Source organism: Olleya sp. 1-3 (genome assembly GCF_002836085.1).
Classification (GTDB): Bacteria; Bacteroidota; Bacteroidia; order Flavobacteriales; family Flavobacteriaceae; genus Olleya; species Olleya namhaensis.
In genome coordinates this window covers 57672-105033 of the sequence record NZ_PJBW01000009.1, presented here as the reverse complement: position 1 = coordinate 105033, position 47362 = coordinate 57672, and the positions used below count along the sequence as shown (strand labels likewise).

The 47362-nt window shown below is 32.0% G+C and carries 46 protein-coding genes and 1 riboswitch; of the genes, 27 read left to right on the top strand and 19 right to left on the bottom strand.

Features of this window, described 5'->3' with window-relative positions:
- Positions 1-205: 205 nt before the first annotated feature.
- The 8 genes from CXF54_RS11040 to CXF54_RS11005 all read right to left on the bottom strand — a co-directional run bounded on the left by CXF54_RS11040 (position 206) and on the right by CXF54_RS11005 (position 6879).
- Positions 206-1012, bottom strand: a complete 807-nt coding sequence (locus tag CXF54_RS11040; protein WP_198551059.1) for a type 1 glutamine amidotransferase domain-containing protein — start codon at positions 1010-1012, stop codon at positions 206-208.
- 408 nt (positions 1013-1420) lie between these two features.
- Complete coding sequence (locus tag CXF54_RS11035) at positions 1421-2581, bottom strand: iron-containing alcohol dehydrogenase (protein WP_101203584.1); 1161 nt, start codon at positions 2579-2581, stop codon at positions 1421-1423.
- 78 nt (positions 2582-2659) lie between these two features.
- Positions 2660-3658 carry an NADP-dependent oxidoreductase gene (locus CXF54_RS11030; protein WP_101203583.1) on the bottom strand — a complete coding sequence of 333 codons (999 nt, stop codon included), beginning with the start codon at positions 3656-3658 and terminating at the stop codon, positions 2660-2662.
- Positions 3659-3666: 8 nt separating this feature from the next.
- Complete coding sequence (locus CXF54_RS11025) at positions 3667-4299, bottom strand: NAD(P)H-dependent oxidoreductase (RefSeq protein WP_090840983.1); 633 nt, start codon at positions 4297-4299, stop codon at positions 3667-3669.
- A gap of 18 nt (positions 4300-4317) precedes the next feature.
- Positions 4318-4983, bottom strand: coding sequence for an NAD(P)H-binding protein (locus tag CXF54_RS11020; RefSeq protein WP_101203582.1), 666 nt, complete (start codon positions 4981-4983; stop codon positions 4318-4320).
- 1 nt (position 4984) lies between these two features.
- Positions 4985-5569, bottom strand: coding sequence for a TetR/AcrR family transcriptional regulator (locus CXF54_RS11015; RefSeq protein ID WP_090840979.1), 585 nt, complete (start codon positions 5567-5569; stop codon positions 4985-4987).
- Positions 5569-5937: a MauE/DoxX family redox-associated membrane protein gene (locus CXF54_RS11010; protein ID WP_101203588.1), complete on the bottom strand. Its 369-nt coding sequence runs from the start codon at positions 5935-5937 to the stop codon at positions 5569-5571. Before CXF54_RS11010 ends, CXF54_RS11015 begins: the two co-directional genes overlap by 1 nt.
- Positions 5938-6141: 204 nt before the next feature.
- Positions 6142-6879, bottom strand: a complete 738-nt coding sequence (locus tag CXF54_RS11005; RefSeq protein ID WP_101203581.1) for an NUDIX hydrolase — start codon at positions 6877-6879, stop codon at positions 6142-6144.
- 265 nt (positions 6880-7144) lie between these two features.
- Here CXF54_RS11005 and CXF54_RS11000 point away from each other — a divergent pair, with 265 nt between their 5' ends.
- The 10 genes from CXF54_RS11000 (at position 7145) to CXF54_RS10955 (ending at position 17494) form a co-directional block, all read left to right on the top strand.
- Entirely contained in the window at positions 7145-8017 is an 873-nt protein-coding gene (locus tag CXF54_RS11000; RefSeq protein ID WP_101203580.1) for a hypothetical protein, read from the top strand.
- 88 nt (positions 8018-8105) lie between these two features.
- Positions 8106-9170, top strand: a complete 1065-nt coding sequence (locus CXF54_RS10995; protein ID WP_090840973.1) for a substrate-binding domain-containing protein — start codon at positions 8106-8108, stop codon at positions 9168-9170.
- Positions 9171-9181: 11 nt separating this feature from the next.
- A complete protein-coding gene (locus tag CXF54_RS10990) occupies positions 9182-10705 on the top strand; it encodes a sugar ABC transporter ATP-binding protein (RefSeq protein ID WP_101203579.1) in 1524 nt (507 codons plus the stop codon).
- 19 nt (positions 10706-10724) lie between these two features.
- On the top strand, positions 10725-11693 hold the full coding sequence (locus tag CXF54_RS10985; protein WP_101203578.1) for an ABC transporter permease: 969 nt from the start codon (positions 10725-10727) through the stop codon (positions 11691-11693).
- Between the two features lie 13 nt (positions 11694-11706).
- Complete coding sequence (locus CXF54_RS10980) at positions 11707-13191, top strand: mannitol dehydrogenase family protein (protein WP_101203577.1); 1485 nt, start codon at positions 11707-11709, stop codon at positions 13189-13191.
- 10 nt (positions 13192-13201) lie between these two features.
- Positions 13202-14086, top strand: a complete 885-nt coding sequence (locus CXF54_RS10975) for a carbohydrate kinase family protein (protein WP_101203576.1) — start codon at positions 13202-13204, stop codon at positions 14084-14086.
- A gap of 136 nt (positions 14087-14222) precedes the next feature.
- Positions 14223-14798, top strand: a complete 576-nt coding sequence (locus tag CXF54_RS10970) for a Crp/Fnr family transcriptional regulator (RefSeq protein ID WP_101203575.1) — start codon at positions 14223-14225, stop codon at positions 14796-14798.
- An 83-nt stretch (positions 14799-14881) separates the two neighbouring features.
- Entirely contained in the window at positions 14882-15976 is a 1095-nt protein-coding gene (locus CXF54_RS10965; RefSeq protein ID WP_101203574.1) for an alkene reductase, read from the top strand.
- Positions 15977-16007: 31 nt separating this feature from the next.
- The gene (locus CXF54_RS10960; RefSeq protein WP_101203573.1) at positions 16008-16433 is read left to right on the top strand and encodes an OsmC family protein; all 426 of its coding nucleotides are present in this window, start codon (positions 16008-16010) and stop codon (positions 16431-16433) included.
- A 2-nt stretch (positions 16434-16435) separates the two neighbouring features.
- A complete protein-coding gene (locus tag CXF54_RS10955; protein ID WP_101203572.1) occupies positions 16436-17494 on the top strand; it encodes an NAD(P)-dependent alcohol dehydrogenase in 1059 nt (352 codons plus the stop codon).
- 194 nt (positions 17495-17688) lie between these two features.
- Here CXF54_RS10955 and CXF54_RS10950 read toward each other — a convergent pair whose 3' ends face one another.
- Positions 17689-18990: a Na+/H+ antiporter NhaC family protein gene (locus CXF54_RS10950; RefSeq protein WP_101203571.1), complete on the bottom strand. Its 1302-nt coding sequence runs from the start codon at positions 18988-18990 to the stop codon at positions 17689-17691.
- Positions 18991-19040: 50 nt separating this feature from the next.
- Positions 19041-19138, bottom strand: a riboswitch (SAM-I-IV-variant riboswitch).
- 152 nt (positions 19139-19290) lie between these two features.
- Positions 19291-20031, bottom strand: a complete 741-nt coding sequence (locus tag CXF54_RS10945) for a hypothetical protein (RefSeq protein ID WP_101203570.1) — start codon at positions 20029-20031, stop codon at positions 19291-19293.
- Positions 20032-20458: 427 nt separating this feature from the next.
- Between CXF54_RS10945 and CXF54_RS10940 the strand changes: the two genes are divergently transcribed.
- On the top strand, positions 20459-22828 hold the full coding sequence (locus CXF54_RS10940; RefSeq protein ID WP_101203569.1) for a tail fiber domain-containing protein: 2370 nt from the start codon (positions 20459-20461) through the stop codon (positions 22826-22828).
- Here the strand turns inward: CXF54_RS10940 and CXF54_RS10935 are convergent, their stop codons facing one another.
- Positions 22829-23725: an AraC family transcriptional regulator gene (locus CXF54_RS10935; RefSeq protein ID WP_101203568.1), complete on the bottom strand. Its 897-nt coding sequence runs from the start codon at positions 23723-23725 to the stop codon at positions 22829-22831.
- Positions 23726-23911: 186 nt separating this feature from the next.
- On the opposite strand from CXF54_RS10935, the gene CXF54_RS10930 reads away from it, so the two are divergent.
- The 4 genes from CXF54_RS10930 to nfsB all read left to right on the top strand — a co-directional run bounded on the left by CXF54_RS10930 (position 23912) and on the right by nfsB (position 27358).
- The gene (locus CXF54_RS10930) at positions 23912-24211 is read left to right on the top strand and encodes a putative quinol monooxygenase (RefSeq protein ID WP_101203567.1); all 300 of its coding nucleotides are present in this window, start codon (positions 23912-23914) and stop codon (positions 24209-24211) included.
- Positions 24212-24294: 83 nt separating this feature from the next.
- Entirely contained in the window at positions 24295-25803 is a 1509-nt protein-coding gene (locus tag CXF54_RS10925) for a BCCT family transporter (protein ID WP_101203566.1), read from the top strand.
- Positions 25804-25854: 51 nt separating this feature from the next.
- A complete protein-coding gene (locus tag CXF54_RS10920; protein WP_101203565.1) occupies positions 25855-26484 on the top strand; it encodes an alpha-ketoglutarate-dependent dioxygenase AlkB family protein in 630 nt (209 codons plus the stop codon).
- 214 nt (positions 26485-26698) lie between these two features.
- Complete coding sequence (nfsB, locus tag CXF54_RS10915; protein ID WP_101203564.1) at positions 26699-27358, top strand: oxygen-insensitive NAD(P)H nitroreductase; 660 nt, start codon at positions 26699-26701, stop codon at positions 27356-27358.
- A gap of 326 nt (positions 27359-27684) precedes the next feature.
- On the opposite strand, the gene CXF54_RS10910 is transcribed toward nfsB, so the two are convergent.
- Complete coding sequence (locus tag CXF54_RS10910) at positions 27685-28662, bottom strand: sterol desaturase family protein (protein ID WP_101203587.1); 978 nt, start codon at positions 28660-28662, stop codon at positions 27685-27687.
- Positions 28663-29052: 390 nt separating this feature from the next.
- Between CXF54_RS10910 and CXF54_RS10905 the strand changes: the two genes are divergently transcribed.
- The 6 genes from CXF54_RS10905 to CXF54_RS10880 all read left to right on the top strand — a co-directional run bounded on the left by CXF54_RS10905 (position 29053) and on the right by CXF54_RS10880 (position 34361).
- Entirely contained in the window at positions 29053-29676 is a 624-nt protein-coding gene (locus CXF54_RS10905) for a MarC family protein (protein ID WP_101203563.1), read from the top strand.
- Between the two features lie 64 nt (positions 29677-29740).
- Complete coding sequence (locus CXF54_RS10900; RefSeq protein WP_101203562.1) at positions 29741-30337, top strand: NAD(P)H-dependent oxidoreductase; 597 nt, start codon at positions 29741-29743, stop codon at positions 30335-30337.
- A gap of 3 nt (positions 30338-30340) precedes the next feature.
- Positions 30341-32230, top strand: a complete 1890-nt coding sequence (locus CXF54_RS10895) for a monovalent cation:proton antiporter-2 (CPA2) family protein (RefSeq protein WP_101203561.1) — start codon at positions 30341-30343, stop codon at positions 32228-32230.
- A 5-nt stretch (positions 32231-32235) separates the two neighbouring features.
- Positions 32236-33114: a helix-turn-helix domain-containing protein gene (locus CXF54_RS10890; RefSeq protein WP_101203560.1), complete on the top strand. Its 879-nt coding sequence runs from the start codon at positions 32236-32238 to the stop codon at positions 33112-33114.
- A gap of 94 nt (positions 33115-33208) precedes the next feature.
- Positions 33209-34087, top strand: coding sequence for a nuclear transport factor 2 family protein (locus tag CXF54_RS10885; protein WP_101203559.1), 879 nt, complete (start codon positions 33209-33211; stop codon positions 34085-34087).
- Between the two features lie 79 nt (positions 34088-34166).
- The gene (locus CXF54_RS10880; RefSeq protein ID WP_101203558.1) at positions 34167-34361 is read left to right on the top strand and encodes a hypothetical protein; all 195 of its coding nucleotides are present in this window, start codon (positions 34167-34169) and stop codon (positions 34359-34361) included.
- A 7-nt stretch (positions 34362-34368) separates the two neighbouring features.
- Here the strand turns inward: CXF54_RS10880 and CXF54_RS10875 are convergent, their stop codons facing one another.
- On the bottom strand, positions 34369-35109 hold the full coding sequence (locus tag CXF54_RS10875; protein WP_101203557.1) for a hypothetical protein: 741 nt from the start codon (positions 35107-35109) through the stop codon (positions 34369-34371).
- Positions 35110-35441: 332 nt separating this feature from the next.
- Between CXF54_RS10875 and CXF54_RS10870 the strand changes: the two genes are divergently transcribed.
- Positions 35442-35633 (top strand): cold-shock protein, encoded by a 192-nt coding sequence (locus tag CXF54_RS10870; RefSeq protein WP_090840850.1) that lies wholly within the window; start codon positions 35442-35444, stop codon positions 35631-35633.
- A gap of 117 nt (positions 35634-35750) precedes the next feature.
- Positions 35751-37286: an SDR family NAD(P)-dependent oxidoreductase gene (locus CXF54_RS10865; RefSeq protein WP_090840848.1), complete on the top strand. Its 1536-nt coding sequence runs from the start codon at positions 35751-35753 to the stop codon at positions 37284-37286.
- 97 nt (positions 37287-37383) lie between these two features.
- Here CXF54_RS10865 and CXF54_RS10860 read toward each other — a convergent pair whose 3' ends face one another.
- A complete protein-coding gene (locus tag CXF54_RS10860; RefSeq protein WP_101203556.1) occupies positions 37384-37785 on the bottom strand; it encodes a DUF983 domain-containing protein in 402 nt (133 codons plus the stop codon).
- Positions 37786-37987: 202 nt separating this feature from the next.
- Between CXF54_RS10860 and CXF54_RS10855 the strand changes: the two genes are divergently transcribed.
- Entirely contained in the window at positions 37988-38872 is an 885-nt protein-coding gene (locus CXF54_RS10855; protein ID WP_101203555.1) for a helix-turn-helix domain-containing protein, read from the top strand.
- A gap of 93 nt (positions 38873-38965) precedes the next feature.
- Here CXF54_RS10855 and CXF54_RS10850 read toward each other — a convergent pair whose 3' ends face one another.
- Positions 38966-39868 (bottom strand): EamA family transporter, encoded by a 903-nt coding sequence (locus CXF54_RS10850; protein WP_101203554.1) that lies wholly within the window; start codon positions 39866-39868, stop codon positions 38966-38968.
- A gap of 432 nt (positions 39869-40300) precedes the next feature.
- Here CXF54_RS10850 and CXF54_RS10845 point away from each other — a divergent pair, with 432 nt between their 5' ends.
- Complete coding sequence (locus tag CXF54_RS10845; RefSeq protein ID WP_101203553.1) at positions 40301-42163, top strand: OmpA family protein; 1863 nt, start codon at positions 40301-40303, stop codon at positions 42161-42163.
- Between the two features lie 144 nt (positions 42164-42307).
- On the opposite strand, the gene CXF54_RS10840 is transcribed toward CXF54_RS10845, so the two are convergent.
- Positions 42308-42757 (bottom strand): TlpA family protein disulfide reductase, encoded by a 450-nt coding sequence (locus CXF54_RS10840; protein WP_101203552.1) that lies wholly within the window; start codon positions 42755-42757, stop codon positions 42308-42310.
- Positions 42758-43402: a thiamine phosphate synthase gene (locus tag CXF54_RS10835; RefSeq protein ID WP_101203551.1), complete on the bottom strand. Its 645-nt coding sequence runs from the start codon at positions 43400-43402 to the stop codon at positions 42758-42760.
- Between the two features lie 273 nt (positions 43403-43675).
- Here CXF54_RS10835 and CXF54_RS10830 point away from each other — a divergent pair, with 273 nt between their 5' ends.
- Positions 43676-44233: a porin family protein gene (locus tag CXF54_RS10830; protein ID WP_101203550.1), complete on the top strand. Its 558-nt coding sequence runs from the start codon at positions 43676-43678 to the stop codon at positions 44231-44233.
- 79 nt (positions 44234-44312) lie between these two features.
- On the opposite strand, the gene CXF54_RS10825 is transcribed toward CXF54_RS10830, so the two are convergent.
- Positions 44313-44900 (bottom strand): thiamine phosphate synthase, encoded by a 588-nt coding sequence (locus tag CXF54_RS10825; RefSeq protein WP_101203549.1) that lies wholly within the window; start codon positions 44898-44900, stop codon positions 44313-44315.
- A gap of 266 nt (positions 44901-45166) precedes the next feature.
- Here CXF54_RS10825 and CXF54_RS10820 point away from each other — a divergent pair, with 266 nt between their 5' ends.
- On the top strand, positions 45167-46171 hold the full coding sequence (locus CXF54_RS10820; RefSeq protein ID WP_101203548.1) for an LLM class flavin-dependent oxidoreductase: 1005 nt from the start codon (positions 45167-45169) through the stop codon (positions 46169-46171).
- Positions 46172-46474: 303 nt separating this feature from the next.
- Here the strand turns inward: CXF54_RS10820 and CXF54_RS10815 are convergent, their stop codons facing one another.
- A complete protein-coding gene (locus CXF54_RS10815) occupies positions 46475-47344 on the bottom strand; it encodes an outer membrane beta-barrel protein (RefSeq protein WP_101203547.1) in 870 nt (289 codons plus the stop codon).
- Positions 47345-47362 lie beyond the last annotated feature (18 nt).

Sequence of the window (47362 nt, the reverse complement as noted above, 5' to 3'; positions counted from 1 at the left end):
GAAAAAAGGTTACCTATAAAGGTAGCCTTTTTTTATGCCCTAAATTTAGCTTTTGTTAAATAGTATCTTAATATGTTGTAGATAAAGTTTAGATAAGCCTGAGATAGGTCTTAACTAAGTGTTAGATTGGTTTTTGCATAGTATTACAAACAAAAAAAAGGTTGTCCAAATGGACAACCTTTTTTACTAGTATTTAAAGTGAAACTTATTTTAAGCTCTCTAATAATTTTTCTGCAACTAACTCAGACGATGCTGGGTTTTGTCCAGTAATTAAATTACCATCTTGAATAGCGTAAGCTGCCCAGTCTTCTTTCTTAGAATAGATTCCGCCATTTTCACTTAGCATATCTTCTACTAAAAATGGTACAACATCTGTTAATCCAACAGCTGCTTCTTCAGTATTAGTAAATCCTGTTACTTTTTTACCATTCACTAATGGTTTTCCATCAGTTCCTTTTACACCTTTTAAAGCTGCAGGCGCGTGACATACAAATGCAACTGGCTTCTCTTGTGTGTTAAATTTCTCGATTAATGCAATAGATGTTGCATCGTTAGCTAAATCCCATAATGGTCCGTGACCACCTGGATAGAAAACAGCATCAAAATCGTCAGCATTAATGTCTGATAATTTGCTTGTGTTTGCAATCTTAGCTTTTGCAGCAGCGTCTTTATTAAAACGGTCTGTTGCTTCTGTAGCAGCATCAGGAGAATCACTACTTGGATCTATTGGTGCAGCACCTCCTTTTGGAGTAGCGATAGTAATATCAGCGCCTTTGTCTAATAATGAGTAATATGGACTTGCGAATTCTTCAACCCAAAATCCTGTTTTCTTTCCTGTGTCTCCTAATTGATCGTGAGATGTTAATACAAATAATACTTTCATAGTTTTTTCTTTTTTTAGTTCTGTTTTTACTTCTGAAACTTTTTCAGAGGTGGTTTTGTTTGATTTGTTGTTACAGCTTGAAGCTGTTACTATAGTTAACGTTAACGCTAATGTTTTTAATATATTCATTTTTATTGCGACTACTAGTGCCTGTTTTGTTTAATTACATTTCGACTGCGGGCAATGTGACAGTTATGTTGTTTACTAATCCTTATTAATGCGATTACTAGTGTCAGTTTGAGCGCAGTCGAAAACGCATTACAGTTCTACTTTAGCTAGCATTTCGACTTGCGGGCAATGTGACAGTTTTACTATTTTATAATCATTATTATTGCGATTGCCAATGTCAGTTTGAGCGCAGTCGAAAACTCATTACAGTTCTGTTTTTACTAGCATTTCGACTTGCGGGCAATGTGACAGTTTTACTATTTTATAATCATTATTAATGCGATTACCAATGTCAGTTTGAGCGCAGTCGAAAACCCTTAGAATGTTGCGTTTATAGCAATCCGACCACACCCATTGTGACGTTTATATTTAGTAAGCCATTTTAACTATTTTCTCAACCTTATCTGGAGATAATGTTTGGTGTTCTCCTAATCCTGTCCAACCACGATCTGTAAAGCGTTGTGAGATTTTTTCGGCAGTACCTTCATAATCTTTAGTGTAATCTGATAATTTTGTATCAATACCTAATTGATGGAAAAAGTCTACTGTTTTTTCTATTGCTGCATAGGCTTTGTCATCAGTGCTACCTTCCGTAATATTCCAAACACGCTCACCATATTGTGCTAATTTCTCTTTTTTGTCTTCAAAATTAAATTTGTAGTGGCTTGGTGCAATTACAGCTAATGTACGTGCGTGATCAATACCAAATAAAGCGGTTAACTCATGACCAATAGCATGAACAGCCCAGTCTGTAGGTACTCCTTTTTGAATTAATCCGTTAAGCGCCATGGTGCAACTCCACATAAAGTTAGCTGCAGCTTTATAGTCCGTTGGATCTTTTAATACTTTAGGAGCAACTTCTACTAAGGTTTGTAAAATACTCTCCGCAAAACGATCTTGTAATAAAGCGCCAATTGGATACGTCATGTATTGTTCTAACACATGTGTAAATGCATCTGTCAGTCCATTTGCTAATTGACGTTGTGGAATAGATTGTATTACTTGAGGATCTAAAATTGAAAACTCAGGAAATAAACCAGGTCCGCCCATAGCAAGCTTTTCTTGAGTTTTTGCTCTTGTAATTACTGCACCAGAATTCATTTCAGATCCTGTAGCTGGTAACGTTAAAACAGTTCCAAAAGGCATTCCTTTTTCTGTTCTGATATTTTTTGTTAAGATATCCCAAGGTGTATCACCGTCATATACTGCTGCAGCAGATAAAAACTTAGTTCCGTCAATTACAGAACCACCACCAACAGCTAATAAATACGTAATGTTTTCGTCTTTAATAACTTGTAATGCTTCCATTAAAGTGGCGTACTCTGGATTTGCAGGAATACCTCCAAACTCAACAACGTCAACACCTGCTAATGCTGTTATTACTTGGTCGTAAATCCCGTTTTTCTTAATACTTCCTCCACCGTAAAGCAATAATACTTTAGCATCTTGAGGAATTTCTTCTTTTACTTTTTTTATAGTATCCTTTCCAAATATAATTTTGGTTGGATTTTTAAATTCAAAATTGTTCATCTTCTTTTCTTTTAATTCGTTCTTAATTTATAAATAAACATCTCTTTAGTCCCTTTGAGGGGAACGTATCAAGGAGGTTTAAATTTTAACAATCATTTTCCCTTTGTTTTTACCTTCAAATAAATCGATAAAAGCATTTGGGATATTATCAAAACCTTCAACAATAGTTTCTGTATATTTTAATTTACCATCAGCTAACCAAGTGGATAGCTTTTGCATTGCTTCTGGGAATTTATCTGCATAATTAGAGACAATAAACCCTTGCATTAAAGCACTGTTTTTCACTAAAAATGGTTGTACACTAATACTTGTAGGTAATTCGGTTTCGTTATAAACAGAGATTGCTCCGCAAATAATGATTCTAGCAAAATGATTTATATTAAATAATACAGCATCCGATATTGGACCTCCAACATTATCAAAATAAACATCGACACCATTTGGCGCTAGTTTTTTTAGATCCGCATTAATATCTTTACTTGTGTTATAATTAATACCTGCATCAAAACCAAACTTGTCTTTTAGCATGTCAATCTTCTCATCGGTTCCAGCAATTCCTATAACATGAAGTCCTAAGATTTTTGCTATTTGACCAACAACACTACCAACAGCTCCTGCAGCACCAGAAACTACAATAGTCTCACCTTTAACGGGTTTACCTATCTGAGTTAAACCTAAATATGCAGTTAATCCTGTCATCCCTAAAACACCTAAGTATGTACTTAATGGCGCTTTAGACCCGTCTACTTTATTTAAACCCTCACCATTTGATACTTGTTGAGTAGACCAATTTAACATACCGGAAACATAATCGCCTATAGTAAAGTTGTCATTTTTAGACGCTACAACTTTGGCAACCACTCCAGAATGTACTGGCTGATTTAATTGAAAAGGGGGTACATACGATTTTGCATCGCTCATACGTCCTCTTAAATAAGGATCAACTGAAACGTAAGCAGCTTCTAACAATACTTCGCCTTCAGATATGTTTAGCTCTGAATCTTCAGTAACAAATTCAAAATTTGAAACTGTAGGTTTTCCTACTGGTCTGTTATTTAATAAAATGGTCTTTCTCATAATAGTTTTTAGTCAATTACAGTTACTAATTCTGACATAGGTTTTCTAACTTTAACTAAGTTTACTAACCAGTCTTCGTCTTCTTTTCTATAACCAATAGGTAACATTACAGCACTACGTAATCCTTTTTCGCGTAAGCCTAAAATTTTATCTACTGCATCTGGTTCAAAACCTTCTAATGGTGTTGCATCTACACCTTCAAAAGCTGCAGCTGTTAGTGCTTCCGTAAAAGCGATGTAAGCTTGTTTTGCAGCATGGTTAAAGTTTTCTTCTGGATCTTTTTGAGGATACATACCTAATAACATTTGACGGTAGTTTTCCCATCCTTCGTTTTCAAAACCACGAATCTCATTAGTTAAATCAAACATATGGTTTATACGTTCTGGTGTATAAGTGTCCCATGCAGCAAATACTAATAGGTGAGAACAGTCTGTAATTACAGATTGGTTCCAAGCTACAGGTTTAATTTGTTCTTTAATATCTTGATTTTTTACTACAAAAATTTCAAAAGGTTGTAAACCACTAGAAGTAGGCGCTAAACGTGCAGCTTCTAAAATACGTTCTACTTTATCTTCTGCTACTTTCTCTCCATTCATTGCTTTTGCAGCGTATCTCCAGTTTAATTTGTCTAATAATTCCATAGGGTTAATTTATTTTTTTTAATTGTTTTTAGTAATTCTTTTTATATCTGTTGAAGTAATAATGACTTCGGCATAACTAGTACTATTTGCCAGATTGATCATGGCTTGCGCGATATGATCAGGTTCTGTAATTTTATATTGTTTTAATTTGCCTATAAATAATGGCTGAAGCACTTTAAAAATGGCTAAGCCAATTTTTTCTAACATACGACGCTCTTCACGTTGTCCTCCAATTAATGAAGGTCTTAAAATAAAAGTTCTGCTGATGTTTTGTTGCTTAACATCACGCTCCATTTCGCCTTTAGTTTTATTGTAAAAAATAGAACTGTTAGGATTAGCACCCATTGACGAAATAACGACAAACGTATCAATACCGTTAGCTTTTGCTAGCTTAGCAGCAGCTACAGGAATACCGTAATCAATTTTTTTATAAACCGATTTATCCGGTGTTTTACTGGCAGTTGTACCAATGCAACAAAAGACTTGGTGTGCTTTAAAATCCGTTTTGAATTGTTCTAAATCCAACAAATTGCCAATATATTGTGTGACTTTACTTGGTAGACCTTCTATTTTTGTACGCGAAAACAGTTTAATGCTAGAGTAGTCTTTATCCTCAATTAACTTTTGAAGTAATAAACCACCAGTTAAACCGGTCGCGCCTAATATTATTGCTGTTTTATTCATGTTAACTACAAACTTTTATGCTGCTCCAAGCAGATTGATAGGCTTCGTCTAAATGTGTTTGATCTAATTTAAAGGCACCACGTTTTTCTGTCATCATTAAAAATGATAGTGGATTTATGGCGTAAGCATATAATAAGTAATCAGATAACGGTTTTATAATGCCTTCCTTTCTGCCACGTTGCCAAAGATCTAATAGTGGTTGTAGGTGTTTTATACCTTCTTGTCTACTATATTCGTCTATCATTGGTGTATTATCACATTGCGCTAAAAACAAGGCATTATCGCACTCCTTAAGCTTAAAATCTGCAATACGTTTCCAAATCAATTCAAAACCTGCTTCTACAGGCATATTTGGGTCAAAATTTTCAAACGCATATTTTGTGTATTCGGCTTTAACTTCGACGTAAGTCTTATTAACCAAATCTTGTTTGTTTTCAAAATACAGATAAATGGTAGCAGGAGAGACGTTAGCCATCTTTGCTATCTTACTCATTGGTGTGGCGTGAAAACCGTTGTTGTTTACCAACTCGATAGTCGCCTTAATCAATGCGTTACGTTTATCAATACTTTTTTGAAGTTTTGCCATTACGCGTTTGTTTTATATAATTTAAAAGACAGCGCTATTAACACTAATTGCATTGGTAATCTAATTAATGCTGCTTGATGACTTCCAATTGCTGGTGTGTCTGAAAAAACATCCCATATATGTATTGGTAGAAAAAGGAGCATTAAAACAAAAATTGCTAAAGCCGCTTTGCTAGCAAATTTTGGGACAAGTAAAAGGATACCTAAACCAACTTCTAAAATCCCTGACCCGTAAATGATAGCAGTTTTAAAAACCAATATATCTGGCACAAATGGATTGAAAAAGTCTGGATTTATAAAATGCTGACTACCTGCATATATCATAAATACAGCCAGAAGTACTTTTAAAATGTTCCAAATTAGTTTCATGTCTTTGTTTTGTGTGTACAAAGATATGTAAAAATGAATGTTCATTCTTTTTTTTAACAAACATTTATAAAATGTAACAACAAGCCTTGTCTATGCTATTGGAAGAGACCTGTTGGTTTGTGTTAAGTTGTTGTTACTTAGTTTTATAATTTAATTTTATGACATTTTAGGTGTTTGTATATTCTAATAAGGTAATCAAACCATTTACATGCTTATTAAATAGTTTTTACTAAACATTTTGTTATAAATATCCATGCTGAACATATATAATTGTGCTGGCTTTTTAGAAACACCTACTTGTTTTTCGTCTAAAGCAATAATATACTTTTTGTTTATTAGTTTACGTCTAAAGTTTCTGTTATCAATATCAATACCCAAAATGGACTGATATAAATCTTGTACTTCATTAATAGTAAACTTGTCTGGAAGTAATTTAAATATAATAGGTTCTGACAGGCATTTTTCTTTTAAATCCTCATAAGCTTCTAGTATTATCTTTTCGTGATCAAAACCTAAATCGGGTAGGGCATTAATAGGAAACCATTTGGCTTCAAACGTATTCTGCTCTAAATTGACATCTTCTGTTTTTAATAAAAAATAATAGGCTATGGTTATGGTTCTTAGATTAAAGGCTTCGTTTGCAATCCAAACTAAATCTTTTGGATTAGTCAATCTATCAGGATCGCCAAACGCTTTAAATTGCTTTTTATATTGATCAGTCAATCCTGTTAACTCTTTTAATACACGCGTAGCAGTATCATCTAAAGTTTCGGTTTTAAGGACGTGATATCCTGTTAACACATAATCGTCCACTAAAACCTCTGATGTAAACTTCGATTTTAAATAGCGTTTGATTAATAACACATTTAAAGATTTAGTGTTGGTATCGTATCCAAAAACGACACAATCCACAGATAGATTCAATATTTTTTCTGATTCCATAGGTTTATTTCTTTAGAAATCTAATTTTTAATTAGTTAACCAGTTTAGTGGTTAGATTTTTATTAAACGTCAGTTGTACATTACTAATACTGTAATTTGAGAGTGACAATATACTCTAATTAGAGGTAAAATAGCACATAATAATGATAAAATAACATATTTTTTTACACTTTTATTAGGATTTAATAATTTATTTATGATACATTTGAAAAACAAACGTATTTATGACGTTTATAAAACGTGAGTAATTTAAAATCCTAATAAGATGACATTAAGCCAACTAACCACAACAAGACAAGTAGCGATTACTAAACCGTCAAATTTTAAAGAAGCATTACAATTATTGATATGTCTTTTTATGGTTTGTGCAGTAAGTCTTAGTTATGCACAGGAGGACGATATGACTACGGATAGTTATGAGCCTTTTAGTATTGGTGCTCATCTTAAAAACATGCACACTTGGCATGGTTTTGTCGTGCATCCTGGAGCGTTGTTTGCTGCTAATTTGGAATATAATTCTAGAAATAAGAAATTTACTTTTGGATTTTGGGGAGGTGCAAGCTTTTCTTCTGTTGATGTTAAGAATATTGTTACTGGCGAAAATGAAAGTGCTTACTATAAGGAGTTTTCAATCTATACAAAATATCGTTTTTCTGACCAATTTTTTATTGAAGCAGTATCACATAACAACTACACTGGTGTTGAAGAGCGAGGTGATAAACTCCATTATTGGAGTTATGACAAGACGCAAGGCTATAATTTTGTGGATTTAAATTTTGGTTACAATATTACACCTAACACCTTATTGTATCTAGCAACCATTATTAATGGAGGTTCTGGTGATTATGAGGTGCAAGCTAACGGAGACTTAGAAAATTCTTGGACACATTACTTTGAAGTAAACAGTAAAGTTTGGGAAAATAAGACCTCTAGCTTGTCTTTGTTTGCTGGTGGTGCTTGGTCTTTTATTACAGATAAAACGTTTTACACAATAGGCTCAGGAAATATTATAAATGTAGGTGCTACGTTTAGTAAAAAATTAACGATTAGTAATTATAGTGTGCCTGTGGATGTTACCGCGATGTGGAATCCAGAACAAGAAAAAACAGTATTGCAATTAGATATTACATTATTTTAAATTGAACCTAAAATGGTAGTAACTAACATATAACGATAAAGTATTAACTTACATAATAGAATAAAACCTTTAAGTAATATTTAAAATCATGAGAATAAAAAACTTAAAATTCGGACTAAAATTAATAGGTATGCCAATGCTGGCAATGCTATTAAGTCTATCACTAAACAGTTGTGTGGAGCATTTAGATGCCAGTAAAACAACTGCAAATAGTGGTGAAGCGGAAGGGGCACTATTTGCAAGTGCTATTGATCTTACTGGTAAGAAAATCGGGTATTGTACACCGTCTTTAAATGCACCGTATTATCAAGCGTTATTACAAAGTATAAAAGCAACAACAGAGAAAAACGGTATGATATTTTTATCTGCAGATGGTCAGGATGATATTACAAAGCAAATCGCAGCAGTAGAGGATTTAATTACCAAAGGTGTTGATGCGTTATTGTTAAATCCAAAAGATCCTGATGCTTTGGTTGGGATAACTAAAGTGGCTAAAGCAGCAGGCATTCCGGTATTTATTATTGATAGTTCTATTAATCCTTCGGCTGATTTTGTAACAACTATCCAGTCTAATAATCTAGCAAATGGTGCATTAGCAGGCGAGTGGTTAGCTAAGAAAATGGGAAAAACACCTATGAATATTGCTTTGTTAAGCGGTAACGCAGGTAACCCCGTAGGTCGTACACGTAAACAAGGCTTATTACAAGGGATTACGGAAGAGCAATTACGTACTCAAGGAAAAATTGACTTAAATGTAAAAACACAAGCGTATACAGAATGGTCTTATGCTGGTGGTTTAAAAGCTATGGAAGATATTTTAGTAGCGCATCCAGATATAAATGTGGTGATTACAGAATCTGACGTGTGTGTATTAGGTGCTATAAAAGCTATTGCACAGGCAGGTAAAACGGATGATATTTTAATTGTTGCAGGAGCGGATGGACAGAAAGAGGCTATTAAATATATTATGGAAACCGATTTTTATGGGTGTACCGCAATGAATAGTCCAGTCCAAATTGGAAAAAATGCTGTAAAGTATGCAGTGGAATATATGAATGGGAAACGTGATTTTGATAAAAAATCATACACAGCACCTTTATTAATTACAAAGGAAAATGCTGCTAAGTATTACAATCCTAATGCTTTATTCTAATAGACATTGATATGAAAAATTCAGAAAATGAATACCGTCTTGAAATGTCTGGCATATCCAAAAGTTTTGGTGTTGTATCAGTACTTAAGGACGTGACTTTAAAAGTAAAGCCCGGAGAAATCCATGCCTTATTAGGCGAAAATGGAGCAGGTAAATCAACACTTATAAAAATATTAAGTGGTGTACACCATAAAGACTCTGGTACAGTCCTTTTAAATGGTGAAGAAATAAACCCAAAAAACACACATGAGGGCCAAGTGCTTGGGATTAGCGTGGTGTATCAAGAGTTGTCTCTAGTAAATGATTTATCTGTTGCCGAAAATATTTATTTGCACAAATTAGGCGCAAGTAAGTTTTGGATGAATTGGGATAAAATTACTAAAGATGCACAAGCTTTAATTGATTCTTTAGGGTTTACAATAGACGCTTCGGCAAAAGTTAGAGACTTAAGCATTGTTCAAAAACAAGTAGTCGAAATTGCAAAAGCATTGTCAGAAGACACTAAAGTTTTGGTTTTAGATGAGCCCACAACCGTTTTTGATCCTACAGATACAAAAAAGCTGTTTGATAACCTGTTTAGATTAAGAGATCAGGGAATTTCAATAATATATATATCGCATCATTTAGACGAGATTATAAAAATAGCAGATTCGGTAACTGTTCTAAGAGACGGTGTTGATACAGGTAGTATGGCTGTTAAGGATACAGATACGGATGGTATTATACGTTTAATGATTGGTCGCGAATTGAAAGATTTGTTTCCTGTTAGAGATGCGGTAATTGGTACAGAACCTATTTTTGAAGTTAAAAATCTAACTGCAAAAGACACTATAGTGCATGATGTTTCATTTTCAGTACGTCCAGGAGAAGTCCTTGGTATTGCTGGATTAGGAGGGAGTGGAAGAACAGAAACTGCAAAACTTATTTTTGGAGCTGACAAAAAAAAATCTGGAACTTTAATTTTAAATGGTAAAGAGATAAAAACAAAATCTCCGGTAGATGCTGCTGCCCATCAAATTGGCTTTGTGTCTGAAGACAGAAAGGAAGAAGGTGTGTTTTTACCATTATCCATAAGAAGAAACGTTAGTGTGACTAATTTTAAATCCATTTCAGGAAAATTAGGATTTATTAATGTGGACAGCGAATATAAAAAAGTGCTAGGCTTAATTGATAAGCTAAATATTAAAACACCAAGTTCTGAGATTGATGTTAAAAACTTAAGTGGTGGAAATCAGCAAAAAGTAGCCTTAGCTAAATGGTTAAGTATAGATAGTAAAGTGATTTTTATTGACGAGCCTACTAGAGGTGTGGATGTTGGAGCTAAAATAGAAATCTATAACCTAATAAACGAAGTCGCTAAAAAAGGGGTTGGAGTGGTTGTAATATCATCAGATATGCCCGAAATAATGGGTATTTCCGATCGTATTCTAGTTATGCATGAAGGGACCATTTATGGCGAGTTGCAAAAAGAGCAATTTTCTGAAGAAAACATACTGCGTTACTCTATTGGTAAGGCATTAAAACAACACAATTAAATATTAAAAATTTCACGTTATGGCTTTAACATTAAAACAACAACTTAGCAGCCCAGGTGGTTTTCTTAAGTTTTTAGTAAAGTATAATACTATATTTATTTTTATTTTACTAGTAATCTTTTCAGCGTTAATATCTGATGTTTTCTTTACTTCAGTAAACTTGTCTAATTTATTAAAACAAGTCTCAGGTATTGGTATTATTAGTATTGGAATGCTAATCGTAATCTTAACAGGAGGTATTGATCTATCTGTAGGGTCCATGGTGGCTTTGTTGGCGGTTACTTTCGCTATTCTAATAAACCTAGTCATACTGCCATTAGCAATAGTATTAACCATTGCAATAGGTTTTGGTTTAGGCAGTATTTCGGGATATCTTGTCGCCTATCAAAAAATGGCGCCTTTTGTTGCAACATTAGCTTTAATGACTATTGCAAGAGGATTAGGGTTTATATATTCTAAAGGCTCTCCAGTTACTTTTAAAACAGCGGGAGGTGTACACATGTCAAATTTTGCAAACAACGCTACTTTAGGGATACCAAATATAGCAATTGTCTTTTTTCTAATTGTTGTAGCAGCCATGGTTATGCTACGTTATAACGTCTTTGGAAGACTAATTATAGCTATTGGAAGTAACGAGGAAGCGTCACGTTTATCAGGTATAAAAGTTAACAAATACAAGTTTTTAGTATATGCTATTTCTGGTGCTTTAGCAGCTACTGCAGCTATAATTGTAGCATCTAGAACTAATTTAGGGTCACCAAATATGGGTATGTCATGGGAGTTGGATGCCATAGCAGCTGTTGTTATTGGTGGTGCTAGTTTAAATGGAGGTCGAGGATCCGCAATCAATACATTAATGGGGGTGCTTATTTTAGGATTAATAGGAAACATATTAAACCTTTTAAATGTACCATCATATCCACAACAAGTAGTAAAAGGAGCTATTATCATATTTGCTGTATTACTTCAAAGATTTGAAAGCAAATAATTAAATTATTAAGATGAAAAATTACAAATTAAATTCTGAGAATCTTTCTTATATTTCTGAAAGAATTACAGTGCCACAATACGACAGAACGACCATTAAAACGGGCATAGTACATGTTGGTATTGGTGGTTTTCATAGATCACACGAAGCTTTTTATACAGACCAATTATTAGAGGATCCAGATAATAAGGATTGGGGAATATGCGGTGTTGCGTTATTAGATTTTGATAGCAGAATTTATAATACGTTAAACGAGCAAGACGGATTATATACTTTAATAGTTAAAGAATTAGATGGTAGACATACTAATCGTATTATTGGATCTATAGTCGAGTATTTATATGCGCCAGAGAATCCAATTGCGGTTATCGAAAAAATGGCAAGTCCTGAAGTAAAAATTATATCATTAACCATTACAGAAGGGGGGTATAATTATAACGAAGCAACTAAAGCATTCGACTTTAATAATCCTTTAATTCAGCATGATTTAGAGTTTCCTAATGCACCCAAAACTATTTTTGGATATATCACACAAGCATTAAAATTAAGACAGTCACGTGGTTTAAAAGGAGTAACGGTACAGTCTTGCGATAATATTCAAGGTAACGGTCATATGACAAAAACAATGGTATTGAGTTATGTTGGCAAAGCTGAACCTGGTTTAGTGGATTGGATAGAATCTAACGTGTCGTTTCCAAACGCAATGGTAGATCGTATTACACCTGCAACAGCGCCATTAGATATTGTAAACTTAATTAAGAACGATGGTGTACACGATGCTTGGCCAGTAGTATGCGAGCCTTTTAAACAATGGGTTATTGAGGACGATTTTATAGCAGGTAGACCAGCTTGGGAAACCGTGGGCGCGCAGTTTGTTGATAATGTAGAACCTTATGAGAAAATGAAACTTAGTTTATTAAATGCGGGACATTCCGTATTAGGTATACTTGGCGCATTAATAGGATATAATACAATTGATCAATCGGTTTCTAATCCAAATATTGCTACGTTTTTACATAATTATATGGATGTAGAGGTGACGCCAACTTTAGGCGATTTGGAAGGGATAGATTTAGGAAATTATAAAATGTCATTATTAGAGCGTTTTGGTAATATTAATATTAAGGATCAAATAGACCGTATATGTTCCGAGAGTTCTGCTAAGTTTCCAATTTTTATATTACCAACAGTAAACGCACAATTAGAAGATAAAGGTGATATTACTAATGCTGCATTTGTGGTTGCTGCTTGGGCTATTTACAGTTTAGGAAAAGACGAAAAAGGAAATACTTTAATTATAAAAGACGCCATGCAACCAGTGTTAAGCGCAAAAGCTTTAGAAAGCACAACAAATCCAGAAGCTTTTTTAGAAATAGATGCTGTTTTTGGATCTTTAAAAGACGCAAAACCATTTGTTGAAGCTTATACAACAGCATATAATGCTATTTTAAAGCATGGTGTGGAGCAATGTGTATTTGATTTAAACGCTAACATTTAACCCGATCTGAATGAAAAATATAGTTTGTTTTGGCGAAGTCTTATGGGATGTTTTTCCAACACATAAAAAAATTGGAGGCGCACCTTTAAATGTGGCTTTACGCTTAAAATCTTTAGATAATAATGTGTCAATTATTAGTCGTATTGGGGATGATAAAAAAGGACGAAAAATAAAGAAGCATCTATTAAAACAAGGTGTAAATGTTGCTAATTTACAAATAGATACCCAATTAAAAACAGGAAAAGTAAAAGTAATGCTTAACGCGAAAGGATCGGCGTCTTATGACATTATGTTTCCTAGAGCTTGGGATAAGATTACGCTTACAGACACCAGTAAAATTATAACGCAACATGCGGATGCTTTTATTTATGGAAGTTTAGTAGCAAGAGATGATATTTCTAGAGCCTCATTGTACGCACTTTTAAAGCTAGCGAAATACAAAATATTTGACATTAATTTAAGAGCACCATATTATACTAAGGAGGTTTTAAATCATTTAATGAATGAAGCTGATTTTATAAAATTTAATGATGAAGAGATTTTTGAAATCGGAGAAGCGCTTCACTCACAAACCCATTCTTTAGAACAGAATATTACATTTTTAGCAGAGCAGACTAATACCAAGACAATCTGTGTTACCAAAGGTCGTCATGGTGCTATTTTATATTATAATGGTACGTTTTATTATAATAGCGGTTATCAAATAGAAGTCGTAGATACTGTAGGTGCAGGAGATTCATTTTTAGCCACATTAATTAGTAAATTACTTAAAGGAGATAACCCACAGGAGGCAATTGACTATGCTTGTGCAATTGGTGCTTTAGTTGCCGGTAGTGAAGGCGCAAACCCCCAATTTAGTACAGAAGACATTAATGCGTTTATTTACCCTAACTAAATAAACGTGTTATTTATATAATAAGCAGATTGATAGCAGTATTAAAAGGTTTTATGTTTTCATAAAGCCTTTTTTTATTCCCTAAAACAACACTTTTTTTTATTAAAATTATTTAAAAATTTGTCATCTTTGCACTATGCATGCACCTATTGTAAAACACATCACTAATCACATTTCGCCATCTCAAGACGATCTGCAATTATTTAATTCTGTTTTAACGCAAGTGTCTGTTTCTAAAGGGCAGTTTTTACTTAAATCAGGAACTCATGTAAAACATCAGTATTTTGTGGTAAAAGGCTGTTTAAAAGCGTATTATTTAGATGATAAAGGCAATAGTCACATCATACAGTTTGCAGTAGAAAACTGGTGGATAGGCGATTTTGAAGCCTTTTTTAATCAAACACCAGCTAAATTATATATCGAAGCCATAGAGGATGCACAACTGTTATCTGTTAGTTATGATAATCTTCAAAAAATCTATGACCAAGCCCCAATATACGAACGCTATTTTAGATTGCTACTTACCAAAGCTTTTATAGGGCAGAGTAAGCGTATATTATCTTCGCAAGAAAAAAACACTAAAGAGCGTTATCTAGAGTTTTGTGCCTCGTATCCTTTAATAGAGGACCGTGTGCCAAATTATGATATAGCTAATTATTTGGGGGTCACACCAGAAAATTTAAGTAGAGTCCGAAGGCTTATTAAAAGTTAAATCTATCTTAATTGACTTACATCAATGACATTGGCTAGTATGTAATGTAACTTTGTTGTTATTAATAACTTACATTATTTACAATGAGCAAACAACCCCTATTAACTCCATATAATAAAAATATTAATCTTAAAAACCGTGTAATTATGGCACCTATGACACGTAGTCGTGCAGATAACGAAGGTAAAGTTGCTACAGACCAATTACAAGGCTTGTATTATGAGCAACGTGCTTCGGCTGGTTTAATTATTTCTGAAGGTTCTCAAGTATCAACTCAGGCAGTAGGATATATTCATACACCAGGGATTCATACAGATGCTCAAGTAGAAGGTTGGAAAAAAGTAACGAAGCGTGTACATGATAAAGGTGGAAAAATCTTTATTCAGCTATGGCATGTTGGACGTATGTCGCATCCAGATTTTCATAATGGAGAGCTACCAATTTCGGCTTCAGCCTTAAATCCAAACGCTAAATCATTTACGCCAGAAGGTTTTAAAGATACAGTTACGCCAAGAGCAATGACTATCCAAGATATCAAGCAAACAATTGAAGATTTTAAAAACGCAGCAGCAAATGCAGTAAAAGCAGGGTTTGATGGTGTGGAGATTCACTCGTCAAATGGCTATTTGTTTCAGCAATTTTTTAATGGTACGTCTAACAAGAGAACAGACAACTATGGAGGAAGTATAGAAAACAGAGCACGTTTCTTTTTTGAAGTTTTAGATGCTATGAAAGAGGTGATTCCTCAAGAAAAAATAGGCGCACGTTTTAATCCGTCTTTAGATGGGTTATTTGGTATTACTATGGATAAAGAGACAATCCCAACGTTTGAATATATTATCAAAAAATTAAACGATTATAATTTAGCTTACGTACATTTATCAGAACCGTTTACAGATGTTTCTGAAATTCCTTTTGCTGTTACAGAAATAGCAAAACACTTTAGACCATTATATAACGGTACTTTAATGATTAACACAGCGTTTGATCAAGACAAAGGAAACAAAGTGTTGGAGGCTGGTGATGCAGATTTAATAGCTTACGGAAAGCCATTTATTTCTAATCCAGATTTAGTAGAACGTTTTGAAAACAATTTAGAGTTAGCAGAGTGGGATCAAGACACGTTTTATACAACAGGAGTAAAAGGATATACAGATTATCCAAATGCAACTAAATAATTAATAAATAGTTTAACTTAAAACACACAACATGAAATTTACAAGAAAAGCAAATGCAGAATGGAAAGGTAGTGGTAAAGATGGACAAGGAAACCTAACAACAGGTAGTAAGGTTTTAGATAAAACAGCGTATTCATTTCATACACGATTTGAAGATGGTGAAAAAGGAACAAACCCAGAAGAATTAATAGGAGCAGCACATGCAGGATGTTTTGCAATGCAGTTAAGCTTTTTATTAAACGAAAATAAATTTACAGCAACTACTTTAGATGTAGACGCTACCGTTACTTTTGAAGATGGTGCAATTACTAAAATTACATTAAATTTAGTAGGTGATGTTCCAGAAATTGACGCAGAACAGTTCCAACAGATTGCTCAAAAAGCAAAGGAAGTATGCCCGATTTCAAAAGTATTAAATACAGAAATCGAGTTAATTGTAACTCTTAAAAAATCATAATTATGGCAACTACAACAGTAAAAGCATATGGTGCAACAGCAGCAACAGAAGATTTAAAACCTTTAGATATAGAGAGAAGAGCTGTGGGTGCAGACGATGTAAAAATTGATATTACGTTTTGTGGTGTTTGCCATAGTGATATACACACCGTTAGAAACGATTGGAAAGGATCAACATATCCGGTAGTGCCAGGACACGAGATTATTGGTCGTGTTTTAGAAGTTGGTGCAGGTGTTACTAAATACAAAGTAGGAGATAAAGTAGGTGTAGGATGTTTAGTAGATTCTTGCCAAACGTGTTCTTCTTGCGAACAAGATTTAGAACAATTTTGCGAAAAAGGAACAACATGGACCTATAATAGTCCTGATAAGCATATTGAAGGTAAACAAACATACGGTGGCTATTCTACCTCTGTAGTTGTTGATGAGAAATTTGTATTACGTATTCCTGAGAATTTAGACGACGCAGGAACAGCACCATTGTTATGTGCAGGAATTACAACTTGGTCACCTTTAAGTCACTGGAAAGTAAAAAAAGGAGATAAAGTAGGTGTTATTGGTCTTGGTGGATTAGGACATATGGGTGTTAAGTTTGCACATGCTTTAGGAGCACATGTTGTTATGATTACAACCTCTCCAGAAAAAGGTAAAGATGCTAAAAGATTAGGAGCACATGAAGTATTGGTGTCTAAAGATGCTGAGGCTATGAAGAAGCATCAAGGAAGTTTTGATTTTATCTTAAATACCATTCCTGTAGGTCATGAAATGGATCCTTATTTAACGTTGCTTAAAATTGATGCTACAATGGTGTTAGTTGGAGCAATAGAGGCTTTAAAACCTTTTCATGGAGGTAATCTTATTGGAGGACGCAAGCGTATTGCAGGATCTTTAATTGGAGGAATTAAAGAAACTCAAGAAATGTTAGATTTTTGTGGAGAGCACAATATTATTAGTGATATTGAGCTTATTGATATGCAAGATATTAATAAAGCTTACGATCGTGTAACTAGTAACGATGTTAAATATCGTTTTGTAATTGACATGAAATCTCTTAAAAACTAAAACGGTTTTTAATTTTATAATACAGCAGCATCTAAGGTAATTAGATGCTGTTTTTGTTTTTAGGCTAAAGCCGAAAAAATCTAATCGATAAATAATAATTTTTACTTATTTAAGCCACTTATAGTTTAATATGTATAATTATAGTCTGTCGAATTACTTATAAAACAATGAATTAAAAGAAGTTGATTTGTTTTTTACTTTAAACGCAATGGCTTTAAACTAATAAATAATAGCGTGTAAATTAAAAGCAATACTAAATACCACGTGTTAGCCACTAAATCTAAATAATTAATTTTTCCATTAGTTAAGCTTAAAATCATTAATACTTGAGCACCATAAGGTAAGAGTCCTTGAGTAATACAGGCAAAAATATCCAATATTGAAGCTGTTTTTTTGTTGTCTAAATCATACTCGTCATTTATTGTTTTTGCAATTGGACCAGCAATAATAATGGATACGGTGTTATTTGCAATTGCTAGGTTAATGGTGCTAACTAATGCAGCAATACCAAACTGAGCTGACGTTTTACTTTTGATTAATGTTTTTATTTTAATTAGGATATATTCAATCCCTCCGTTTTTAGAAACTAAAGCAGCTAAACCTCCTGTTAATAAAGAAAGTAAGAAAATTTCGGTCATACTAGTAAAGCCGGTATAAGCAATTTTAGTAGATTCAATTAATGTGAAATCACCATAAATAATCCCTAAAAGACCTCCCGAAATTACACCTAAAAGTAGTGTAACAAATACATTTACACCTATTATAGAAAGTGTGATAACTAGTAAGTAGGGAAGTATCTTGATTACAGAATAACTATAAACGGTAGTGTCTTCCAAGTTAGATTCTAATCCTAAACCTTGAATGATCAATATGACAATAGTAAATAGGGCAGCAGGGAGCGCAATTTTTATGTTTTGCTTAAACTTGTCACTCATTTTAACACCTAAGGATTGTGTGGCAGCAATAGTTGTATCAGAGATTACAGATAAGTTGTCTCCAAACATACTTCCTCCTAATAATGCACCGCATAAAATACCAAGATCGGCACTGCTTTTATCCGCAAAACCAATTACTATTGGAGCTAAAGCGACAATGGCACCAACGGAAGTACCGGTAGAAACAGATAAAAAGGCTGCGATTATAAAAACACCAAAATAAATGTATTGAATCGCTATAAAATCAAGGCCTAAATTAACAATTGCATCAACACTACCTGTCGCTTTGGTAATAGTTGCAAATGCACCAGCTAAAAGATAGATTAAACACATGGTAAGTATTTTGTCATCACCGCATCCTTTTAGTAACGTTTTAATTTTGGAATTTATAGACTGTTTGAACATTAAAAAAGCAACGATAATTCCTACTATCACAGCTATTGGAGCTGGAAGTGCATAAAAATCGTTTTGATAAATACCAACGCCTAGAAACGTGAATACAAATACGAATAGTGGTATTAAAGCTGATAATTTGGGAACGATTTTTTTTGAATTTGCCATTTTACTTTATTCATTTTAAAAAGGAATAAACAAGCAAGTAATAAGAAAGATGTCTTAACATTTGTTCCAATTAATGGCTTATCTATTTAGCACCTTGCTTGTTATTGCAGGTTGCTATCTCCTTTTATTGAGATTCTTGATAATTAATTTAAGTCGGCAAATTTAGGATATATAAGTATACCTATTTCTTAAAAAATGTTAATTGTTGGAGTTTACAATTTTTTCTAAATCGAAGTGGTGACAAAGAATATTCAAGTTGTTTATAATAAGGTGTTTAAAAACGGTAAGCAGTATTAGTATTTAAAAATATTTTCTTTTGACGTCTTTAGTGTCTATTACTTTAGTTGTTGAAATAAATCTCATAAAAAGATAAAGTGACATGTAATGACAAATAAGGATTAAAACCGTAAACGTCTGGTTGTATAAAAAGTACTCGTTTATAGGGGATAAGCCTAAGTTAAATATAGTGGCAACACCTGAAGCTAATAAAACAGTACCATTAGAGTAGTTATCACTAATATAAATCATGGCAAATGTGGCTGCATAAATAAACAAACACAATGCGCAAATAAACACATAAATTAAATTTGAATTAGGGATTTGCCCTATTAGCAAATCCACGACCGCGTATATAATATAACCAACAAGGAAAAAACCAATAATAACAGATAACGATAGAAAAGATTTTAATTTACTTTTTACTAAATACTTTTTAAGTATTAGTGTAAATAAAATTAAATAACCTGATGTTAAAAGGCTGATAGCGTTAAAGTATTTATTAAAAGAATAAAAGCTTAAAATATTTAGGCCTAAAAAAGCAAGTAATGCCAATAAAAACAAGGGGTCGGCTTTTTTTCTGGTAACACTCAAGTATTTAGTAATTATGGCTAAGATGACTACCGGAGAAATGTAAATCATGTTTTTTTTAACCGTAAGGGTAATACTCATGGTTATAGCCGTAAAAAAAGCAACAAAAAAAAGAATATCAAAAACATTGTTCTTTTTTAAAAAGTGAAATGTGCTAATTTTTTTAATTGTCATTAATTGTAGGTTAGTAGACTTTGGTTCAATAAATATAAAAAATAGTTTGATTAAAAGGGGGTAAACTAATTTAGATTTAATCTATAATATAGTTTTGTTTAACCGAATAAAAATCTATCCTGCATTAAAAACACAGTTAAAAAGCATTGTAAACACCTGTTTTGTAGGGTTATTCGTGATAATTAAATCATAAATGTTATATTTTTACTATTCAAACACGTTAAACAGAATTTTTGATTTTAAGTTATTAATCTGTTTAAATTATTAGCATACAGAATTATACATAAAATATTTAATTTCTCTAATTCATGGAAATTCGGATATATTTATTAAAAAATATGTTAAAATACGTTCCTTCATAAATATAATCGACAAACTACAAGTATAATCGTCTAAATTTGCATCGCCCAAATTAAAGTTGCTATAAATGAAATACTTACGCTTACTATTATTTTTCTGTACACTAAATTCTTTTTCTCAAGTAGGGATTAATACAACAACACCTGATGCATCAGCTATTTTAGATGTAACTAGTACTGATAAGGGATTATTGATTCCTAGAGTTAATTTAACGTCCTCCACTGATACAACTACAATAACATCGCCAGTAGCTAGCTTGTTAGTCTATAATACTGCTACTATTGCGGATGTCATTCCGGGGTATTTTTATTGGAGTGGTGCGGAGTGGTTGCAATTAGCAACTGCAAAAACAACAGGCACTGATTGGAATATTTTAGGGAATTCTGGAACAAATGAATCCGTAAATTTTATAGGAACTACAGACGATCAAAATATTGTTTTTAAACGAAATAGCATACAAGCTGGTTTATTAGATTCTAATAATGTCTCATTTGGGGTTAATGGTTTACCGCTTAGTACTTCAGGAGCTGAGAATGCTAGTTTTGGTGTAAATGCGATGTCTTCAAATACGTCAGGGGGACAAAATACGGCTATTGGCCAAAACGCTTTAAAAGACAATTTAATAGGAAGTAGTAATACAGCGGTTGGTTACAATACGCTTATTGCAAATACAGCGAGTTCTAATACAGCTATAGGATCTAGTTCACTGGTTAATAACACGTCTGGTTCAGGTAATACAGGAGTCGGGTCATTAATTCTAAATCAAAACACTATTGGAGCTAACAACACAGCATTAGGTATGCAATCACTAACTAAAAACACAACAGGAACTAATAATACTGCAACTGGGATTTTTTCTTTATTTGATAATACAACAGGAACACATAACACAGCAAGTGGGTCAGAATCTTTAACTTTTAATACTAGTGGTGATTACAATACCGCTGTCGGTACTAATGCGCTGTATTCTAATAAGACCGCTGATGAAAACACTGCAGTTGGAGCGAATGCATTGTATGCTAATGTTACTGGATTTAATAATACTGCTTTAGGTACAAATTCTCTTAAAGGTAATACTGGAAGTAATAATACAGCTATTGGTAAAGATGCTTTAATTACTAATACAAATGGAAGTAGTAATGTAGCTGTAGGAGTAAGATCTTTGGCAACTAATAATGGACATTATAATACTGCCACAGGGGTAAATTCACTTAGCAGCAATGATACTGCTAGTTATAATACTGCCAATGGTTATAATGCGTTAACTAATAATATTTCAGGTAGTAGTGATACTGCTATAGGTGCAAATTCGCTTTATTCTAATCAAACAGGAATATCTAATACAGCTGTAGGTGCCAACTCATTATATACTAATACAAGTGGTGGTAATAATACTGCTATTGGTACTAGTGCATTAAGGCTAAATGATACAGGAGTGAATAATACAGCTACAGGAGCCAATGCATTAAGTAATAATGTATCTGGTGCAAATAATACTACGAGTGGTGTAAATTCAATGTTGTATAATGTAGATGGAATAGGTAATACTGCTAGTGGATTAAATGCTCTTTTAAATAACAGTTCTGGGAATTACAATACAGCTTTTGGTCAGGGTGCTTTAAGTGGAAATACATTAGGAATCCATAATGTTTCAATAGGTGTTAATACATTAAATGCTAACACAGAAGGAGATTATAATGTTGCTACAGGTGGGGCTTCCTTAGGTAGCAATACCTTAGGTTTACGCAATACAGCTTCTGGTTTTAGTTCTCTTTCAGGAAATACTATTGGTAGCAATAATACAGCTTCAGGTTATATCGCATTAAGCGGAAATACTGAGGGGGATCATAATTCAGCTTTTGGTTACCAATCACTTAGATTAAACACTACTGGAAATAATAATACTGCACTGGGTCATAGAGCCTTAGATAACGTAACAACAGGAAGTAATAACACAGCGATAGGTTATTTGTCTTCTGTGCCAGATCCAACAGCAGATAACCAAGTTAGAATTGGCGGTATTGCAATAACATATGCAGGAGTGCAAGTAGCATGGACGATTACCTCTGATAGACGTTGGAAAAACACTATTGAAGATTCAGATTTAGGACTAGATTTTATAAACAAATTACGTCCAGTATCTTACTTCAGGAATAATGACAAAAAGAATAAATTGGAGTATGGTTTTATAGCTCAGGAATTACAAGAAACATTAAAAAATAGTAGTTCAAAAATAAATGGAATTATTACAGAAGATACCGAAGGTATGCTAAGTGTAAGATACAACGATTTAATGGCGCCAATGGTAAAAGCGATTCAAGAGCAAGATAAGGAGATTAAGGTGTTAAAGTCCGAAAATGACGCTTTAAAATTAAGACAAGAAGCTATGGAAAACGAGCTGAAAGAGATCAAAGACTTGTTGTTAAATAAGAAATAATTAAGCTCTAATATTAGAAGCACAAGCACCTCTTTTTAGTAACATATACTCTCCATTATTTTTAAATTCACGTATTGAAGTTCCAGCGTAGCGTTTGAAGGTTTTAGATAAATGACTAACATCTGTAAACCCTAACTCGTCAGCAATTTGAGTTAATGTAAAATCAGAATTTAGTAGTCTTATTTCTACTAATTTTAGCTTCGCTTTAATAATATATTCACGTAAAGGCATATTAACTTGTTTTTTAAAAAACTCGCTAACATAAGTTGGAGACATCATAAAGATATCGGACAGATTTTCGACTTTAAGCAACTCTGTTTTATCAATATTTTCATTAATATAAGTTAGCATTTTTGTAATTCTATCATCCGAATTATTTTTAGGTAATTCAAAATAACTACCTTTTTTTATGTTCCTAATTAGTATTTCAAGAATGCTAGTCATTAGGCTTGTCACAAGGTTTATAGACGATTCTCCGTAGTTTCTAGATTCTTGCAAAATCATACTTATTAAGCTTTCTAGATGGTTTCTATCTACATCATTCTTAATAATATCTCCTGGTAATTGGTTGTAATTTGATAAGATATAAGAAGCTTCTTTAAACCATTCATTTCTATCAATAGTAATACGATTTATGTTTTTAAAGAATGAATCTGTAAACTTTAAAAACACAAATTGTGTAGGTTGCGCTATTGTAAATGAGTGGCATTTTAAAGGTGGTAATAAAAAGATGCTGCCTTTATTATAGGCGTGCTCGTTGTAGTTAATACATTGCGTTCCTGTACCATTTTTAACTAAAACCAATTCAAAAAAGTTGTTTTTAACAGGGCGTTGTTTCCAATCTATTAATTCTATTTCTTGTATTTCGAAAGGTTTAAAAGCTTCAATTACTTGCATTTTTATCTGATTGTTTACAATTTCTATTCAAATTTAGAAAAAAAAGAAATAACAACCTGATTTTTTATACTCATAACCTTTATTTATACATTAATATCCATTTAAAGTACATTAAAAGGGTTCAGTTCAATCATACCTTTGTATTGTATTTGAGACTAATCTTAAATCCATTTAAATATTTTACTCATGAAAAAATCGTATTTAACAATTGTTGCAAGAATTTTAGTAAAAGAGGAGCATAGAGCGTTTGTAAAAACAGAACTATTAAAACTTTTAGATGTGACTAGAGCAGAGGAAGGTAATATAAGTTATGATCTACATCAGGATAATGATAATCCAAACTTTTTTATATTTCATGAAAAATGGATTAATCGTGAGTTATGGCAAAAACATATGGGTAATAAATATTTAGCGCACTATTTAAAAGTAACAGAAGGCAAGGTTGACGAGTTTATTTTAAATGAAATGACAGAAACAGTAAATTAGAAAAGCATACAGTTATAAATTATTTAATAGGGATTAGGATTTAAATTCTAATCCCTATTTTTGAATAAATCAAAACAGCTTTAATGTTTAAACACCTTCAAAAACACTCGATTTTATCAATATCAGTAAGTATCATATTTGCGTGTACATTGGTTGTGTTTTTTTCTACCGAAGCTAGTTATAATGCTATTGAAAGTGCTTCATTATGGGTGCGTAACTATTTTGGATATTTTTATCTGTATTTAGGTTTTGGTTGTGTTTTGGCGCTTTTGTTAATTGCGTTTTCAAAATATGGACGAATAAAACTCGGGAAACCATCGTCAAAACCAGAATACTCTTTATGGTCTTGGACTGCTATGCTTTATAGTGCAGGAATGGGATCTGGTATTTTATTAAGAGCAGTGCAAGAGCCTGTTTTTATGCAACAAAATCCGCCTTTTACTTCTGGTTTATCTGCACACACCGTCGCTTTAGAGTTTACGTTTTACCAATGGGGACTTACAGCGTGGGCTTTTTATGGGCTTTTTGCAGTAATTGTTGGGTACGCCTTGCACGTCAAGAAAAAGAAAGTAAGAATTAGTGCAACTATAGAAGACGATGTTAAAAGCAAGACATTAAAAAACAGTGTAGATGTTATAACTATTATAACGACTGTTTTTGGTTTAGTGGCTGCAATCGGATTAGGAACAACGCAGATTAATGGTGGTTTAAATCATATTTCAAATCAAGATTTTGGACTAATAACTACAATTTTGCTATGTGTGTTTATTTCTACTGTGGCTTGTTATTCTGCTTGGCAAGGTGTTAATAAAGGGATTAAAATATTCTCGAACCTAAATATCATTGTCACTTTTGCCATCTTGTTGTTTATCTTTTTTACTAGTGATATAAAACAAATATTAATAGCATTTTTCACATCTACATATCATTATATAATCGATTTTGTGCCCATGAGTTTAGCGCTTGGCGATTATAATCCTGGTTTAGAATTCTTAACCGGTTGGACATTTTACTATTGGGCCTTTTGGTTAGCATGGGCACCATTTACAGGTATATTTATTGCGCGTATTTCTAAAGGTCGTACCATTAGACAACTGCTATTGGGTGTTTTAATTATTCCGTCTTTGGGGACTTTTTTCTGGTTTTCCGTTTTCGGAACCTCTGCCTTTCAATTAATAGAACAATGGGGAACTTATAATAATGAATTTAGCAACGTGTTTTCTTCCATTTTTGTATTCTTTGAACATTATCCGTTTGCTACATTTTTAAATATAACTTCAATTGTATTATTGATCAGCTTTTTGATTACTTCTGTAGATTCGGCAGTATTTGTATTAAGTATGTTTACAGATAAAGGCGCTAAAAATCCAAGTAAAGCACATCGTGTTATCTGGTCTGTTTTTATTTTATTAGCAACCATAGCTTTAGTATTGTTGGGTAATATTAAGGCGGATATTAATGTTTTAGAAGCAGTACAACGTTTACTAATAATCACGTCGTTACCGTTCTCTTTTTTTATTATAATTATGTTGATTCTTTTTGTTAAAGACCTAAGGAAAAACAAAGCAATACCTAGTAAAATAGAGCTTTAATTACTGTAAGTTTTTAGTCTTATTTTCGATTAATATATAAACAATAAAAGTATGGATGTGTTTAATCAACCTAACTTATTTTCTACAGATCAAGTCGTAAAAACAGTATTTGATTTACCTGGTGCAGATGTTACTTTATTCGAAAATTTCTTCAGCATAGAAGAAAGTAATGCCTTATATACAAGTCTATTAAATAATACAACTTGGGAGCAGGACCAAATGGCTATTTATGGCAAACAAGTTGATTTACCTAGACTTACAGCATGGTATGGTGATACGGATTTAGAAGTTGCTTATGTTGGAAAAACAACAAAATTACGTCCTTGGACTGCAGAATTAATTAAAATCAAGGAACGTATAGAAGAGGAGGTCGATGTCAAGTTTACACGCTGCTTACTTAATTATTATCGCGACGGAAAAGATAGTGTAGATTGGCATCAAGATTATGAAGTCGGTAAACGTAAAAACACGGTAATTGGATCGGTAACTTTAGGAGCCACACGACCGTTTCAGTTAAAACACGCCACACGTAAGGATTTAAAACGTATCGAAATTCCGTTAGCCCACGGTAGCATGTTAATAATGCAAGGTGCTACACAAGAAAACTGGAAACACAAAATCCCTAAAACAGTAAAACCTATTCTACCAAGAATTAACTTAACCTTTAGATGGGTTCAGTAATTTTTTTTGGTATTAATAAAGGATTACGATGGTTTTAAAAGTATAAATGGTTGGCTATATTCGGGTTATTTCATAAAAATTAAGAAATATTTATGTTTTTTAAAGTCTAAAACCTCCATTTATACCTAATTCACCTTTTTTTATACTTCAATTTACCTGTGTACTGGTTTTATCTTTGTACATAACTAAAAACTAATCATTAAAACATATAAATATGAATTTAAAAGAAACACTAAACTGGAGATACACAACTAAAGAATTTGATACTACCAAAAAAATATCTGAATCGGATATGTCACAGGTTAAAAATTTATTAAGGATGAGTCCATCAAGTGTAAACCTTCAACCTTGGCACTTTATAGTTGCTGAAACTACAGAAGGTAAAGCACGTATGGCTAAAGGTACTAAAGGCTTTTTTCATTTTAATGAACCAAAAATTACGAATGCATCAGCAGTTGTACTGTTTTGTTCTAAAATTGATGCTGATGAAGACTATTTCAAGCACATAGCTGACATAGATGACAAAAATGGAAGGTTCCCAAATGAAGACATTAAAAATGGCTTTTTAGGGGCTGTAAAAACATTTGCAGACATTCATAAATACGATTTAAAAGATTATCAACATTGGATGGAAAAGCAAGTATATCTTAACATTGGTAGCTTTTTATTAGGAGTAGCTAGTTTAGGTATTGATGCAACGCCAATGGAAGGTGTTGATGTTAAAGCTTTAGATGAAGAATTCGGCTTAAGAGCAAAAGGATTTACATCTTTAGTAGCCGTTTCTTTAGGCTATAGAGCAGAATCTGATTTTAACTCAACAGAAAAAACACCAAAATCTAGATTACCACAAAGTGAAATTATCACTGTAATATAATTTAGAATAAAAATATAGAATAAAACACGCCAAAAGATACAGTAAGAGATGTTTTATATTTAAACAATACGAAGCTAAAGTAATGGTATTTACACCATTTTTAGGCGTTAAAACTTCTGACTTAGGACGTTTTAATGGACAATGGGAGTAAAATCATTTACGGAAGCGCATTGGGTTACTATTCAAAAAACACAAAGAAAGTACCTGTTTAAAGCATCAGATTTTCAATAGAAAAAAGAATTGATACTAAAATGCTCCAATTAATCACATAATTAATTGGAGCATTTGTTATTTATATAAAAACAAAATAGCGTTTTTTATTATCCTTATTTCAGATCACTCTTTATTAAAATAGGCTTAGGATTTGTTATCTCCATAGTGTTATTAGCGTCTTCTGCTATTTCTTTTCTAATTTGCTTTATAGTTAATGTACTTCCGTCATGGCTCCAACCTGGGGCAGCAAAGGCATATTTAAATTTATGATACCAATTACTCGATTTTTTCATATCATCCCAAATATTTTTATACTCGTGTGTTAAAATAATAAACAAGTTATAAGATTCAGGTGGAACAGAAACGCCATATTTTATGTCAATAGTGTGGTCTATTTTTTTCCAAGTTCCAAAAACACGATCAAATACATTTAGGATTCCACCATGGTTTTTATCCATGTATTCAATATTTTGGGCGTGATGCACTTGGTGCATCGTATGTGTATTTAAAAAGGTTTCTAAAAAACCTAAGTTTTTGACATATTGTGTATGAAGTTGAAATTGCCATAACGCTTCTATACCCATGCAAACAACTAACATTTCTGGCGGGAAGCCAATAATTACAATCCAAACATAAAAAAAAGGCTTGTAAAAAATAGTAAACCAACCATTACGCACAGCTGTCCCTAAGTTAAAATTATCTGAAGAATGATGTACGATATGCGCTGCCCATAAAAAACGAACCATGTGGTTTTGTCTATGGAACCAGTAATAAGAATAATCGTCTAAAAGCATGCAAATAATCCAAACATACCAAGCGTAGCCAAAAGATTGCCAGCCCATAATATTGGTACGGACACCATCCACAAGAGGATTGAAGAGCTCATAAGCAAAATTAAAGACTAATATTACGGCTACTGTTTTTACTAGCGCACCTACAATTGCAGATCCTATTCCAAGCGATAAGCTTGAAAAAAAATCTTTCCAATTGTATAATTCTTTATTGTCAAGTGTTTTGCTATAAGTAAGCTCTATTGCTATAAAACCTAAAAAACAAGGAACACCGTAAACTAACGGGTTTGTAAAATCCAATATTGTAGTTGTTTTGTGTGTGATTATATAACGGAAATTTCCATTATACATTTTGCATGTGGGCAATATACTTCATTTAAATGCATTTAGGCCTTGATATTAAATTCATTAATTATTTAAATGTCAAAATGTTTTTAGATATAATAAGGCTAAATAATCGATCTAAAGTGCCTAAAATAGTAATAATATCAGAAAATAGATAGCTTTATAAAGGTGTCTTTTTGTTGCTAATATTTTTATTTACTATTAAAAATGCGATAATTAATTTAGTGATTAATAGTAGCATTTATTATATTATACAATATTGTTAAAAAAACTATAATAAATCATAATTGGTTTGGTCAAACAGAAGTATTTCAAGTTCTTTCCGGATTAATAATTTAACACTAAATGGAGAACATTACAACATTTGCAATCACAGTCTTTACAGCGTTTTTTGCTATTACAAACCCAATATCAAATATGACCGTATTTGTGTCTTTAACGCAAGGTGCAGACAAACAAACTAAAAATGATATTAATAAAAAAGCCAATATAATTGCTTTTATAATTGTAACCGTTTTTATTTTATTAGGTAAGTATATTTTTGAATTATTTAATATTAGTATTCCTGCTTTTAAGATTACTGGAGGTATATTAATATTTTTTATCGGTTTTGATATGCTGCAATCTAAACAGTCTAATGTAAAAAGTTTAAATGATGTACATATTGACGAGGATATTGCAGTTTCTCCATTAGCTATTCCAATTTTAGCTGGTCCAGGAACTATTGTAACAGCTATGAATTTTGTTTCAAACGCAGCGCCTTTGCAGATGTTTTTGGTTATCGCTATTTTCGGTTCTATGAGTTTAATTACTTATTTTACATTTAAATTAAGTGATTTTATTGTAAAATTAGTAGGTCATAATGTTATCTCTGTAATTGGAAAAATTATGGGATTAATTATTGCCATTATAGGAACAGGTATGATTATCCAAGGTATTAAAATCTCTTTTGACTTAATCGCTAGTTAAAAAAACTTCGATTAAAATATTGTGTGTTTCTAATTCAATAATTTGTTTTAATAGCTAAATAATAATGAAAAAAGTACTCGTCTTATTTTCTCATCCAAAGTTTGAAAAATCTAGAGCTAACACAGCACTAGTGGATCATATAAAAGACATGGAAGGTGTTACATTTCATGATTTGTACGAGCGTTACCCCGATTTCCATATCAATGTTTCAGCAGAAAAAGAACTTTTAAGTCAACATGATATTATTATATGGCACCATCCTTTTTATTGGTATAGTTGTCCACCGTTAATGAAGCAGTGGATTGATATGGTTTTAGAATTTGGTTGGGCGTATGGACCAAATGGAGATACGCTACAATCTAAAACCTGTTTAAATGTTATAACTACTGGTGGTTCTAGAGAAGTGTATTGTTCAGAAGGTAGTAATAGTTATACTATCCGTCAGTTTTTAAGACCATTCGAGCAAACTGCAAACTTATGCGGGATGAATTATTTACCGCCATTTGCAGTCATGGAAACTCATAAATTAAGTGATGATGATTTAATTAAACATGCTGATAAATATGGTGCTTTAATTACTTTACTTAAAGACAACCTTTCTAATACAGATTGTAATGGGTTTTCATTTATAAATGATATTCCAAAATTAAATACAACATAAATTATGAGTGGAAGCATACTTTTTGAAGCGATAGTTTTTCTTGCAGGTGCCATAATATGTGTGTCAATTGCTAAAAAGTTAGGATTAAGTTCTGTTATTGGATACTTATTTGCAGGTGTTTTAATTGGGCCTTATGTTTTAGGATTTATTGGTAATGAAGGCGAAGATATTTTACACTTTGCAGAGTTTGGTGTAGTTATGATGTTGTTTTTAATTGGTTTAGAGATAGAACCTAAAAACTTCTGGAACATGCGAAAAACCATTGTAGGTATGGGTGGAATACAAGTAGGAGGTACCATGTTACTATCCTATATTTTATTTGCTTTACTAGGTTTTGATTGGAAAGTTGCTTTGGTAATATCTATGGCTGTTGCGTTATCATCTACCGCAATAGCATTGCAAACTATAAAAGAAAAGGGCTTAATGGATACCACTTTTGGGACGTCGTCTTTTTCCATTTTATTGTTTCAAGACATCATTGTTATTTTCATGTTGGGTTTTATTCCGTTATTATCAAATACAGATAGTAACGCTTCCGCGGAAAAACATAGCGACCATACTAATTTATTAGAAAGTTTGCCCATTGGTTTTCAAACGTTAGCTATTATAATGTCGGTTGTTTTAATCATTGTTGCCGGACGTTATTTAATTGTTCCAATGCTAAGAAAAGTGGCAAAAACAGGCGTTAGAGAATTACTAATTGCGGCTGCGTTATTAATTGTTTTCGGAATTTCATTTTTAATGGAATATGTCGGGATAAGTCCAGCTTTAGGTGCGTTTTTAGGAGGTGTTGTATTATCTAATAGCGAGTTTAAGCATGAACTAGAAAGCACGTTAGAACCCTTTAAAAACTTACTGCTTGGTTTGTTTTTTATGGCTGTAGGTGCTTCTATTAACTTTATTGTTATTGCTAATAGTCCATTGACAATTGGAGGATTATTAATTACAATTATAATATTAAAAGCAATTGTTTTATTTATCACAGGATACATTTTTAAACTAAAATTAGATCAAAACTTACTACTAACTTGTAGTTTAGCCCAAATTGGAGAATTTGCGTTTGTATTATTGTCTTTCGCATTTGGATTAAATATTTTAGAGCAAGAACAGATGGACATAATGCTTGTTATTACAGCACTTAGTATGTCTTTAACGCCAATTATTGGTATTATAAACGAGCGTTTTATCTTGCCTAGAATTGGAACTAAAGAGTCGGTAAAACGCCCAATGGATCACATTGCAAAATCTCAAAAAATTATTTTGGTAGGCTTTGGTCATTTTGGAAGTACTATTGGACGCTTTTTACGTTCGCATGGTGTAGAAGCAACTATTTTAGATCATGATTCTAACCGTGTTGATTTTCTTCGTAAAATGGGATTTGAAGTCTATTATGGAGATGCAACCCGTTTAGATTTATTAGAGTCTGCAGGTATTGCAGATGCCAAAATAATTATTTGTGCTACCAATAAGATAGACGTTTCTAAAGCTATTAGTAAAATAGTTAAAGAAAACTATCCGCATGTAGAAATGATGATTCGAACTAAAAACCGTTATGATGCTTATGAGTTACTTAATCTAGGTCATGAAAATATTTATCGCGAATCCTTAGATACCTCTTTATCATTAGCCAAGGATGTACTAAGTAAAATGGGGTTTAGAAAATACACGTTGACTAGACAAGTTCAAAATTTTATTAAGTATGATGAGGATAGTTTAAGACGTTTAGCTTCTGAGCCAAAACGAGAGGAAGACTACATTTTTAAAGCAAAAAAAGAATTAGAACAACAAGAAAAGTTTTTAAACGAAGACTTTAAACGTGGTATTGTAGAATATGATAACCATTGGGATAGCGAACATATTAGAAAAGCTTTAAATAAGTTTAACGAAGAATAAAAAGCATGCATAAAGAGATTCCGCATATCGTCTTCGATTCTCCAAAACCAGAAAATTCTGGTATAGATATATTAACTATTTCTAGCCTAGCAGAGCGTAAAGATGATATTACACATAATCCTGAAAAGGCTCACCAATTAGCTTTTAATATGATTGTGTTTTATACAGCAGGTCATAGTAGGCAATTAGTAGATTTTGTTTGGCATGATGTTAAAAAAAACACGATTATTCACTTATCTAAAGGTCAGATTAATGCGTTTCAATTTAGCGATGGCTTGGAAGGTTACATCATACTTTTTACTGAAGACTATTTAAAAAAACAGATTAACACATTGCCTAAAAACGAAGTGATAAGACTGTTTAATGCACATTTGTTTTCTCCAATTATTCAGGTTCCAGAAGATTCTAATGTTTCAAATTACATACAATTGTTTTTTCAAGAATATTCTAATATTCAAGAAGACTACAATCAAGAAAATACTTATAGTGCGTTGTATTCTATTATCTTTTCAAAATTGGAACGTTTAAAGCAATATCAAACGTTTCATTTAAAACGATCGGATAAATTAAATAGTTTCTTAGCATTTAAGTCTCTTTTAGAAATTCATTTTAATACAAGTAGAAACGCCGATTTTTATGCCAAAAAATTAAACATTACTTATAAGCATTTAAACAGTATCTGCAAAGACCTAGTAACTATTACTGCAAAGCAGTTTATTGATGCTTTTGTAATCTTAGAAGCCAAACGTTTACTTATAAATTCGGAAATTAAAAGTACAGAACTGGCGTATTCTTTAGGTTTTGAAGAGCCTACAAATTTTGTAAAATACTTTAAGAAACATACAGGATTTACCCCTAATAGCTTTAAAAAAGACTTTATCTAGTGTTTTAGGTTCGGTATTTACCATTTTTAAAACCATTTTCACCTTTAGTTAGCTGTGGTGTTGCTATAATTTTGTCCTCATAAAAATAACATTTATGAAAACGACAATTACAACATTAGCATTAGTCATGACACTTATATCATGTAAATCTGAAAAAGATTTAAACACTAAAACAATAATTAAAGACACCACTAAGATGGAATTATCAAACAAAAACAAAACAGTAGCAATATTAAAAAGTATTGAAACAGGAGATAAAGTAGCTATTGGTTATATTAATCCAACAAACTATAAGCAACACAACCTTGCTGTAGCAGATGGGTTGGCTGGGTTTGGAGCATTATTATCTCATGCACCAGAAGGTGGCTTTAAAGTAAAAACAATAAGAGCATTTCAAGACGGAGACTACGGATTTGCACATACGGAATATGATTTTTTTGGTCCTAAAATTGGTTTTGACATCTTTAGATATGAAAATGGTCAAGTAGTGGAGCATTGGGATAACTTAATAGAGAAAGCAGCTTTAAATCCAAGTGGGCACTCACAAACAGATGGTTCAACTGTTATAACTGACTTAGATAAAACAGAAGCAAATAAAACACTAGTATCCAATTTTATAAATGACATTTTAGTTAACGGTAAAATGGATAAAATTGCAAATTATTTTGATGGAGACAACTATATCCAACATAATCCAAATATTGGTGATGGTTTATCTGGTTTAGGACAAGCTTTGGAAGCTATGGCAAAACAAGGTGTTACAATGCAATTTACTAAGGTTCATAAAGTATTGGGGCAGGGTAATTTTGTATTGACTGTAAGTGAAGGTGAATTTGCGGGGCAACCAACGTCTTATTATGATTTATTTAGAGTGGAAAACTCAAAAATAGCAGAACATTGGGATATTATAGAAACTATTGCACCAGAGACAGATAGAAAAAATACAAACGGAAAATTTAATTTCCCTAAGTAATTAGGAACAAAATATTTAAAAGGCTATCCATTTGGTAGCCTTTTTTCTGTTGTAATTATTAATAGTAAATACTCAAAATATGTCAGACGTAAGAACGTGTCCAACTTGTGGCGCAAAAGCAAAGTTTAAAGTAAAAGAAACTATTGAAACCTATACCGCAGTGCAAGATGACGACGCTTTTAAAAAGATTGCACAGTTAAAAAAAGCTATGAATGTCTTTAAAGTGAAAGCCGAAGCATTGGAGCAGGAGTTAGAAGACCTAAAAAGGAGCTAACTATATTTTAAAAATATTTTTGTTTGATATCCTTTGTTTTAATTGCTTCAGTGGTAGTAATAAATCGCATAAAAAGATAAATGGATAGTACATGAGAAATGACAATTAATACAGTAAATGTGTCATTGTAAGCTATAAACTCATTTATAGGTGTTAAGCCAATATGAAATAAACAGAAAATAGCAGCTCCTAATATTATTGTAGAGTTATCGTAATGATCATTAACATATATTAGAGCACATAAAATAGTAAAGATTAAAACACTAAATGCATTTAAAATTATATATAACAGCATTGGTTCTGGTATAAAATCTAATATCAAATCTAATACAGAATAAATAATGTAACTCACTAATAATAAGCCTATAAATACTGAAAAATAGAGGATGGATTTTAGTTGTCCTTTGAGTAGATATTTTCTTAAAATTAAAGCGCTCGATATTAAATAGAGGGAAGTTAAGATTGTAATCCATTTAAAATGGGTGTTAAAATCTAAAAATGTTAACAAATCGGAGACTATGATAGCTAACAATCCAATAATATATAAAGGCTTTACTTTTTGATTTCTTAGACTTATATATTTTAAAAGAATAGCAAATATGGTTACAGGCATAAAGTAAGTTAATACTTTTTTGTCTGCTATGATACTAACCAAAACGGTAGCTATAAAGCTGAGATATACAAAAAGATTAAAAATTACATCTTTCTGTTTTAAGTAGTTAAAAGAAAACAACTGTTTTATAGTCATTTAAATAATTAAGTTTTTGTTAGGATTGGGGATTTTAAAGATAATAAATTCTTTTAAAGAAACTGACAACTAATAGGTTATAATTAATCATTATAACAAAACAATAACATAACTTATATATTAGTTAGAATATAAAAACGACACAATTTTTTCTTTAAGAAGCATTAATAATGGCGCTAATATGTTAAAAACACAGTTATTTGATGTGATTTTTGAATAAAACATACGATTAATATTAGTATTGTGCTAATTATTTATTTTAAGCAGTAGAATATTAATCTTTGGCATTATCTTTGCTTTCAATAAAGTATTAATAATATAATTACATTACAATGAGTAAAGGAACAGTAAAATTTTTCAACGACACTAAAGGTTTTGGATTCATCACTGAAGAAGGAGTTGATAAAGATCATTTTGTACACATTTCTGGATTAATCGACGAGATTAGAGAAGGTGACGAAGTAGAATTTGATTTAAAAGAAGGAAACAAAGGATTAAACGCGGTTAACGTAAAAGTTATCTAATATATAGTCAACAATTTTCAGAAAAGCCCATCTATTTTTAGATGGGCTTTTTTAGTATACCAATGTTGCACTCCAAAAAAGAGTGATTATATTTGCACCAAGTAGTTACAGTAATTTATGAGTGATAATAACACAAATCAAGACATACAAAATTGTATTTTGACATTGCAGCGTTTAGTAGACGATACTAATCAACTGTTTGATATGCCAGAAGAACAGCGCGTTGCATTATATAAAGTAGCAGGAGAATTATCTAGACCAAATCGTGACGAGTTTCAGCGAAGACGTAAAGATGCTAAAAAGGCTGCAAAACGTAAAATGATTGAAAGCGATAAACATGCTAGAAAATCAACAGGAATAAGATCTGCAAGAGAAGCAGCTTTATTTGTGGCACCAAAATTATTATCTGCAGCTGTAATTCCGGAGGATACTCCAGAGTTAGAATCGCCAAGAAATTGCTATGTCTGTAAAACGGTGTACACAAAATTACATCACTTTTATGATACAATGTGTACTGATTGTGGTGACCTAAATTATGCTAAACGTTTTCAAACAGCCGATTTAAAAGATCAAGTGGCTGTAATTACAGGTTCTAGATTAAAAATTGGATATCACATTACTTTAATGTTATTACGTTCTGGAGCTACAGTTGTTGCAACTACACGTTTTCCGGCAGATTCTGCTATTAGATTTTCTAAAGAAGACGATTATAAAACGTGGAGTGATAGATTACACATACATGGCTTAGATTTAAGACACATCCCTAGTGTGGAAATATTCTGTAATTATATAGAGCAGAAATACGATAGATTAGATATTCTAATCAACAATGCCGCACAAACGGTAAGACGTCCGTCTGGTTTTTATTTCCATTTAATGGAAAACGAGAAATTACCAATAGACCAATTACCTAAATTAGCACAAACCTTATTACAAGATCACGAAAGTTGTTTAGAAGAATTATCAAGTTTAAGTGTTGGGCCTTCAAAAACAGATAAAAACAATGTACTACCAGTAACATGGCATGGTCCTGAACCTGGAATAGGATTACGTAATTCGGCAGAATTATCGCAAATCCCATATAGTTTTGACAATTCATTACAAGCAGAAGAGGTTTTTCCAGAAGGACAACTAGACGCGGATTTACAACAAGTAGATTTAAGAAAAACTAACAGTTGGCGTCTAAAACTAGGTGAGATAGAAACTACAGAGATGGTAGAAGTGCAGCTAGTTAATGCAGTAGCACCTTTTGTGTTGTGTAATCGTTTGTCAAATATTATGATGAAGGAAAACACAGGTAAAAAACACATTATAAATGTGTCCGCTATGGAAGGTAAGTTTCATAGATTTAAAAAAGAAGATAGACATCCACATACAAATATGGCAAAAGCAGCTTTAAACATGCTAACACATACATCTGCTGCCACTTTTGCCAAGTCTGGAATATACATGAATGCTGTAGATACTGGTTGGGTTACTGATGAAGATCCTGCAGCGTTATCAAAACAAAAAGTAGAAGTACACGATTTTCAGCCACCATTAGATATTGTAGATGGTGCAGCGCGTGTTATGGACCCATTAATTGATGGTATTAATACAGGAAAACATTGGTGTGGTAAATTTTTAAAAGATTATTTCCCTATAGATTGGTAGGTAAATGTCGCTTGTTATACATACAAAAAACGCCCTTCAAATTATTGATGGGCGTTTTTTATTGTTTAGTCTTAAATATCTAATTTGAACTAATTATTTATTGGCTATTTTTTAACTGTAATGCTTTTGTTTTATCATATTTCATAAAGATGTTAATCCAAATATTTCTAGAAATTCTAAGTATTATAGGAAGTAACAATAACATCACAATTATTAATATAATATAAGAGGTCATAAAAGGAAGGTTTAAGAGGTAAAAAGTTATAAAAAATGAAATACTTCCAAAAAAGATACCTACCGGATAACTAACATACATCGCTCCAAAAAAGAAAGAAGGTTCAATCTTATACTTGGTGTTGCAATGGCTACAACGCGCTTCCATAGTTAAAGTGCTTGTAACCTTATAAGGATTAGGGACAGTATACATACTTTCGTTTTGACAAACAGGACAACTTCCACTTAAAATACTATTAATTTTGGTGCCTTTTAAAAATTCCATAATTTATGATTTATATCAATTAATTATAATGCTTTACTATACAAAAAACTTAAACAAGTTATATGTTAAATAGTCTTATAGTGTTGTGCGTTTACAGTGGTAAATATTACTACTTATGTACTACAAAGATAAGCTATGTCTAAAATGGTATTGTTGTAAGAATGTCGCTAATATTTGTATATTTAGGACATATTTTAGAATTATGAACACAATACCAATTTTAAATATTGAAGAGTTTGAAGAAGATTCCTTTTCAAATTTTTATAGTAACGATTTAAGTATTCACTTAAAAAACAATGCACAAATGGTGCACAAGCCTCATAGTCACAATTTTTATCTATGTGTCTTTTTTTTAGAAGGAACAGGAACACACGAAATAGATTTTAGTAGTTATGACGTGCTTAAGGGCAGTGTCTTTTTTCTAAGACCTGGACAAACACATAGTTGGTCTTTTACTAGCGCTCCAAGAGGTTATATCTTTTTTCATACCCAAGAATTTTATGAATTTTATTTTTTGAATAAAAGCATTACTCAATTTCCGTTTTATTATTCTTATGAAAATCCACCATATTTAGTTTTAAATGAAACAGAAATCAAGAGTATTAATTCTAGATTTGAAGCTATAAATATAGAGTTTCACAAAACAGATATCTATAAAAAGCAAAAATTAGCAAGCCTTATTAACCTTACTTATATTGATTTATCTCGTATTTACTCTACTATAGATGCCAAGATGGAAGTTTTGTCATCGTCATATTTAAATGCATTAAGTGTTTTAGAACAAACTATTGAAGCCTTCTATAAAACAGAAAAATCTGCAAAATTTTATGCCGATAAATTAAGTATAACAGTTAAACATTTAAATAGGATTACTAAGTCTACTATCAATAAAACCACAACGCAATTAATAACAGAACGTGTATTATTAGAAGCTAAACGATTAATAGTACATTCTAAAAATTCCTTTTCTAGAACAGCAGAAACCTTAGGCTATAATGATTATGCGCATTTTTCTAAACTTTTTAAAATGAAAGTAGGAATAACGCCTTTAGACTTTAAGAAGCGTTACGAAATTAATGATGACTAATTGTTTGTTTAAACGCGAATACATTGGATAAAATAGAGTAGCAGCCGTATTTACAAGCTTAATATTGTAAAACCAATTGTTAAATTTAAGTAATTAGTTGGAATATAGTATTAGAAACACACCAAGCATAATCCCTGCTAAAGGAATCAATTTTTGACGTTTATTCTGCTCTTTAAAGACCAAACCGCCAATAACAACAGCAATTATAATCTGACTTCTTTTTATGGCAGATAATAACATGATTAATGCATCAGGATCTTGTAAAGCTTTAAAATAAAAATAATCGGCAGCTTGCAGTAATACCCCGACAGCTATAATAGACCATCTAAATTTAAAGGCTTTTCGTTTTTTTGCATACGGAAACCAAGTTATAGATAAGATTACTAGTAAAATTAATATGGTATAAAGGCAAAACCAAAACTGTAATGTTTGCGGATTTAAATGTAATGTTTGGATCAGGTATTTATCATACAATCCACTTGATGCACCTAAAAAGGTAGCACCAATTATTGCAAATATCCATTTGTTACTCTTAAAATTAATACCTTCTTTTTTTCCAATTTTAGAATACAGTAATACTGAAAAAATAATAAGAAAAAATCCAATCCATTGGTAGGGATTAGGACTCTCTTTATAAATTACAATTGCACCAATAAACGTAAAAAAGGGTCCTGCGGAACGTATAGGCGTTACAATAGTTATAGGTAAATGTTTTAAGGCCTGATAAGCTAAAACCCAAGAACTAGCCATGATAATGGATTTTATAAAAATAAAACCATGCAATTGCCATGACAATTCCTGAAAATGGTAACCATGCGCTAATGCATACTCTGGGTATATAAAGGACAACATATAAAAGGTACCCACAAATAGAAAGCCACTAGACACAGTTCCCAAAAGTACAGGAAAAACCTCATTACCTTGTACTGCATGTTTTTTACATAAGTTGTGTAAACCTAAAAACAATGCTGCTAATAATCCTAAATACATCCACATGGCGCGAATATAGTTGTTTCGTTAATTTTCTAATTAATTTAATTGCAATTTTTAATGGTAATTAGTGATTCATTTTAGTGTATATGTTCTATGTAAGTCCCAAAACAAGAGTACTCTAACAGATTTTTACTGGTTTTTATTTAGAAATAAAAATAATATGTAAAATTCGCAAAATATCAAAGTGACAAATATCAATACAAAAACCAATAGTCTTACTAAATTTTATCAATAATTAATTACGATTCTTTAAACAAATGCTCTTGGTTTTATCAAATCCGTAATGCCCGATATCACTGGTCTCACATCGATTTTAAAATATTTAAAATAAATATTCATTGTTATAATCAGATGTTGTTTATTTGCAAGCCTTTTCAGAAAATTCGTATAAAATCGAATAATTTACTAAAGGAATAATTTATTAAAATTTAATTTATGAAACATTATTACAAGATTTTTACATTAACATTAATTTTTGGGTTTTGCGCACAATTAGCGTTTGCTCAAGATACTGAAAACCGTTGGTCTTTTGAGACTGGTTTAAGTACTATAGATCTTTACCCTGTTGGAGAGAACAGTCCTCAAGGTGATTATTTTGACGAGTTTTTTAACCTTAACGATCATTACAACTTAGGTTTTTACGTAGGTGCTACTAGAAATTTTACTAGTAACTTATCGTTAACAGCTAAAGGTACAATTGGTAAAATTAGTAAATGGGGAGATTTAGGTCAAGCTGATGAAAGCGTATTAGTTGATAACCTTAAATATTACGGACTTGATGGTATGTTAAACTATTCTTTTGGTCAAGGAAAATTACAACCTTTCGTAGGAATTGGTGGTGGTTATACTTGGATTGAAGAAGGTCTTTATAACACATCTACTGCAGATGCAACTAACAGTTTAATAGGTGCAGGAACAGCAAATGGTTCTGTAGGTATTAAATACTGGGTTAGCGAAAGATTTGGTTTAAAATTACAAACTACTTACAAGCATTCTTTTGAAGATTACTTACCTAAGCATTGGGATCATAACTTTGGTATTGTTTACAAACTTGAAAAAGGAGAAGACAAAACAATTGAAACTAAATCAGTTTCTCAAAACAAAAAACGTTGGTCTTTTGAGGCTGGTGTAGCTGTTGTAGATCTTTACCCTGTAGGAGAAAATAGTCCTCAAGGTGATTATTTTGACGAATTTTTTAACCTTAACGATCATTATAACTTAGGTGTTTATGCTGGTGTTACTAGACATTTTACAGATCATTTATCTGTAACTGCTAAAGGTACTGCTAGTGAGTTAAGCAAATGGGGTGATTTTGGACAAGCTGACGAAAGTGTTTTAGTTGATAATTTAAAATATTATGGACTTGACGGTATGGTTAACTACAGTTTTGGTCAAGGAAGATTACAACCTTTCGTAGCAATTGGTGGTGGTTACACATGGATTGAAGAAGGTCCTTTTAACACATCTACTGCAGATGGTACTGATAGTTTAATTGGAGCAGGAACAGCAAATGGTTCTGTTGGTGTTAAATATTGGGTTACTGATAATATTGGTGTTAACGTTCAAACTACTTACAAGCATTCTTTTGAAGATTACTTACCTAAGCAATTTGTACATAACGTTGGTTTAGTTTACAAATTAGGTTCTGAAAGAAAAGCTAAAGAAGTTGTAAACAATGATAGAGATGAAGATGGTGTACCAAACGATTACGATTTATGTCCTGATACATTTGGTTTAGCTGCTTTTGGTGGTTGTCCTGATACTGATGGTGACGGTGTTGCTGATAAAGATGATTTATGTCCTAAAGTAAAAGGTTTAATCGAATTTGGTGGATGTCCTGATACTGACGGTGACGGTGTTGCTGACAATAAAGACAAATGTCCTGATGTAAAAGGTACTGATAACGGTTGTCCTGCTGAAGTTAAAGAAGTAGTTAAAACTGTTATTAAATCTATTGAAGGAGAAAGAAAAGTATATTTCCCTTACAACAGTGCGGAATTAGATTTAAATGCTAAAGTTATTTTAGATGATTTAGCTAGCGATATGACTGCTGATGCTGCATACAATGTTTCTATTGTAGGTCATGCTGATAATAGAGGTTCAGTTGGTTATAATGATAACCTATCTGTAAGAAGAGCACAAGCTATTAGAAACTATTTAGTATCTAAAGGGTTTACTTCTGCTTCAATCTCTACTAACGGTGTTGGAGAAGCGCAACCAGCGTCTAATAACAATACAGAGTCTGGAAGAGCAATTAACAGAAGAGGTGTAATAACTATAAATATTTCTGCTAAGTAAATATTTAATTTATTGTTAATTAAAATTGTGCTATCATATTTATATGATAGCACTTTTTTTATGCGGTAAATTTAAGAATGGAAGTGTTGATAAAAGAGAAACTTCTATTTTATAATAGCGCAACAAATAAGTAAAAGAAATGTTTTATTTAGCCGTATCGTTGTGCACTAAACTTTCAATAGCGTAAAACAAGCGATTTTGAGCGTTTTCTTGAGATCCAAAAACAGAACGGAACAATTCACCTTTATCAGAAATTAACAGCCATTGTGGCGTACCTTCTGCGTTAAACTGATCATATACTTTATGGTTTTTATCGATGTAAATAGGAAATGGATTTTCACCACTAGTAAAAATAGCTTTAATAGAAGCTTTGCTACCTTCTCTGTTAACAAAATTACTGTGTATACCTATAACTTGAATAGAGGGGTAGTCTTGCATAAATTGATATGCTAAAGGTATAGCGCGTCCTGTGCAACCCAAACAATCATTATTATACATAATTAGTAACAAAACTTTGTTTTTATAAGCGGACATTAAATTTACTGATTCGCCTTCTAAATCCGTTACTGCTATAGTCTCTATACGTGTATTCATTTATTCAAAAGTATGACGCTGTTCTTGTGTTGACGATGCATTTAATAATTGATTAAATAACTTAATACTATCAAAATCTTGAGTGATTGCATCAGAAGCAGCAATACCCGAAATATCAGTATTTAAAAGCGGTGTTACATCTTGTAAGCTTACACCGCCATAAGCTAGAATTGGAGTCGGTGTTTTTAGTACATCAGTAATCGCAGTATAACCACTTAAACCTAAAGCAGTCTTTGTATTGTTTTCTGTATCAGAAGTTTTAAACGGTCCTAAATAGATATAGTTAATTTGATAATCTAATAGGTTTTCGCAATCTGCAAGGGTATTGGCATAACCTCCAATATTTTGCCAAGTATACAAATGCTTTTTGACAAAAGTTACTGTTGCCTCAGAGGCTTCTAATAACACACCATCCGCTTTTATATCTTTTGCTAGTTTATAAAAATCAGTTATAATCAATCTAGTTTGATAGTGCGTTGTAATTTTAATGACTTCCTTAGCTAATTTTAGATATTTTTTTTCAGAAGCATCTTTATAACGTAACACAACTAATTCTGCACCAGAAGTACAGGCTTTTTGTATGTTTTCTAAAATCTCTTTAGATGTGTTTCCTTGTGATATGTAATGTAATTTAGGTATAATCATGTGGTAATGTATTGCAATGCTTTAGCAGTTAGACAAAGATACTTTAGTTATGTGATAATAGAACGGTTTACAGTTTTAAAGTTGAATAAAATGAAAATGATTAACTAGTTATATTGTGAGACCTTAGACTTAAAACTAGTAATTAATAGCTACTAATCAACTGTTTTTTTAACACGTTGTTAAAATTGGTTAAAAAAGTTAAAGCTTTTATAATTAGCAAACTACCTGTTTAAAATCGTAGTTATTTGTTCTAATCAATTAAAACAATATATAATGAAAAAACTATTGCTTATTACCGTGATTTCTGTTTTAGCATTTACAAAATCGCAAGCACAAGATGTAAAATTTGGTGTGAAGTTAGGTGCTAATTTTTCTTCAATCTATGGAGATACTTCGGATGAGATTGAAACAATAACAAGTGTTATTAGTTTTGGGGCTTATTCTGAAATTGCTTTTAACGAAAAATTTTCCTTTCAACCAGAATTAATGTATTCTATTCAAGGCTTTAGTGTTGGTGATGACATTGTCACACTTAATTATTTAGGTTTACCATTAATGGGAAAATATTATGTAACCAAAGGACTAAGTTTAGAAGCTGGACCACAAATAGGTTATTTATTGTCTGCTAAAGATGAAGGTCGCGATGTGAAGGATAATTTTAAATCTCTTGATTATGGGCTTACTTTTGGTGTAGGTTATAAGCTTGAAAATGGATTAAATTTTAGTGCACGTTACAATGCAGGACTGTCTAATATTAACGACGTAGTAGGCTCCAAAGATAAATTTAGAAACGGTGTGGCACAATTATCTATTGGGTACTCTTTCTTTTAAAAGGATTTTAGTCACTATTATAATAAATAAAAAAGGCATTACAGTTTTAAACTATACTGCCTTTTTTTTTAGTTTTAAACTAGCTATAAAATTGTTTCATTTTATTAAAGAAAGCAATAGGCGTTTTACTACTCCAAATACCACCCAAAACACCAACACCTTTATAGCCTAAATTTGTAAACTTACTTATATTGTCCGCTGTAACGCCTCCCATACCAATTATTAACTTGTCAATAGCGGTAACATTAAAACCACGTCCACTAACGTTTGTATTAGAAATTGATGCAAAAACAGGGCTCAGTAAATGATAATCAAATTCAAAATAACAGTCTTCTAAATCTTTTGGATCATGAAAAGAAGAACTTATTGTTTTTCCAAATAAATTAAGATTTTTAAAATAACGACCAGGATTATCAATGTTATCTATTCTTGTTTGTTCCTGAAAATGAATGCCTTTTAAATTAAACTCATTAACCAACTCATGAAAATAATGCACGACAATTCTGTTGTGATACTGTTCTTCAATTGCATGTATATAGTCAACATGTTGTTTATAATCTTTATCCGGTTTTCTAAGATGAAAATAAGCTAAACCTTCTGCAAACAATTGATTAACAAGTTTAGCTTCGTTTGGAATATCCTTTTCAGGTGAAATTACAATAATCATTAGTCCTTAATTTATGGCATTAATTGGTAATTCTTCATTAAGACGCTTCATTTTAGCAAGCTTTAATTCAGTAAAAAAAAATAAATTTTCATCTTAATTTTATAAAGATACAATACCACAAGCATAAATCTAGTATTACAAATAGGTTAGAGGCATTATACCGTTAAACCTATCTAAAAAAGAAGGATAACAGTGTTACAATTGGTAAATTTGTAGTCTTAATTTTAGTTATCAATCAAGATAAACACAAACGATTGTAGACACCCATGGATACTCAAAAAACATTATATTCTATATTAGACCTTGCTTTAGTTTCGGAAGGTCATACACTTAAACAAACGTATGAAAATGCGTTGCAATTGGCACAAAGTGCGGAAGCTGCAGGTTATACTAGGTATTGGTTGGCAGAACACCACAATGCACCAAATATAGGTAGTAGTGCAACGTCAATATTAATTGGTTATGTTGCGCAAGGTACTAAAACCATTACCATTGGATCAGGAGGTATTATGCTACCTAACCATTCGCCATTAATTATTGCAGAACAATTTGGGACTTTAGCAACGTTGTATCCTAACCGTATAGATTTAGGATTGGGACGCGCGCCAGGTACAGATCGCGAAACAGCAGAAGCTATTAGATCAGATTTTATGTCTGCTGCACACGCTTTTCCAACTATGTTGGGACAAATACAACAATATTTTAGGGCAGATAATGCGACGTCAAAAGTACGTGCTACAGTAGCAGAAGGTGTAGAGGTGCCTATTTATATATTAGGATCAAGCACAGATAGTGCACATTTAGCAGCTAAAAAAGGATTACCTTATGCGTTTGCCAGTCATTTTGCAACAACACATTTATGGGATGCTTTGGCTATTTATCGTGAAGAATTTAAGCCATCCGAAGCACTAACAAAACCATATACAATTGTGGGGTGCAATGTTATAATTGCAGATACAGATGAAGAAGCAGAGCGGTTATCGACCTCGTTAATAAAGATGATCGTTGGAATATTTACAGGAAAACGGGATTATGTGCAACCACCAACAGCTATGACTAACGAGTTTAGAGATATTTTACAAAACCCTCAAATACACCAAATGCTTAAGTATTCTTTTATAGGAAGTAAAGCGACTGTTAAGGCGCAAATAAAAGACTTTTTAGACAAAACTAAGGCAGACGAGCTTATTGCGGTAAACAATATTTATGGCATAAAAGATCGTATAAAATCGTATCAATTATTTGCTGAAATAATGCAAGAGTTAAATTGATTTAAAACTTTAAATAAAAACATTTATAGTATTGTATTATAAGTTTTTATGATTTTCAAAAACAGCCTGTCAAGTATTAAAAAGGCATTACATTTTTAGCTATATAAACTGTTATTTGAGTGTATGCATTATTCCCATGACAATGGATTTAAAAGTATAAACACAATTTTGATTATGCTAATTTATACAATGTACTAAAAAAAGTAAAGCCCATTAAAACTAATGTTTAATGGGCTTTTATAGACTGTAACAAATTGCTGCTAATCCAAAATTTTATATAATAACATTATACAATTTTTGGGTTTACATGTTTTGTTTTTTAGTTCTAGTTTTAAACTTGTAAGTAATACCAAAGTTAACTCCGAAAGAAGAATATGGTACTTTTTGAGATAACTTTTTAGAGCTATCTGTGTTGTCATTTGCTAAATTGTCTACATAAGTAGTTTCCTTGTTGTAACCAGCAGGTAAATTATCAATAGTATATAAACCACTTACTGCCACAGTACCATCAGGTAACATAACATCTGTGTTAAATTCTGTGATTTCAGAATCTTTACGCTTTAAGCTAATACCGTAATATTCCGCTTCGACAAATAATTGAAAGTTGTCATTTAAGTTAAATTTATATCCTAAAGCACCAACAAATCCTAATGGGAAATGTCCATGAAAATCTTCTTTATAATTAGTCTCAGAGTACGATCCTAATGGTAAACCACTAGCATCTGCTTCTGCTTGAGAAAACACTGATTTGTCATAAATAACAGCTTCCGTTTTGCCCCCTAATTTTAATAATGCTCCAAAACGACCATAAAAGTTGTTTGTAAATTTATAAACTATAGATGTAGATGCTCCAAAAGCACGTGCTCTTGCAACTGCATCAACATTACGATTTGGAAGAGTAACCTTAGAAACAGTTTGATCTGTACCGTGTAAATAACCAATACCTAAATCTACTCCAAATGAGTCGTTAAAAAAGTAAGTACCTCTTATTTGTACGTTAGCACCTTCACCATAACTTCCGTAAGAATTTTCAGTTTCAGAAATAGTAACAGTTTCACCTAACTTCATTCCAGCACTATCAAAAGCATAACCTGTACTAAGTGACATTTCAAATTGAGAATAAGACACTGTGCTCAACATTAAAGCTGTAAACACAATAAATAAATGTTTCATAATTTTTTGTTTTGATTT

Coding starts and splice junctions, on each gene's coding strand:
- CXF54_RS11040 (WP_198551059.1), bottom strand. CDS start 1,012: ATGAATATATTAAAAACATTAGCGTTAACGTTAACTATAGTAACAGCT.
- CXF54_RS11035 (WP_101203584.1), bottom strand. CDS start 2,581: ATGAACAATTTTGAATTTAAAAATCCAACCAAAATTATATTTGGAAAG.
- CXF54_RS11030 (WP_101203583.1), bottom strand. CDS start 3,658: ATGAGAAAGACCATTTTATTAAATAACAGACCAGTAGGAAAACCTACA.
- CXF54_RS11025 (WP_090840983.1), bottom strand. CDS start 4,299: ATGGAATTATTAGACAAATTAAACTGGAGATACGCTGCAAAAGCAATG.
- CXF54_RS11020 (WP_101203582.1), bottom strand. CDS start 4,983: ATGAATAAAACAGCAATAATATTAGGCGCGACCGGTTTAACTGGTGGT.
- CXF54_RS11015 (WP_090840979.1), bottom strand. CDS start 5,569: ATGGCAAAACTTCAAAAAAGTATTGATAAACGTAACGCATTGATTAAG.
- CXF54_RS11010 (WP_101203588.1), bottom strand. CDS start 5,937: ATGAAACTAATTTGGAACATTTTAAAAGTACTTCTGGCTGTATTTATG.
- CXF54_RS11005 (WP_101203581.1), bottom strand. CDS start 6,879: ATGGAATCAGAAAAAATATTGAATCTATCTGTGGATTGTGTCGTTTTT.
- CXF54_RS11000 (WP_101203580.1), top strand. CDS start 7,145: ATGACATTAAGCCAACTAACCACAACAAGACAAGTAGCGATTACTAAA.
- CXF54_RS10995 (WP_090840973.1), top strand. CDS start 8,106: ATGAGAATAAAAAACTTAAAATTCGGACTAAAATTAATAGGTATGCCA.
- CXF54_RS10990 (WP_101203579.1), top strand. CDS start 9,182: ATGAAAAATTCAGAAAATGAATACCGTCTTGAAATGTCTGGCATATCC.
- CXF54_RS10985 (WP_101203578.1), top strand. CDS start 10,725: ATGGCTTTAACATTAAAACAACAACTTAGCAGCCCAGGTGGTTTTCTT.
- CXF54_RS10980 (WP_101203577.1), top strand. CDS start 11,707: ATGAAAAATTACAAATTAAATTCTGAGAATCTTTCTTATATTTCTGAA.
- CXF54_RS10975 (WP_101203576.1), top strand. CDS start 13,202: ATGAAAAATATAGTTTGTTTTGGCGAAGTCTTATGGGATGTTTTTCCA.
- CXF54_RS10970 (WP_101203575.1), top strand. CDS start 14,223: ATGCATGCACCTATTGTAAAACACATCACTAATCACATTTCGCCATCT.
- CXF54_RS10965 (WP_101203574.1), top strand. CDS start 14,882: ATGAGCAAACAACCCCTATTAACTCCATATAATAAAAATATTAATCTT.
- CXF54_RS10960 (WP_101203573.1), top strand. CDS start 16,008: ATGAAATTTACAAGAAAAGCAAATGCAGAATGGAAAGGTAGTGGTAAA.
- CXF54_RS10955 (WP_101203572.1), top strand. CDS start 16,436: ATGGCAACTACAACAGTAAAAGCATATGGTGCAACAGCAGCAACAGAA.
- CXF54_RS10950 (WP_101203571.1), bottom strand. CDS start 18,990: ATGGCAAATTCAAAAAAAATCGTTCCCAAATTATCAGCTTTAATACCA.
- CXF54_RS10945 (WP_101203570.1), bottom strand. CDS start 20,031: ATGACAATTAAAAAAATTAGCACATTTCACTTTTTAAAAAAGAACAAT.
- CXF54_RS10940 (WP_101203569.1), top strand. CDS start 20,459: ATGAAATACTTACGCTTACTATTATTTTTCTGTACACTAAATTCTTTT.
- CXF54_RS10935 (WP_101203568.1), bottom strand. CDS start 23,725: ATGCAAGTAATTGAAGCTTTTAAACCTTTCGAAATACAAGAAATAGAA.
- CXF54_RS10930 (WP_101203567.1), top strand. CDS start 23,912: ATGAAAAAATCGTATTTAACAATTGTTGCAAGAATTTTAGTAAAAGAG.
- CXF54_RS10925 (WP_101203566.1), top strand. CDS start 24,295: ATGTTTAAACACCTTCAAAAACACTCGATTTTATCAATATCAGTAAGT.
- CXF54_RS10920 (WP_101203565.1), top strand. CDS start 25,855: ATGGATGTGTTTAATCAACCTAACTTATTTTCTACAGATCAAGTCGTA.
- nfsB (WP_101203564.1), top strand. CDS start 26,699: ATGAATTTAAAAGAAACACTAAACTGGAGATACACAACTAAAGAATTT.
- CXF54_RS10905 (WP_101203563.1), top strand. CDS start 29,053: ATGGAGAACATTACAACATTTGCAATCACAGTCTTTACAGCGTTTTTT.
- CXF54_RS10900 (WP_101203562.1), top strand. CDS start 29,741: ATGAAAAAAGTACTCGTCTTATTTTCTCATCCAAAGTTTGAAAAATCT.
- CXF54_RS10895 (WP_101203561.1), top strand. CDS start 30,341: ATGAGTGGAAGCATACTTTTTGAAGCGATAGTTTTTCTTGCAGGTGCC.
- CXF54_RS10890 (WP_101203560.1), top strand. CDS start 32,236: ATGCATAAAGAGATTCCGCATATCGTCTTCGATTCTCCAAAACCAGAA.
- CXF54_RS10885 (WP_101203559.1), top strand. CDS start 33,209: ATGAAAACGACAATTACAACATTAGCATTAGTCATGACACTTATATCA.
- CXF54_RS10880 (WP_101203558.1), top strand. CDS start 34,167: ATGTCAGACGTAAGAACGTGTCCAACTTGTGGCGCAAAAGCAAAGTTT.
- CXF54_RS10875 (WP_101203557.1), bottom strand. CDS start 35,109: ATGACTATAAAACAGTTGTTTTCTTTTAACTACTTAAAACAGAAAGAT.
- CXF54_RS10870 (WP_090840850.1), top strand. CDS start 35,442: ATGAGTAAAGGAACAGTAAAATTTTTCAACGACACTAAAGGTTTTGGA.
- CXF54_RS10865 (WP_090840848.1), top strand. CDS start 35,751: ATGAGTGATAATAACACAAATCAAGACATACAAAATTGTATTTTGACA.
- CXF54_RS10860 (WP_101203556.1), bottom strand. CDS start 37,785: ATGGAATTTTTAAAAGGCACCAAAATTAATAGTATTTTAAGTGGAAGT.
- CXF54_RS10855 (WP_101203555.1), top strand. CDS start 37,988: ATGAACACAATACCAATTTTAAATATTGAAGAGTTTGAAGAAGATTCC.
- CXF54_RS10850 (WP_101203554.1), bottom strand. CDS start 39,868: ATGTGGATGTATTTAGGATTATTAGCAGCATTGTTTTTAGGTTTACAC.
- CXF54_RS10845 (WP_101203553.1), top strand. CDS start 40,301: ATGAAACATTATTACAAGATTTTTACATTAACATTAATTTTTGGGTTT.
- CXF54_RS10840 (WP_101203552.1), bottom strand. CDS start 42,757: ATGAATACACGTATAGAGACTATAGCAGTAACGGATTTAGAAGGCGAA.
- CXF54_RS10835 (WP_101203551.1), bottom strand. CDS start 43,402: ATGATTATACCTAAATTACATTACATATCACAAGGAAACACATCTAAA.
- CXF54_RS10830 (WP_101203550.1), top strand. CDS start 43,676: ATGAAAAAACTATTGCTTATTACCGTGATTTCTGTTTTAGCATTTACA.
- CXF54_RS10825 (WP_101203549.1), bottom strand. CDS start 44,900: ATGATTATTGTAATTTCACCTGAAAAGGATATTCCAAACGAAGCTAAA.
- CXF54_RS10820 (WP_101203548.1), top strand. CDS start 45,167: ATGGATACTCAAAAAACATTATATTCTATATTAGACCTTGCTTTAGTT.
- CXF54_RS10815 (WP_101203547.1), bottom strand. CDS start 47,344: ATGAAACATTTATTTATTGTGTTTACAGCTTTAATGTTGAGCACAGTG.